Origin of the sequence: Actinomyces massiliensis 4401292, from assembly GCF_000269805.1 — a bacterium.
Taxonomy (GTDB): Bacteria; Actinomycetota; Actinomycetes; order Actinomycetales; family Actinomycetaceae; genus Actinomyces; species Actinomyces massiliensis.
Map to the genome: position 1 here is coordinate 1,613,789 of NZ_JH711481.1, position 57,671 is coordinate 1,671,459.

The window sequence follows — 57,671 nt, forward strand, 5'->3', positions numbered from 1 at the left end:
TGAACATCTGTATTGATACCAACGCGATGTCGAATCTTTTGACGAGCCTCTTCAATGTCTGATGCGTATTTGACATATACCTTCATAAGATGGGCGTCTTTCAAAGTGAAGTGTCCGTGTGCACCGAAATGAGTAAGGTTAGATCCATCAACGAGAGACTCCAGATTGTCGAGTGTAGTCGACAGTTGTCTCGTGAAGTCCCCTGGATGGACCGATTCGTGTCCGACTATACTGGCCGTGCCGGAAACAAATAAGAACTGAGCACATTCAGTTGGGTTAATTCTTTGTGTTAACGCGGTAGCTCGGGCAAAGCTCGGCGGCTTAGGGCCATATTTTCTTGGATACTCATAGGCAGGTTTTTGACGCGGATTCTCAATATGTTTCGTTATCCCGGTTCGTGAGGATAAAACTATAATTCCGATACCATCCCCATTGGTGCCAATACCAGTTGCAGCTGGCATGATTGGCGTGCCGCCAGACCTCATAAATGCATGAGCACGACCCTTGGCGAAGTCCTGATAGACTTGTAGCCCAGACGGTAGTGGAGTTAGTATATGTCCAATGTAGTTCCAGATACGAAATAATCTCGGATACCCAAGATGCTCGACTAGACTAAATATTTTCCGATAGCAGGATTCAGCGGCTTTCGCATATTCGGAACTTTCAAGAAGTGTCGCTGCTATAAACAGAAATTCCCCATCTTCGGCGAAGGCCAACTCATCGTGTAATCCATATTTTATAGAAGTTCCCCCCACCCATGATTCAAGAAATTCTTTCTGGACTGAGTTTCATCATTGGAACCGTTAGCAAAGGCGGCTCATTTTCGCCTCCAGAAAGATCTAGCTGATTACCGAACCTAATACGTCCAAGTACGTTGTTAGATGGCTGATCAGATTGGTTGGAAAAAATGGCGTGTAGTGGGGCTGAGACACTTCCTACGTTGTTTTCTGACATTGTTTTCTCCTAAAAGGTTGACACGCGGATAAGTAGGGCAAGTGTAGTCGTTTTTTTAGATACACCTCACCGAGATTCACTAAAGTTGATGGAATGTCAAAAGGTTGTCCTCGATACTGTGATGATCCGAGACTCATGGAGTTATGGCTGCTAACACCTCCTATATTTATGTTTGATCTCTGACGTCTGTAGAACTTTTTTTAGGAAGAAAATTAGAATCTTCGGTTCTAAGAATTACATCTAGAAGACCTGGAAACTTCCAATTTATATCTTCATTCCTTACTTGAATGCTACGAAAACGTCCAGATACCGTTGTCCTAGTTAGCCCAGCTTCTCTTAGCACTTTCCAATGGTGTGAAAGAGTTGCCGACGATAGGTCCAGATCTGCTGATGCCTTTGAACATGCTAACGGTTGATGCTCCTCGTATGCTCGACGAAGAAGATGGCGACGTATGGGGTCTGCCAATGCATCGAGAATTTGTGTGAGATTCAGAGATTCTCTTGCAGGCTCGGGCAATATTTTTACCATAATGATCTAGCCTTTCTTAGTTCTTCATGCGATAAGGGGCCAGTGCGAATTCAAGTAGGCGTATTGCGGCGGATCTGCATTCACGCAGGAAGTCTTCTAGCGGTTCGTTGGCAGATTGGGGAGACATGACCTCGACTGCCCAAGGACCCGTCCAACCAATTTGATTTAGTGTACTCACGAACTGTTCAATTTGGATATCACTACGGTCAGGTAGGGCTCGAAAACTTGCAGACGCTTTACGAAGACTCATGTTAGGCGTTCGAGCGATACCAGATAGTTCGACGGCAAATATCTCCGAGATATCTATAAAACGACGAATCTCGTTAGAGGATACTCCACTTATTCCGAGGTGCCATGTATCTAGGAGTAGGCCGAGTGAAGGGCTACTGATCCTGTCGAGAATCTGGCGAGCGCTTTCCAGATCAGGCACATTAGACATAGCCATTGGCTCTAAAGCCAATTTCACTGACGCATCTTCTGCAAGATGAGCGATACGTTCGAGTGCGTCAATGAATGAGCGGTCTGGACGCTCAGTAGTTCTCGTTTCCGAGATTTTTGGACTGACTTTTATGTGTGCGGCACCGAGTTTTTTGGCGGCGTCCAGCATAATGCTTTCTTGTCTCGATATATCACTATCCGTTTTCCACCATTCCGTCAATAACTCAATCTCTATGTGTGCCAGCTTTTTTGACCTGCACATGTTGGCGAACATTTCATAACCGCAGCCTTCCCGTATTTTTAAGATATCTGGGTATAATAAACCCACGCCGTTCCACGAAGTTGACTCTACGGCATCGAGCCTATCTGTTAGGTTGGTTGACTTTTGCGAATCTAGTGGACCAGCAGTACCGGCCCATGTCCAACCAGAAGGCAGAAGATTCCAAGCGGGGAATAACATATAAGATTCTCGCTATAATGATTCGCGGAAAACTTGGACGATATGCATAGCCTGTTCGGCATTCAGGCGTGGATCGCATAGAGTTGTGTATGTTCTTCTCAGCAAATCATCCTCGGACACGCCTAGCCCTACGCATTCCGTCACATCATACGGTGTTGCTTCAAGATGAATTCCATGGATTCTGGCACTGTTTGCGCGGGCTGCAGATGCGAAAATACGCATTTCATTCTCGATATCATTGAGGCTTCTAGTTTTTCGTCCGTTTTGAGCTCGTTGTGTGTTTCCATGCATGGGGTCAATAACGATCATCGTGTTTTTAGAGTGCTGCTGAAGCTCCTTGAGCAGTAGGGATGAGTATTTTTTGCAGCGGCTACGCCTAAGCGAAATATAAGAACAAGACGACCATCCTCCTGATGCGGATTGAGTGACTCGCATAATGCTTTTAATCCATTACCTGTCATGTGAGGACCAATTTTAACGGCAACGGTGTTGTTCACTTTCTGAAGTAGTTCGATGTGTGCTCCATTTATTCCTCGTGTACGTTCACCCACCCAAGGAAGGTGCGTTGTTCCTAGGTAGTGCTTACCGGTTATAGGGTTCTGACGTACGAATGCAGCTTCATAATCTAAAATTAATGCCTCATGGCTGGTCCAAACTCTGCTCTTCTCTGGTTGCGTGTGTGCAAGAAGATGCATTGCGTGTTTTGATAGTTTATAAGCTTCGTACATACGACTGGGGTTTGGGGTGCGAGATTCTTCGGTCGCCTCGTACCCATTGACTATTTCTCCGCGGAAAACAGGAAGTTTGTGTCCTTCTACTATTTCGTAACCGTTTGATCGCGGTTTGGCAAACTGTCCAGCTATTCGGCCGACCTTAACGACCGATGTGTTGTCGGCATATGCCAGCATTGTTGCTAGTTCGTTTATAAACTTGATTTTTTTAGTTATAGATGTATCGTCAAATTCATTGTATGGTTCAACGCAATCTCCCGCTTGAAAAAACATTTTATTACCTCTACTGACGTCGTTCATTTGTTGACGTAAGGAGGCAACCTCTTTAGGCGTCACCAGTTCCTTTTGTTGCTGCAGCCATCTGGAAACTTGTGTGAGCTTTTCGGGATCGGCCCAGGTGGATTGCTGTTCGGCAGTATGTTCCGGCGTCCATTGCTGCGCGTGGATCGTCATCGAAGTTTCCTTTCGATATTCGTGAGCTGCCCGTCCTGTGGATTGACGATAAGTTTTCATCCCGGCAGGTTATTTTGGAGCTACACGACGCGAACCGGCACCCTGGATGAAAGGCTGGCGGTTCTTCTAGGGACGCTGATATGCTACATGATTCGATGATCATCGAAACGTCGAGATGAAGATTGTGACGATATTAACATCTGTGTGTTTGCTGTGGGTTGTCCTATGGGGCGGTGTCTGTCTCGTGTACTTGGTCGTGGTGTCGGGTCTTGCCGGGGGTCGTTCGCTGCCGGGCCGGACCGGTTTTAGGGTGCGGTTGGGAACTGGGGTGAGAAGCATGTTGTGAGACTCAAGCACCAGTGGCCAGTTAGTTCGGTGTAGCCGGGCATGGTGAGGGACTCTGTGTTGTGTGTCGAGCTGTGGCTGGTTGTTGGGTAGCATGTTCGGTTGTGGGGGTGGTGTTGCGTGTCATGGCGTACCGGGTGAGGATTCGGCGGGCTAGGGTTTGGAGTACCTGGCCCGGGTGTTGTCCTTGGGTGATCTTGCGGTCGTAGTGGGTCATGGAGACAGGAGTGGTGCGGATGGTGGCGAAGGCGGATACATGGTGCGTTGAGTCTCTTGTTACTGGTGTGGGAGACGTGCTCGCCTCCTACAACCCCGGCCGGCTGCCCACCGCCGCTTGACACGCCACATAGGGACACTCCTCCGACCATCAAGGGCACTAGCAAGGTGGCGGGCTTGCGCCGTTTGGCTCGTGGATTGTTGCGTGGAGATGCGATAGGGCATCTGGGCTGAGACGAGGGTGTCCGCGTAGGGTCCGGAGGTCCGTAGGCCGGTGGCGCCCCAGATAATGGCTAGCGTGGTGGAGCAAACTCAGAGGTCAGGAGTCTTGTTATTTTTCAAAGGAGTCCTGCTTGGTGACGCGCAGGATCGGATTGATTGTCGGCAAAGATGCTATGAGGGATACTATTTTATCTATCACCACTGGGAATTGCTGCGTGACTGACACGCGAGAGGAAGTGCGCGCATGCGGACACTATTCGTCCTGCGCGGGGCGCCCGGTGCGGGCAAATCGACTCTGATCCGCCGCCACGGGCTCGGCGACCTCGCCATCGGCCTGGACGACTTCCGGCGCCTGTACTCCACCCCTTTCACGGATCTGGACGGCCGGCCCACCCTGTCCATGGCCTTCGGCGCCGAGAAGCAGGTCGTCTCGGCCTTCAAGGCCGCCGTCGCCACCCGGATCCGGCAGGGCGGCACCCTCCTGCTGGACTGCACCAACCCGACCCGCAAGAGCTATCGCGAATTCGCCTCTCTGGCGCGGCGCTGCGGATACGCGGTCTACGTCATCGACATTCAGGGAGAGCTGAGCGATGCCGAGCTGATCGAGCGCAACGAGACCCGCCGCGGAGGGATCGACTACGTCGGGCCGGAGGTCGTGACGAGCATCGCGGCCCGGGTGCGGGCCGGCACCGCCTCCGTCGTCGAGCCGGTGGTGGGCCTGGACGACGTGCGCCGCCTCAACACGATCACGGAGATCGACGTCGCCGAGCGCTACGAGCGCCTGGTCGTCATCGGCGACGTGCAGAGCTGCGCCGGGGCACTGGCCAAGGCCAAGGAGCACTTCGGCGGCTGGGACCCCGCGACCCTGTTCGTCTTCGTCGGCGACCTGTTCGACCGCGGTCCCGACGCCGCGGGCGTCCTCGACCTCATCCTCGATCAGGCCGACGCCGATGGCGGGCTCCCGGACAACGTCATCCTCGTCGAGGGCAACCACGACGAGCACCTGCGCATGCTCTGCGCCGACGTGCGCGGCGGCAGCTGGCCGGACACGCGCGAGTCCCGCCGTCAGATCCTGGCATCGGGGCGGCGCAACGGCGATATCGAGGCGCTCCTGGCCCGCATGGTCCCCATGGTCGGCCTGCGCTTCGCCGGCGAGCACATCCTGGTCACCCACGCGGGCCTGGACCCGGTCACCATCGACCGGATCGTCACCGAGCGCGAGGACGGCCTGCTGTCCTGGGACCTCACCGAGGTCCCCATGCTCCAGCTCCTGCTCGGCTCCTCGGAGCGGTCCACCGCCTTCCAGGGCCGCTCCAGCTACGAGCGCGCCGTCGAGCCCCGCCTGTCCCACCCGCGGATCCTCCAGGTTCACGGACACCGCAACGGCACCCGCTCCGAGGAGCCGGGGCCCGCACTGGCCGCCCCCAACGTCTACACACTCGAGCACCGGGTGGAGCACGGCGGGCACCTCGCCGTCCTGCAGATCGACGCCGACGGCACGCGCACCCTGCACGCCTTCGAGGAGGATCACCCGGTTCTTACCGGCGCCGCCGCCGACCCGACCAGCCTGGTGGCGCGCATGAGCGCCCACCCCGAGGTCCGCGTGTGCGAGGTGACCGGAATGCCCGGCATTCTCGCCTGCAACTTCTCCCGGCGGGCCTTCACCAAGGGCCTGTGGGATGAGACCAGTTGCAAGGCCCGCGGCCTGTTCCTGCGCGCGGACGACGCCGAGGTCGTCGCCCGCGGCTACGACAAGTTCTTCAACCTCGGTCAGGCACCGGGGCCGGCCGGGTTCGAGGAGGTCGTGCGCACCGGCGTCGGGCGGCCCCTGACCGTGCGCCGCAAGTGGAACGGCTATCTCGGCATCGTCTCGGTGATCGATGGGCGCCTGCGCGTCTTGTCCAAGTCCGGCGTCACCGCCTATTCCGAGCACGCCGAGTCCCTGCTGCGGACGCACCTGGGCGATCGGGCCGATGAGCTGGCGGGCATCATCGCCGAGGCCGGCGTCTCGCTCACCTTCGAGATCATCAGCCGCCGCGACCCCCACATCATCGATGAGGGCGATGACGAGGTCGTCCTGCTCGACGCCATCCGCAACCGGGAGGACATGGAGCTGGTCGATGACCTGCGCCTGCGTCTGGCCGAGGACTTCGGCTTCATCTCCCCGCAGGTGGAGGTCCTGTCCGAGGCTGTCGAGGACGCCGGCGATGGTGCGGATGATGCCCTGGAGGCGCTGGTCGCACGGGCCCGCGCCGCCGAGGAGCGCGGGGAGGAGGGATTCGTCATCACCTACGCCGATGGTGCGATGACCAAGTACAAGTCCCGGGTCTACTCCGAGATCAAGGCGTTCCGCTCCCTGCTCACCCGCCACCTGGCCGGGAATCGGGTGCGCGTGACGGGGCCGGGATCCGCGCTCATGCACGCCTATCTCGAGCGCGAGGCGGAGGAGGGGGCCGGTAAGAGCCTGGTCGAGAGGTACACGATCGACGGCCTGATCGGACCGGTGATCGACATTCCGGCGCTGGTCGCGTCCCTGTGAGGGCTGTCAGGCCCGCGAGAGGCCCGTCAGGTCGAGGCCTGTCAGGCCCGTGGGGGCGGCCGAGGGCGGCCGGACAGTCAGTGCCGGTTGCCGGTGAGGGTCAGTGCCGGTGAGTGCCGGTGGCGCTCACACGCCGAAGCCGACGCGGTGCGGAGCGGTCTGCCCGATCTCGATGTAGGCCAGTGAGCCGGCCGGGATGAAGACCTTGCGGCCCTTGTCGTCGCTCAGGGTGACGTCCGCGGTGGCGGCGCCGGAGACCGCGTCGAGGATCTCCTCCTGAGAGGCGGTGGTCTCGATGGTGAGCTCGCGGGCGGCGTGCTTGATGCCGATGGTGACCTGCATGATTCCGTGACTCCTTTGTTCCTGCCGGCGGCCGAATCACTCCCGGCTGCGACCCCAGGGCGATCCTAGGACGGGCTCGCCTCCTGCAGGGCCGCCGTCATCGTTTTGCCGCGGTATTTCGCGTCGCGCGGACGGGGGCGGGACGCAATCCGGTGACCGGTGCCGATAGGTGCCGATAGGTGTCGCACCCGCATGGTGTCATTGGGGCCATGATTGGTGCCCTGCACGACGACGGCGCTCCGGCCCGGGTCCGGCTCCTGCCCGCCCCGGCGCCCGCCCCCCTGCCCGCCCCGGACGCCTCCGGTCGCGCGGTGCTGGAGCGCGCCGCCGCGGGCGCCGACCTGGTGGTGCTCGGCGCGGCCGGCACCGGCAAGACCTGCCTGGCGCTGCGCCTGCTGTGCGATGCCCTGGCTCTGGGGCGCGACGCCCTCCTGCTCGCCCCCACCCGCACCCGCGCCGACTCCCTGCGCCGCCGCGCCGCCCGCCTGATGCGCGCCCGCGGCGTCGGAGACGGCGCGGTCAGAGTGCGCACACCGGCCGGGTACGCCTTCACGGTGCTCACCACGTTCCTCACACGCCGCCGCGACCCGCTGCCCGCCCCGGTCCTGCTCGCCGGAGCTGAGGAGGATGCGGCGCTCGCGCATCTGGTCGGCGTCGAGCACTGGCCCGGCCTGCCCCCCGAGGCCGTCGCCTCCCGTGCATTCCGCACCGAGCTGCGCAGCCTGCTGGCGCGCGCCGGGGAGTTGAAGGTGGACGCCGATCGCCTCGCCGCCCTGGGCCGTGAGCTCCAGGTCCCCCTCTGGGGCCCGGCCTCCGCCCTCCTGCGCACCTGGGACGCCCAGGGCAGGCCCACTGCCGAGCGGCGCCCCGAGACCCGCAAGCTGGACACCGCGCGCATTCAGGATCGCGCCGTCGAGGCCCTTGAGGAATGGGATGCTCAGGACGTCCTCGAGGCGCCTCCTGTCCCCGACCTGGTCGTGGTCGATGACTACCAGGACTGCACCGCCGCCACGGCCCGCCTCCTGTCCGCCCTGGCCCGCCCCGACGCCCGGGGGCGCCGCGCCCAGGTGGTGGTGCTGGGGAACCCCGACATCGCCGTCGAGACCTTCCGCGGCGGTTCCCCGAGTCTGCTCATTGAGGCCGAGGACCGCTCGGGGCTGGCCGCCGAGCGCCTCACCCTGCGCTCCGTGCACCGGGGCTCACCCGCTCTGCACGCCGTCTGGCGCGACCAGGCCGGGAGGGTCCCGGTGACCGGCACCGCCTCTCACCGCGGCGCGCTCCTGGGCGAGCCCCCGGACGCCGCCCGCGCCGAGCAGCCGGGGGGCGGCGGGAGCGTCGAGGGCAGCGAGGGCAGTGAGAGCGCTGAGGGCGTGGGCGTGCTCGTGGCCTCCTCTCCCTCTCAGGAGGCCGCCCACGTCGCCCGGATGCTGCGCGGCGAGCACGTCCACCGCTCCACCCCCTGGGATGCGATGGCCGTGGTCGTGCGCTCCGCGGTCCGCGCTCAGGCCGTGGCCCGCGAGCTGCGCCGCCGCGGCGTGCCCCTGGCGGCCACCGCTCCGGCGGTGCTGCTGCGCGCAGAGCCCGCCGCCAGGGCGATCCTGGCGACCGCGCGGGCCGCGCTGGCAGGGCGGCTCGGCAGCGCCGACGCCCCGCCCGAGCGGTCCAGCGCCCTCGATCTGCTGACCAGCCCCCTGGTCGGCCTGAGCATGCTGGATCTGCGGCGTCTGCGGCGCCGTCTGCGGCTGGATCGCCCCGCCGAGACACATCCCGATGAGAATCTGCTCGCCGTGCTGGCCTCCCGCGAGGCCGCTGCGGCACTGGCCGATGAGCTCGCAGAGGGGCCCCTGGCGGACCAGGCCGGGCGTCTGGAGGGCGCCGCGCGCATCGCATCCGCGGCGCGTGCGGTCTGCGGGATCGGAGCCGAGGATCCGCCCGCGCGCGTCGACGCCGAAAGGCTCCTGTGGGAGATCTGGCAGGCCTCCGGCTGCGCCGAGCGGTGGCGCTCCGCGGCCCTGGGCGTGTCGGGCGGTGCGGATCCGCTCCTGGCCGAGGTCGCCGAACGTGATCTGGACACGGTCACGGCCCTGTTCAAACGCGCCGAGGTATGGGCCGAACGGCATCCGGGCGGGCGGGCGGAGGAGTTCCTGACCGAGCTCGACTCCGAGGTCCTGCCCTCGGACTCCGTGGCGCCCCACGGCTCTCGGCCCGGCGGCGTCGCCGTGCTGACCCCCGCCTCCGCCGCCGGAGGGCAGTGGGAGGTCGTGGCGGTCATGGGACTGGGGCGCGACGCCTGGCCGGACCTGCGGCTGAGGGACACGATGACGCGCTCGGGCCTCCTCGTCGAGGCCGTCATGGATCGCCTGACCCGGGGCGCCGACGGGCGCCTGAGCGCCGGCGCCGATCCGACTGGCGCACGGGCCCAGGTCCGCGGGGACGAGCGGCGCATGCTCCTGGCGGCGCTGACCCGCGCCACCCGTCGACTCCTGGTCACCGCCGTGGCCGATCAGGACAACGCCCCCTCCTCCTTCCTGATCGAGATCGCCCGCGCCGCGGGGCAGACGGTGATCGATGCCGACGGCGCCCCGATCATCGCCCACGACGTCGGCGACCTGACCCTGCGAGGGCTGGTCGGCGAACTGCGGGAGGCCGCCCTGGCCGGGAACCTGCCCACGGCCGATGACGCCGAGCGCCGCCGCGCCCGCCAGGCCGCCCGGCTCCTGGCCGAACTGGCTCGTGAAGGCGTCCCCGGCGCGTCTCCGGGCAGCTGGCAGGGGGTGGAGGGCCCCACCTCCTCGGCGCCCCTGATCGGGCCCGGCCAGCGGGTGCGGGTGAGCCCCTCCGACGTCGAGGGCCTCGTGCAGTGCCCGCTGCGCTGGTTCCTCACCCGTCAGGGCGGGACCGGGGCGCCGTCCAGCGCCCAGGACCTCGGCAGTTTCATCCACACCCTGGCGCAGGAGGCGCAGGAGCGAGATCTGAGAGGACGGGCCCTGATGGCCCGCTTCGAGGAGCGCCTGCCCGAGCTCGCCTACCCCGAGACCTGGTTCGGATCGGTGCGCGCCGAGGGCACCCGTGCCATGGTGGAGCGCCTCGACGCCTACCTGGGGCAGGCGCCCGCCGATGCTCGGGCGGAGGCGAGCGTGCGCGCCGAACTCGACGTTCCCGATCCCACCGGTCGGGGTCCGGCCCTGCCCGTCGTCGTGACCGGGCGCATCGACCGTCTGGAGCATCTGGAAGCGCCGAAGCCCGGTGCCGGCGGCAGCGGGCGGGTGCGCATCATCGACTTCAAGACGGGGCAGCGCGTCACCTCCTCCGCGGCCCGTCACCCCCAGCTGGCCACCTACCGCCTGGCGCTCGAGGCCCTGGGCTACGAGGTGGACGGCGGGGCGCTGGTCCTGCTCGGCAAGGAGCCGCCCAAGAAGAACCAGGGCGCTCCGGTCCTGGCGCCCGCGGGGGCCGCTCTGGAAGCGAGCCCCGATGCCGAGGGGGAGGACTGGGCGCGCGCTCTGCTGCACGAGGCGGCACTGGCGGCATCGGGCAGCACCCTGACGGCCCGCAGCGGGGAGCAGTGCCGGACCTGCCCCGTGAAGGACTCCTGCCCGATCCAACCCGAAGGGCGCAGGGCCGTCGCATGAGTCCTGCAGCTCCGCCCAGTCCCGAGCGTCTCGCCGAGATCCTCGGCATGCCCCTGCCCACGCCCGAGCAGGCGCGCATCATCGCCCACCCGCTCGCGCCCCTGCTCGTCGTCGCCGGGGCCGGCAGCGGCAAGACCGCCACCATGAGCCAGCGCGTCGTCCACCTCGTCGCCGGCGGCCAGGTGCGCCCCGACCAGATACTGGGTTTGACCTTCACCCGTAAGGCCACTGCCGAGTTGGAACAACGCGTCAGGACGCGTCTGGCTCAGCTGGCCGTGTCCGGGCTCCCCGGACTGCCCGAGCTGGACGAGGAGGCCGGCCCCACGATCGCCACCTACAACGCCTTCGCGGGCTCCCTGGTGCGCGATCACGGACTGCGCCTCGGCATCGATCCGGACTCCACCCTCATCACTGAGGCGCGCGCCTGGCAGATCGCCACCCGGATCGTCACGGAGCGCACCGATCCCCTCCCGCTGGACAAGCCCGGCGCCGCGGCCACCACCCTCCTGGCGCTGGACGGGGCGCTGAGCGAGAACCTGCTGTCGGTGGCCGATGCGGCCGAGCAGCTCGGTGACCTGGCCGCCCTCATGGAGGGCATCGGATCCGTACGCGGCTGCAAGACCCTCGTGCGGGGCGTGCCCGAGGCCCTGACCACCCGTCTGGGCATGCTGGAGGCGGTCGCCGCCTATCGCGACTACAAGCTGCGGCACTCCCTGCTCGACTTCGGCGACCAGATCGCCCTGGGGTGCCGTATCGCGGAGGAGGTCCCCGACGTCGCCCAGTCGTTGCGCACCCAGTACCCGGCCGTCCTGCTGGACGAGTTCCAGGACACCTCCGTGGCCCAGATCCGCCTCCTGGCGGCGCTCTTCTCAGACTCGGGCGTGACCGCCGTCGGGGATCCGAACCAGGCCATCTACGGATGGCGGGGTGCCAGTGCCGGAGCGCTGGACACCTTCCATGAGTACTTCAACCCCGGCGGTGCGGCGGCTGCTGAGAACGCGTTCAACACGGGCGGCGCCGATGAGAGCCGGGCACCCGTCCTGCCCCTGTCGACCGCCTGGCGCAACGACCGGGCGATACTGCGCGCCGCCAACGTGACCTCCTCACCATTGCGCCACCACACTCCGCAGCCCGGGGACGCCGAGGTCGCCCACATCCCGGTCGACGAACTCCATGAGCGGCCCGAGGCCGCGGGCCTGGCCGAGGGCGTTGTCGTCGGCGCCTTCGTCCAGGATCCGCTGGCGGAGGCGCGCACCATCGCTGACTTCATGGAGGAGCGGTGGAGCCCGCAGGTGGAGATGGCGGTCCTGTGCCGTACTCGCGCTCAACTTGTCCCGATCGCCGACGCCCTGGAGGAGCTCGGCGTGCCCTACGAGATCGTCGGGCTCGGCGGCATGCTGAGCGTGCCGGAGGTCGCCGATGTGCGCGCCGCCCTGACCGTGGCCGCCGACCCCGAGCGCGGTGATCGACTCCTGCGACTGCTCACCGGGGCGGGTATCGGCGCCGCCGACCTGCGCGCCCTGGCGGCACTGGCCAGAGCACAGGTCCGTTCGGCTCGGGAGCAGACCGGCGATGGCCGGGATCAGGCGGAGCGGGAGCAGCCGGACGCCCCGCTTCTCTCCGAGGCGATTGAGACCCTGGCGCGGTGGGAGGAGACCGGCCGGCCCCCCCGGACCGCCGCATCCGGTGACGCTGAGGCTGGCGGAGTCGCTGAGGCTGGCGGAGTCGCTGGGGCAGGCAGGGCGACCGGGACCGGCGCTGGTGCACCCGGACCCGCCGATGTCGGGCTCAGCGAGGCCGGTCGCCGCGCAGCCGTCGGATTGGCCCGCAGTCTGCGGCGGGTGCGCGCCGGCCTGGGACTCGCCCTGCCCGACCTCGTCGTGCTGACCGAGCAGGCCCTCGGGCTCGATGTCGAGCTCGCCGCCCGCGTGGGCAACCCCCTGGGGCGCCGCGCCGTCGACCGCTTCCGCGAGGCCGCGGAGCAGTTCACCGCCGAGATGGAATCGCCCACCCTCGCAGGCTTCCTCGATTGGCTGGAGGCCGCCGAGGAGCATGAGAACGGCATGGAGGCCCCCCATGTGGAGCCCGAGCCGGGCGCCGTCCAGCTGCTGACCATCCACGCCGCCAAGGGCCTGGAGTGGGACACGGTCGCCGTGGCCGGCCTGGTCGAGCAGGTCTTCCCCTCCTACCGTCAGCAGCCGAAGGAGGACCGCACCCTGTCGGACAAGGGGTGGATGACCAGGCCCGAGGAGTTCCCGCACCCGCTGCGGGCCGACGCCGCCACCCTCCCGCCCTTCACCCTGGGCATGTGGGACACGGCCGGATGGGACGCTGAGGCGCTCAAGGAGGCCTGGGGCGAATACACCCTGGCCCTGGGCCGCCACACGCTGGCCGAGGAGCGGCGTCTGGCCTACGTGGCCTTCACCCGTGCCCGCCACGAACTGCTGCTGACCGGATCGCACCTGGCCAAGGCGGCCGCCAAGCCGCGCCCCATGGCGCGCTTCCTGGACGAGCTCGTGCGACGGGAGCTGGTGCGCCCCTACGGGCCGGGCTGGCAGAACTACGACGAGGACCAGCCCAACCCCTTGGCCGGCGGCAGCACGACCGGCACCTGGCCACCGCCCGAGCCCACGGGAGTCCGCGGCGAGCATCGGGAGGCCCGGCGACGCGCGGCCCGCGACGTCGCTGCGGCGGGCAGAGACGGATCTGCGCTGGAGGCGAGCACGGATCCGACCGTCGCCCGCTGGGTGGCCGAGGCCGAGCTCCTGCTGGCCGAGCGCGCCCGTCGACGCGACCAGCCCCCTTCGGTCCACCTGCCCGACCACCTGGCCGCCACCAGGATCGACGAGCTACGCGCCGATCGGGACCGCTTCGCGCTCGACCTGCGCCGCCCCCTGCCGCCGGAGCCGCGCCCGGAGCTGCGGCTGGGCACCGTCTTCCACGACGCCATCGCTCTGCGGCTGGGCGGGCAGGGCCAACTGCTGACCCTGGAGCAGGCGGGCGTTCCCGATGCGCTCACGCCCCGCCAGCGCAAGCAGCTCGAGCGCTGGCTCGAGATCGCCGAGAGGCTGCCCCTGCTGGACGGCTGCCTCCTCCAGGACACCGAGGTCGAGCTGGAACTGGCGCTGGAATCCCTCACCGTGCGCTGCCGCCTCGATGCGGTGTTCCGGGATCCGGGGGGCGCCTGGCTCATCGTCGACTGGAAGACCGGCCAGAGGCGGGTGCCCGTGGACCAGCTCAGCATCTACGTCCACGCCCTGGCCGCCTCCCGGGGGGTGGAGACCGACGCCGTGCGCGCCGCCTACGTCTACGTCGATCGTGACGATGGGCTCGTCGACGAGCTCTCCGCCGCGGATCTCCTGCCCCTGTCCGAGATCGAGGATGCCCTGCGGGCGGAGGGCCGCTCATGACTTCGCTGATAATCTTGACCTTGACACTGTGGCAATCGGGAGGCTGATGACATGGTCCGTGCGAGTCCCGTTGGCCCCCGGTGGACCATCGGCCAGTTCTCCCGCATGACGCTCCTGAGCGCCAGGATGCTGCGGCACTACGACCGGCTCGGTCTGCTGCGCCCCGGCGACGTCGACCCGAGCAACGGCTACCGGTACTACTCCCGGGACGAGCTCGCCCCGGCCCTCATGCTGCGCCGCCTGCGGGAGGCGGGCCTGGGCCTGGAGGAGGCCTCCCGGGCGCTTCCCGCTCACCTCGCCGACGACGAGGCGGCCTGGCGGCGGCTGCTGACCCAGCACCTGGACCGCCTGGATGAGGAGGCGACCGAGCTGGGGCTGCGGCGCGAGCGCACCCTCGCACTGCTCCACCATCGAAAGGAACCGTTGATGAGCGCTAACGGCGCTGATGGCGTTAACAGCACCGACAGCACTGACAGCACTGACAGCACCGGTGACGCGGGCTCCGCCTGCATCACCACTCTGACCATCCCCGCCCACACCATTATCGCCCGCCGGGAGATCATCCCCACTTACGCCGATGTGGGGCACCTGTTCGACGAGTTCGAACCCCAGGTCCGCCGGGTACTCGCCGGCGGTGCCGTTCACCTAAGCGGCCAGCCCTGCGGAGCCACCTTCTTCGACGACGAGTACGTCGAGCACGACGTCGATGTCGAGATCTGGGAGGTCGTCGACGTTCCTGACGTCCCTGACTTCCCTGATGCTCCTGACGCCCCCATCGAGGTCAGCGCACCACTGACCTGCCGCACCGTCCCGGAGCAGACCGTCATCGCCACCGAGCACCTGGGCCCGTACGACGGTCTAGCGGAGACCTATACGGCGCTCCTGCAGCAGATCGGTTCACTCGGTGAATTCGATGAATTCGATGAATTCGATGAATGCGGTCTGCGAACCTCGGGGCACGCCTTCGAGCGCTACCTCGTCGGTCCCGCCCACAACCCGGACCCGGCATCGTGGCGCACCCAGGTCTGCTTCCCCATCAGCCCGGCGGACTAACCTGCAGACGGGCACGGGGCCGACAGCGCCGGAGGACGGGGCCCGCCCGAGAAGGCCCTCAGGCGCCCTCGGGTGAGGAACCGGAGTCGTGCGCCAGGCGCAGGGGCGTGACCGGCGCCGTGTCCGGCTCGTCATCATCGATGATGCCATCGACGTCATCGCCATCATCGACGCCATCGTCATAGTCGTCGTCAAGGTCGTCACTGCTGTCGTCGTCATCGGCGTCGACCGGGACCATGGTGACCTCGTGGGTGGTTTCATCCGGGGCGGCGGTCACCCGCTCTCCCGGCACCGGCGCCAGTCGGGGCTCGCGCGGCTCGATCAGCGGCTCGTCACCGACCTGATCGGCCAGGTCGTCGAGCATGGCCACCGCATCCTCGATGATCCTGTCCCGGGCGGCGCGCACGCCGTGCAGCAGCCACCTCGCCAGGCTCAGCTCGCTGACCAGCTCGGCGCGATCCCGCAGATGCTTGTCCACGCCCTCGGTGCGGGCCAGATCGTAGGCGCCCTCGATGGAGTCCAGGCAGTCCACCGGCACGGAGGCGTAGATCCACGCCATGTCCTCCGCGGGGTCCCCGACATGCGCCTGACTGAGCCCGCGCATGGCCACGACCGCGCCCCCCGCCGTCAGGACGTTCTCCGCGTCGAGGTCCCCGTGCACCACCACCGGGCGGAACCTCCACAGTGTGGGGTCCTCCAAGGCCGACTCCCACCGGGACAGCAGCGCCGGTGGCACCCTCCCGGTCCCGGCGGCGTCGTCCATGAGACTCAGCCAGCGGTCGCGGACCTCCTGAGCGTCGTAGACCGGCATGCCCGCCTCGGAGATCACGGAGGTGGGCAGCTCGTGCAGCTCGCCCAGGGCGCGGCCCACGCCGGCGGACAGGCCGGGGCCCGGATGCAGGGAGGAGACGTCGACCGGCCGCCCCTCGAGATGGCTGCGCACCTGGATGTGCGCCTCCTCGCTGCGCAGGGTTCCGGCTACACGCGGCACGTTGAAGGTCAGGCGGCCGTCATCCACGATCCGGCCGATGCGGCGCAGCACCTCGGCCTCGGCGTCCAGACTCGCCCCGGTGGCGTCGTCGTGGGCCTCCAGGACCTCCCAGTGGCGGCCCCTGGTGTCGATCACGCCGACGATGTGCAGGGACTCGGACTCCTCCTGGGGCAGGGCCAGCCGTGCGGGGTCCAGCCCGGGCACGGCGACGCCCGCCAGAGCGGCCAGCGCCAGCGCAGACCGCTTGCGGCGGCGCGCCGCGGAGACGGGCAACGCGGATACGGGGGAGGGGGCCGATTCCGGCGTCGGCGATGAGGCAGCGGCGGGCGCGGCGTTGGGCGCATTCTCCGCGCTCGGCGGTGCGGCGGGGTCGGACGGTCCGGTGGGCGGCTGCGACATGGCTCAACCGTAGGCGAGTAGCGGGTTCTCGGGGTACTGCCGCGCCCGGTTGGATTTGGGGCGGGGTCCCCACGCGGACGTGCGCATGCGGGCCGGGGATCATGCGGCTGCCGGCCGGGAGGCGGCCGGCAGCCGGCGGAGCGCCGGTGACGAGTCGCTGCGGCGCCTCCGCCGCCCTCCGCTTTTCTTTCGGTGAGATCCGCGGAAAGTCGGTGCGTACCCGGGTCCACACTCGGTAGTTCTCGCCCTCCGGTGAGGAGCGCATATCCAGAGTTGTCCACAGGTTGGTCGTGAGGGCTGGCGCTGAGGCGAGAACGTGATCTAGGCTCCGAAACGTGGCACCGCTCACCTCCCTGTGGTGTCCCGTACGCCGGTAGCCTCCGCTCGCATGACGGTTCCCCCGGCGGTATCCCTGCCCGTCCCTTGAACCACAGCGAGGCCCATCATGGACGCAGCCGCGCTGCTCCACGACGAGATCCGTGAGCTCGTCCGTCGTCGGGGCATTGACCCGCTCAACGAGACCTCGGCTCTGGAGGCCCTTGTCGCCGAGGCCTCCGCCGATTACGTGACTCGCGCCGACGCCGGGCTCGTGCCGCCCCTGCGCGACCCCGACGATGCCCAGGCCCGGGCCGTCGACGCGCTGGCGGGGCTCGGCCCCCTCCAGCACTATCTCGACGACGACTCGATCGAGGAGGTCTGGTGCAATGCTCCCGGGCGAGTCTTCGTCGCCCGCGCCGGACGGCCCGAGCTGACCACGACGATCCTGGAGGACGAGGACCTGCGAGTCCTGGTCGAGCGCATGCTGCGGGTCTCCGGGCGCCGCCTCGATCTGTCCAGCCCCTTCGTGGACGCGCAGATGCCCGCGGGGGAGCGCCTCCACGTGGTCATCCCGCCCATCACCGCCCGGCACTGGGCCGTCAACATCCGCAAGCACTCCTCGCGGGCATCCCGGACGGCGGACCTCGTGCGCCTGGGCTCCCTGACCCCGCGCGCCGCCGCCTTCCTCGACGCCTCTGTCCAGGCGGGGCTCAACATTCTCGTCTCGGGCGCCACCCAGGCCGGGAAGACCACCATGGTCCGTGCACTGGCCGGGGCGATTCCCGCCGGTCAGCGCATCATCACCTGCGAGGAGGTCTTCGAGCTCTCCCTGCGCAACCGCGACTGCGTCGCCATGCAGACCCGGGCCGCCAACCTCGAGGGTGTCGGCGAGATCAGTCTGCGCCGTCTGGTCAAGGAGGCGCTGCGCATGCGACCGGACCGTCTTGTGATCGGCGAGGTGCGCGAGGCCGAGGCCCTCGACCTGCTCATCGCCATGAACTCCGGTCTGCCGGCCATGAGCACCGTGCACGCGAATTCCGCGCGCGAGGCCGTTGTCAAGATCTGCACGCTCCCGCTGCTGGCGGGGGAGAACGTGTCGGCCGCCTTCGTGGTGCCGACGGTCGCCAGTGCCGTGGACCTCGTGGTCCACCTCGACCTGGACGCCGAGGGCCGCCGGCACGTGCGCGAGATCGTCGCCCTGCCCGGGCGGGTCGAGAACGGCCCTCATGGCGCTGATGGCGCCGGTACTGTCGAGCTGGCCGACGTCTTCCACCGCGATGCCAGGGGGCGGCTCGTACGCGGTTCCGGTGCTCCGCCGTCGCCGGAGCGCTACGCCCGTGCGGGCCACGACCTGCCCGAGCTCCTCGCCCCGGAGAACGCCGCGCGGCGCGCCCAGGAGCGTGTCTGATGGGTGCGATCACGGGACTCATGGGCGGGATCGGCCTGGTGCTCGTGTGGCTCGCCCTGACGACGGAGCCGCCGCAGTGGCGCTCCGAGAGACAGCGCCACCTGTCCGACCTCCTGGTTCAGGCCGGAGTCGGACGCACCAGCCCCGCCGTCTTCGTTGCGGGCAGCGCGGCGCTGGGCGCTGTCGCCGCACTGGGATTCCTCGGCGTCTCACGCGCATGGCCCATTGCCGTGGCCTTCGGCGTCATCACCGCCGGCGCACCCTATGCGGTGGTCTCCAGCCGGGCCCGGGCGCGGCGCACCCGGCTGCGGGAGGTGTGGCCCGAGGCGGTCGACACCCTGGTGTCCGGGGTGCGCGCGGGCATGAGCCTGCCCGAGGCGCTGACCAATCTCGGCGAGCGCGGTCCGGAGGCCGTGCGCGAGCAGTTCCGCGCCTTCGCCGTCGATTATGCGGCCACGGCGCGCTTCACCGTGTGCCTGGACCGGCTCAAGGCGCGTTTCGCCGACCCCGTCGCCGATCGGATCGTGGAGGCCCTTCGCCTGGCTCACGAGGTCGGCGGGGGCGAGCTGGGCACCCTGCTGCGCTCCCTGTCGCGCATGCTGCGCGAGGATCTGCGCACCCGCGGCGAGCTCGAGGCCCGTCAGTCCTGGACCGTCAACGGGGCCAGGGTGGCCGTGGCCGCGCCCTGGCTGATCCTGGCCCTCCTGGCGACCCGCCCGCAGGCCGCCGCGGCCTACGCGACGTCGAGCGGCGCGCTCGTGCTGGCCGTGGGGGCGGTGGCCAGCATCCTGGCTTACCGCCTCATGCTGCGGCTCGGGCGCCTGCCCGAGGAGGAGCGGGTGCTGCGATGACCACATCCCTATCCCTGGGCGCCCTGGGAGCCCTGGCCGGCCTCACGGCGGCGTGCGGAATGCTCCTGATCGTCTCGGCGCTGCGGCGCCGTCGCCCCACGCTGGAGGACCGCCTCGCCCCCTACGTCCACGACCAGCCCGCGATCTCGGGCCTGCTGGGGGCGCATGCGCCGGACCCCGATGGGCGCCCGGGGAGCACGGTCTCGTCCGTGCTTCTGGCGACCATCGGTTCGGCCGGCTACGTGCTCGAGGGGCTGGGATCGTCGGCGGAGTCGGTGCGGCATCGGCTGTCGCGAGCGGGCAACGCCCTGACCTACGAGCAGCTTCGACTGCAGCAGCTCCTGTGGGCCGCGTCCGCCTTCGCCTTCACGATCGGTGTTGGGCTGCTGGCCTCGATAGTGCGTCATGTGAGCGTGCCGCTGCTGGTGGTCTCCGCCCTCGTGGCCCTGGTCGGTGGGGCGGCCTGCCGCGACTGGTGGCTCAGCCGGGAGGTCGAGCGTCGACGACGGCGCATCGAGATCCAGCTGCCCGACGTCGTGGAGCTGCTGGCCCTCGTCGTCGGGGCCGGACAGGGGCCCGTCGCCGCCATTGAGCGCGTCGTCGACCTCGGACGGGGCGAGCTGATCGATGAGCTCGCCCTCACCCTGGCCGATGTCCGCAGCGGCACGGTTCTGACCTCCGCTTTGACTCGTCTCGAGGGCCGTGTCGATTCCCTGCACGTGACGCGCCTGTCGGAGGCCATCTCCGTCGCCCTCGAACGGGGCACGCCGTTGGCCGACGTCATGCGCGCGCAGGCCGCCGATGCGCGGGAGGCCTCCCGACGCGCCCTCATGGAGGAGGGCGGCAGGCGCGAGATCGCGCAGATGGTGCCGGTGGTCTTCCTCGTCCTGCCGATCACCGTCGTCTTCGCCCTGTTCCCGGGACTGTTCGTCCTGCGCCTCGGGCTGTAAGCCCGACGCCTGCGCTCCCGCGCCCTTCCCGTCTTGCCCGTCTTGTTCCCGATCCCCGAATTCCTCCGTGAAAGGACAGCCAGTTGATTCATCTGATTCATCCCGATTCCGCACCCGCTCTCTTACCCGCCGCCGGTCCGGAGCGCCCGGGGCTCCCGGGTCACCGTCGCGCCTGGCTGTCGGCCGGCTGGCGCCAGGAGCGCGGCGACGTCCCCGGCTGGGTGCTGGTCACCCTGATGACCGCGGGCCTGGTCGTCAGCCTGTGGGCTGTGGCCGGGCCGGCCCTGACCCAGGTGTTCAACGATGCGATCGCCAAGGTCACCGGTGCCATCTGAGAGCGGGGCCCGCGGAGGCCATGGGGGTCCTGGTCCGCGAGGGGGCGAGCGCGGCTCCGCCGTGGTGGATTTCGTGCTGGTGGGCGTGCTCGTGATCGCTGTGTGCGTCGCGCTCCTCCAGCTCGCCCTGGGGCTGCATGTGCGCAATGTCCTCACCGATGCCGCCGGCGAGGGGGCCCGCAGGGCCGCACTGGTCGGCGGTACCGAGGGCGAGGCGGCCGAGCGCGTCGCCATGCTGACCGATGCCGTGCTCGCGGACGGCTACGTCGATGAGGTGACGGTGACGCGCACGAGGGTCGGCGGCACACCGGTGGTGCAGGCCGAGGTGACGGCGCCCCTGCCGGTGCTGGGGTTGTTCGGCCCTGCGGGCGCGCTGCGGGTGACCGGCCATGCAGTCGATGAGGCCGCGCTCGTGGCCGCCGCGCGGGAGGAGCCATGAGGGGCGGTGGGCGCGCACCGGGGTGCGGCAGCGGCCATCGCGCGCCCCGTGCCGTTATCGGGACGCGCGGGCAGGCATGCCAGGAGGGCGGCAATGCTCCCGTGGAGTTCATCGGCTGGACTCTCATCCTGGCCGTTCCGGTCCTCTACCTGCTCGTGGCGTTCGCCCAGGTCCAGTCGGCGTCCTTCGCGGTCGCCTCGGCCGCCGATGCCGCCGGCCGCGTCTTGGAGGTGGAGAAGGGGGAGGCCGCCATGGAGCACGCGCGCGTCGCTGTCGACCTGGCCCTGTCCGATCAGCATATCGACGCCGATCCTGCGGGCTCCCTGAGTCTGACGTGCTCGGATGACGAGTGCGCCAGGGGCGTCGTGCGCGTCGAGGCCGGAGTCGACCTGCCGATCTTGGGGGCGGCCGGCATCGGGCGCGATGCGGTCGTGCTCGACGCCGAGCGCGCCGTGAGTCTGGCGAGCTCCGAATGAGGCTCGGGCTGCTGCGTCACTTGCGCCACTATCACTATCGCTGCGCTGCCCGCGCCGCCGATCTGCGGCGCGGCGAGGACGGTCAGACCCTCCTGCTGGGCATCGGGGTGATCGCGGTCGTGGCCGGGCTCCTCCTGGTGGTGGCCGGCGCCACCGCCGTCTACCTGGATCTAAAGACCCTGACCTCGCTGGCGGACTCGGCCGCCGCGGCCGCCGTCGACGGTGTGGACGAGGACGGCTACTTCGAGGGAGTCGAGGCCGACGGCGCGCCCGGGCGCCTGACGGATGCGGGCGTGCGCGCGGCGGCGCTGTCCGATCTGGAGGCCCAGCCCGACCGCCTGGAGTCGGTGCAGGTGCGTCAGGCATCCAGTCCCGACGGCACCACCGCGATCGTCACGCTCACCGCCGAATCACGGCCTCCCTTCCTGCCGTGGGGTGCGATCCCGGCCCGGGGCTTCACCATCACCGCGACTGGTTCGGCGCGGGTATCGACGTCCCAGTGAGAATCCGGTGAGAGCCCAGTGAGCACAGCCGAGGCTGCGTCCTTCCTCTGTCCTTCCTCCGTCCTTTTGCGTCTCCTCCCGGATTTCGCGTCCTCGAGGCTCAGCCGTTCATGCCTGCTGCGCCCGCTGTGCCCGGTTGTGCTTGCTGTGCCCGCCTGCCGGCTGCTCGTCTGCCTGCTGCGCCCGCGGTTCCGCTCCTGCCGGCTCGTCAGCCCTCCGCAGCCGCGGCGCTGGGAGCCGTGGCTGCGGAGGCGGCACTGCCACGGTGCAGGCGCGTTCCGAGGAGCGCGCGCCGGTTGTGGGCGAGTTGGGCGATGTAGGCGCGCTTGACCGTGATGAGGATGCTGATCCCGACGATGACGTAGAAGGAGTTCGCGATGACGCTGGGCCAGGCGCCGGTGTAGGCGCAGTTGGCGACCAGCAGCACGCTGCCGGTGAGATTGAGCGCCTGGTAGCGCAGGGAATCCCCCACGATCCGCCCCTTGGAGACCAGGGCGTATGCCAAGAGGAGCTCAGCGGCGCCGATCCAGCCGCCGGTGGAGATGAGGATGCTCGCCATGTCGTTCACAGGCAGGATCGTGAACCTCGAACCAATGAAGATCAATCACATCTATCTGCATAGTCAGTGCAGTTTTCCTGAATTAAGGTCGAAACATGGACATCTCCGCTCACCGTATCGCCGTCCTTCTCGCCGTGCACCGCGCCGGAGGCGTTGTGGCGGCTGCGGATCTGCTCCACCTCAGTCCGTCGGCGATCAGTCAGCAGATCCGTCTGCTTGAGAAGGAGGCGGGCGTGCGTGTGCTCGATCGCACGCCCGAGGGCGCCGTCCTGACCGACTCCGGACGGGTGCTTGCCGAGGCCGCCGAGCGCATCGAGTCCGAGCTGACCACCGCCCGGCGCGAACTCGCGCTCATCGACGGCGATACTCCGACCGGCACCGTCCGCATCGGCACCTTCGCCACGGCGATCCGCGCGCTCCTCTTGCCGCTGCTGCTCACGCTGGAGGAGTCGCTGCCCGGCATCGAGCTGGTGATCGAGGAGGTCGAGGAGCGCGCGGCCCTGGCGCGGCTGCGGCAGGGCACGCTCGATCTCGTCCTGCTCGAGCGCGACTCGCACACCCTGCCGGCTCCGCCGCGCGCCATGAACGACGTCCCCCTGCTGGACGAGTCGTGGCTGGTGGTCGTCCCGCCCGGGCAGGCGGCCCCGAGCACACTGTCCGATCTGGTGCGCGCCACCTGGATCGATCTGGATCCGGCGACGGCCGGTGCCTTCGCGCTGGCCCGGCTCTCGCGCCAGCTCGGCACGCCGTTGAGCACCCGGCATGTGGTTGACGACTACGACGTCGTCCTGGCGATGGTGGGTCAGGGCCTTGGGTATGCGATTCTGCCGGAGCTCGCGGTGCACTCCGGCGTCGTCCCCGACGGCGTCGTCGTCTCCAGCTTGCCCGGCCTGGGCACCCGCCAGCTCGTCGTGCGTCATCGTGTCACCCGCACCGAGCCGACCAGTGCTGCGCGCGCCGTCCTGGAGGCGATGCTGGTGCGCGCCCAGGCCCTCGAGACGGGCTGAGTGCCGGCTGGCTATGACCCTCGTCGAGATCGACATTATCGAATGAGATCGACGGCGACACCGCCGATCTCATCCCAAAAAGTCGACCTCGACGCACCCTGCCGTAGACTCGCGGGGTGGCCACCGACTTCTCCGCTCAGATCGAACGACTCCGACACACCTACGCCTCCATTGCGGCGGTGACGGATCCCGAGGCGCTGCGCGCGCGCATCGCGTCCCTGTCCGAGCGGGCCGCCGCCCCGGATCTGTGGGACGATCCGGAGGCCGCCCAGGCGGTCACCTCCGCCCTGTCGCACGCCCAGGCTGATCTGGGGCGTGTCGAGGAGCTCGGCGCGCGCATCGACGATCTCGAGGCTATGGTCGAGATGGCCGGGGAGGAGAGCGGTGAGGACGCCGATGAGCTGCTCGCCGAGGCCGACAGCGATCTGGAGGCCATCTCCAAAGATCTGTCCGACTTGGAGATCCGCACCCTGCTGAGCGGCGAGTACGACCAGCGCGACGCCGTCGTCACGATCCGCTCGGGCGCCGGGGGAGTGGATGCGGCCGACTTCGCCGAGATGCTGCTGCGCATGTATACCCGCTGGGCCGAGCGTCACGACTACTCCGTCAAGGTCCTCAATACCTCCTACGCCGAGGAGGCGGGGCTGAAGTCCGTCACCTTCGAGGTCCACGCCCCCTACGCCTACGGCACGCTCAGCGTGGAGGGCGGCACGCACCGCCTGGTGCGCATCAGCCCCTTCGACAACCAGGGCCGCCGCCAGACCTCCTTCGCCGCCGTCGAGGTCATCCCGCTCATCGAGTCCACCGACCATATCGATGTCCCGGAGACCGACATCCGCATCGACGTCTTCCGCTCCTCGGGGCCCGGCGGGCAGAGCGTCAACACGACCGACTCCGCCGTGCGCATCACCCACATCCCCACCGGCCTGGTGGTCTCCATGCAGGATGAGAAGTCCCAGATCCAGAACCGCGCCGCCGCCATGCGCGTGCTTCAGTCGCGTCTCCTCTTGCTCAAGCAGCAGGAGGAGGACGCCAAGAAGAAGGAATTGGCGGGGGACGTCAAGGCGTCCTGGGGGGATCAGATGCGCTCCTACGTGCTCAATCCCTATCAGATGGTCAAGGACTTGCGCACCAACCACGAGGTCGGCAATCCCGATTCGGTTTTCGACGGCGACATCGACGGCTTCATCGACTCCGGCATTCGCTGGCGCAAGCAGCAGGAGAGCGCCGAGAGCTGATCCGGCAGAGATCACGACGCCTGTCAGGCGGCGAGGCGGTGCTAAGGGTGCCTGTGGTTCACGATGTGCTGCCTTGATGCCGGCCAGTCAGGGCGGGCCGGGCCTCTGCCTGTAGGCTTCACCACCACTCCTCGCACGGGGCGTAGTACTCGGTACAATGTGCAACTGCACAGTAGTTGCACCACAGTATGACGCATGCGACTCCTAGAGGAACGCCACCGAAAACGCAGGGAGTGCAGCATTCGAACAGTGCCTGATAATCGTAAGTACAGCATGTAGCCGGGGGCATGCCAAAAGCGCTGCAACAGTTGATTCCGTCGCTTGCGGCCAGCGAGTCATCGAGCCCTCCGGGGGCGGCCTCCTGCTCATTGAGACGACGAACGATGTTCTCGCCGTCGGTGTAGAATACCAATAGCGCGGTCCTGGGGGCGGATGACTCGCTGGTCTCCTTGACCAGGATGAAAAATAGTTCCTCGCTCATCATCAGAGCGGCTTTGAGGATAGTAGTCCCTCGCGATGAGATCGATGCGGTAACTCCAGTCGCAGCGGCGCCTACTGCCTCGCTCGGGTGTCCTGCTTCGATGACTCGACTCTGCAGGTCGGGAAGAATGGAGTCGCGCTCCTCCTGGGTGGCGTCACGTGTTCCAGAAAGACTCTCCTCGAACCACTGACGATCCCCCTGCTGGGCTGCCGCTGCGGTAGAAGTGGTAGGCCCCCCTGCAAGTGCGTAAACTGATGCCGCGAACGATCCGATAATTCCTCTCAGAATTGTGCGTCTGGTCGACATTCTCTCCTCCTCTGTCGTGTGGGGGTGAAGGTGGTCTCGAGGTTATCTTGTTTTAATGAGCTTTCTGTACCGCAACGATGATGCTGTGACGATGAGGACTGCGACAAGGCATGATAGTGCGAGGTTCTTGGTGTCTCCCAGTGGGCGAGGTAATATGAGGGTCGGCATCAGCGCGAGGGTGAGGATTGTGTTGCGCACGACAAGGCCGGCACTGACTCTCGTCGGAGATGTGCCACATCCACAGTCTTCGGGAGGGTTTTTTCTGACCAAGACGATAATCATGGCCACCGAGAATATGCACAACAGAAGAAAAAGGATCGCGGCCGAGGGCAGAGGTGATACATTTGAGGCTAGTGCAAGGCCGCCGAAGAACTCCAGCGGGGGAATGATAGATGCAAGAACTCGAGCCTCTCGCACTCCTGTCAGTCCGTAGCTCATGATCGCCGCCCAAAACAAGTTCGGCGCCCCCATCTTGGCTGCGCCCGACCGTACGAAGTAGCATCCGACGAGAAACCTGAGCAATTCATAAAGAACTGTCACGCTAAGACGCTCCTCGACTCCCAATCAGAACCTGACTTGCCCCATCTCCATTCGAGCTTCATATTAGCGTGCATTTTTTTGATGGCAAGGTCTCGACGGCAAGATCGCCTGGAAAGTTCCTGGGCGGGGGCCTGGTGCTTTATGCGTGAGAGCGCTTGCCCGACTGGCTGGGAGGTTGCCAGGCGCGGCCAATGGTCAGGGTTGCGGGCGCACTGACAAAGGTGTTCTGCATTAGCGTGACGTATGAATTTTGGGAGCGTATGCGGACAAGGGCCTGTGCTCCAGCGCGGGTACGGCACAGGTACAGTATCGGCGTGCGTCCTCTTGTCCTCATTCGTTTGAGTCGCGTCCCCAGGCTCGTCCGAGTACCTCACGCCCGCTATCATTGCCCCTTGTCTCGCCGTCAGGACGCTGGGTCCTTAGCCGTCCAGGAAGAGCCACTCGCTCCGAGGGCCAGATGCGCTCCTGCGTGCTCAACCCCTACCAGATGGTCAAGGACCTGCGCACGAGCTACGAGGTCAGCAGCCCCGGCTCCGTCTTCGACGGCGACATCGACGGCTTCATCGACGCCGGCATCCGCTGGCGCAAGCAGCAGGAAACGGCCGAGGACTGATCGGTTCGCTTCTTCAGAAACATCGTCGGAGTCAGGGATCCCCCGGAGGGGTCCCTGATTTCTTTTCCACGCGCCCCTGATTCCTTCAAGGTTCGATTGAGGTCACAAAATATGAGGCGTACCGTGAATTTTATGAGCGCATCACATGGAAAACCTCGGTCGGTGGAAGTCTCGTCAACACTCTCGTCTCTCGAGTCCTCGGATCTCAGTGGGGATCGATCGGATCAAGATCATCACCTCACTGTGGGCGGCAAGGTTCTGCGCATCGTGATTGCGTTTGTGATGATGTTCGCCTGTGCGCTCACGCCGGCCTTGTTGAAACAGATTCCTGCGATCCAGTCCTTTGCTCTCGCACATGAGAATCCCGATGATCTCTTGGAGTCCTTCGCGGTGGGGTCGTGTGTGTTGCTGATCTATGGGGCGGCGGTGGTGCTCGCTCTTATCCTGTGCTATGTCTTGGGTCGCACGCTTGACCGAGGTCGGCATGTCAGTGTGGGGCTGCGCATCGACAGGCGTGCGCTGCTCTGGCTGGTGGGGATGATTCTGGCTGCGCTCGTCGTGGACCTTGTGGTGGCCAGCATGCTCCATGCGCTCGGGCTTGCTGGTGGAGACCAGCCGGTACCCCAGGGTCCACCGTGGCTCATGATCGTCGAGCCCTTCTCCATAGCCTTCCTTCTTCAGGGAATTCCTGAGGAGGTGATTTGGAGAGGGTGGCTCTTCTCCTCGTTGGGTGAGACGCGTTTTGCAGCAGTGTCCAGCGTCCTCGGATTCACTGCTCTTCATCTCTTCTCTCAAGTAGGTCAGCAGAATCTCATCGAGCACCTCACATACCTCGTTTTGCCGTGCGGTTTCGCGGTGACCGCGTTGATTGTTCGGCTGGTATCGAGGTCAACCTGGGCGGCGATCGGAGTGCACGGAGGATTTCATATGGTGAACTACTTCGTGTCCGGTTCCATGCATCTCCCCGCTGACTCGGTGACCTGGGTGCTTCAAGGACTTCTCTGGGCCGCGGTCGGCCTTCTCATTCTCGCCTTCCACCGCCGTCGTCAGCAATTGGCGGCGTTGACAGACCTGCCATGTTGACACCCTCCATCTCCAGGAGACGTTCCTTCCGGTCGACCCCGCCTGCGTAGCCGCGCAGGCTCCCGTCGGAGGCGAGCACACGGTGGCACGGCACAATGAGAGTGATCGGGTTGTGCCCGACCGCGCCACCCACCGCCTGGGCGGACATCTGCTTCCTGCCGGTACGCCGGGCAACCTCGGCGGCGATGCGGGCATAGGTGCTGGTGGCGCCGAGGGGGATGGAGAGCATGATGGAGGTGACCATTTTCCTGAAGTCGGAGCCCTCGATATTGATCGGCGGAGTGAAACCCGGGTCAGTACCCTCGAAGTAGGCGCCGAGCCACTGGGCCGTCTGCATGAAAACAGGTAGACGGGGCTGGAGTACCGCGTCGTCGTCGATCGTCGAGCGGTCGTACTTCTGACCGTCGAACCACAGGCCCGTGAGATACTCGCCATCGCTGGCCATGGTCATGGTGCCAAGGGGTGACTCGTAGTGACTGAGATAGTGCATTGATTCCTTCCTCTCGTTCCTCCTCCTGCTCATGGTGGCACAGCTCGGGCGCTGTTCTGCTCCTACCCGGCTCGCCTGGGCAGTGGTCCGAGAACATGAGCGTCCCTAGCGGGGCGCCGTGGATCTGCGTGCACCGTCTCACCTCCGCCGTCATCGCCATTGCTCCAGGGCTCCCTTAGGCTTGGCCACGGTGCGCACGGACGGGACCGGTCGGTCGCCGTCGTCGCGCAGAACCTCCGCTCACACCCTGACGAAAGGCGCGGCGAAGCAGTGGCTGAGTACATCTACCAGATGATCAAGGCGCGCAAGGCGCACGGCGACAAGGTCATCCTCGACGACGTCACCATGGCATTCCTGCCCGGCGCCAAGATCGGCATGGTCGGCCCCAACGGCGCCGGCAAGTCCTCCATCCTCAAGATCATGGCCGGGATCGACCAGCCCTCCAACGGCGAGGCCCGCCTGAGCCCCGGCTACAGCGTCGGCATCCTGCTGCAGGAGCCGCCCCTGAACGAGGACAAGACGGTGCTCGGCAACGTCGAGGAGGGCGTGGCCGAGATCAAGGGCAAGCTCGACCGATTCAACGAGATCTCCGCCGCCATGGCGGACCCCGATGCCGATTTCGACGCCCTCATGGAGGAGATGGGCGCTCTGCAGACCGAGATCGACGCCGCGAACGCCTGGGATCTCGACGCCCAGCTCGAGCAGGCCATGGACGCCCTGCGCTGCCCCCCGCCGGATGCCGAGGTGGGGCACCTCTCCGGCGGTGAGCGCCGCCGCGTCGCCCTGTGCAAGCTCCTCCTGGAGGCTCCGGACCTGCTTCTGCTGGACGAGCCCACCAACCACCTCGACGCCGAGTCGGTCCTGTGGCTGGAGCAGCACCTGTCCACCTACGCGGGCGCCGTCATCGCCGTCACCCACGACCGCTACTTCCTCGATCATGTCGCCCAGTGGATCGCCGAGGTCGACCGCGGCCACCTCTACCCCTACGAGGGCAACTACTCCACCTACCTGGAGACCAAGGAGAAGCGGCTGGAGGTCCAGGGCAAGAAGGACGCCAAGCTCGCCAAGCGCCTCAAGGACGAGCTGGAGTGGGTGCGCTCGTCGGCCAAGGGCCGCCAGGCCAAGTCCAAGGCGCGCCTCGCCCGGTACGAGGAGATGGCCGCCGAGGCCGAGCGCACCCGCAAGCTCGACTTCGAGGAGATCCAGATCCCGCCGGGTCCGCGCCTGGGCAACACGGTGCTCGAGGCCAGCCGCCTGCGCAAGGGCTTCGATGGGCGCACCCTCATCGACGACCTGTCCTTCACCCTGCCCCGCAACGGCATCGTCGGCATCGTCGGCCCCAACGGCGTCGGCAAGACGACTCTGTTCAAGACGATCGTGGGCCTGGAGGAGCTCGACGGCGGGGACCTCAAGATCGGCCAGACCGTCAAGCTGTCCTACGTGGATCAGTCCCGCGAGGGCATCGACCCGAAGAAGACCCTGTGGGAGGTCGTCTCCGACGGCCTGGACTACATCCAGGTCGGCAACGTGGAGATGCCCTCGCGCGCCTACGTCGCCTCCTTCGGCTTCAAGGGCGCCGACCAGCAGAAGCCCGCCGGGGTCCTGTCCGGCGGTGAGCGCAACCGCCTCAACCTGGCCCTGACCCTCAAGCAAGGCGGCAACCTCATTCTGCTGGACGAGCCCACCAACGACCTCGACGTCGAGACCCTCAGCTCTCTGGAGAACGCCCTGCTGGAGTTCCCCGGCTGCGCCGTGGTCATCACCCACGACCGCTGGTTCCTGGACCGCGTGGCCACGCACATCCTGGCTTGGGAGGGCACGGACGAGAACCCGGCCAGCTGGTACTGGTTCGAGGGCAACTTCGCCTCCTACGAGGAGAACAAGGTCAAGCGCCTGGGCCCCGAGGCCGCCCGCCCCCACCGCGTCACCTACCGCAAGCTGACTCGCGCCTGATAACCGCCGAGATCGGTCGAGTTCCGCGTCGAGATCGGTCTGGTTCCGGCTCGAGATCGGTCGAGTTCCGCGTCGAGATCGGTCCGGTTCCGGTGCTCGGTTAGTCTAGTCGGTTGACTAGGCGTGATCTGACGGAGGACCATGGCACCATGAAGACGGTGAAGGTCCATGAGGCGAAGACGCACTTGTCTGCGCTGCTGGCGGAGGTGGAACGCGGCTCCATGATCGATATCGCCCGGGGGCGACGGACGATCGCGCGGCTGGTCCCGGTAGACGACGGCGAACGGGAGCTCGGGTTCGGCGGCTATCACTTGCCCGACTCCTTCTTCGATGAGCTGCCTGAGGAGGAGCTGAGCGCCTGGGAGGAAGCGTGAGCGGTTATCTGCTGGATACACACGCTCTCATGTGGGCTATCAATGAGCCTTCTCGTTTGGGATCCGATGCGGTCAGGGTGCTGAGTGCGCGGGAGAATCGTGTGGTGGTATCAGCGGCGAGTGCGTGGGAGCTGTTCACTAAGCACCGTATTGGCAAGCTTCCTGGCGCGGGCCCCTGGCTGGATGCGCTTGAGGATCACGTTGTGCGGCTCGGGGCGGACATACTGCCGATCGAGTGGCATCATGCTCGTCTGAGTGGCCAGCTGGAGTGGGGGCATCGCGATCCTTTCGACCGTATGCTCGCCGCGCAGGCGATCCGGGAATCTCTGATTCTCATCACCGCCGATCCGGCCTTCTGGAAGCTTTCCGGGCTCAGAACTCTTTGGTGAGGGCGCCTCTATCTCGCTCGGTGGAGCCTTCCGGGAAAAGCGGGGGCACCTTCTCCTTGAAGGAAACAGCGCCCCCGCCTCATCATGCGCGGGATCTTGTACGGAGTGGGACGGCGCTTACTCCGCCAGCAGCGAGTAGGCGGTGACCTTGCCCAAGGGCCGCGTGGAGAGGAAGACCGCCGCCACAGCGGTCAGGAGCACCGTCGCCCCGACGGCCAGCGTCGGCCACTGCGGGATATCCACCGTGATCTGCTTGATCCCCACACCGCTGAGCAGCACTCCCAGCAGCGGCCTGATCAGCGCCCCGCCCGCCGCGCAACCCAGCGCGGTACCGAGGACGAGCGGGGGCAGGATGGTCCAGCGCACGCGAGTCGCCGCCTGACGCGTCGTCATCCCCAGGGCCTTGAGTAGCCCCGCAGTGCGGCGCGATTGCGCCACCAGGGAGGAGGTCATGAGTGCCACCACCAGGACCACGACGAAGCCGTTGAAGGCCATGAGGGACGTGGACAGCAGCGGGATCACGGAGAGGTAGCTCCCCATCTGCACCGCCATGGAATCCCGTGTATTGACGACCTGGAACTCAGAACCGAGCTCGTCCTGCAGTGCTTTGCCGACCGTTCCGGAATCGTCTGCACTGGTGACGAAGACGCCGACATCGGTCAATCTCGCATCGGGTGCGAGTTCCTGGTAGGCCGCACGGGTGAGGATCGCGAAGTTACCGATATTGGGCGCACCACTGGCCAGCCCCGTGACGAGGAAATCCTTCTCGATGCCATTGCGCTTCGCCGTCCAGGTGTCGCCGGTGTGGACCGCGAAGCGCTTCTCCACGCCCGGGCCCAGGACGATCTCGTTGGCATGATGCGCGGGTCGCCCCTCGTAGACGGGACTTATCGGCAGATCCTCCACATCGTCGACCACTAAGAAGAATATGTTCGTGCCGTCCACAGTCTCGACCTGTTGGGAGTAGGGGATCGCAGTCGCCACACCGGGTATGTCCCGGGCCTTGTCCACGGCGGCATCGACGTCATCGGGCGACTGCGCCGTCACGGTGACATCGGCGAAGGCGCTGCCCAGGAACAGCGACAGGGCGTTGTCCTTGATGGCGAGCATTCCCAGGCCGGAGGCTGAGAAGACCGAGGCAGTGGTGCATGCGGCGGCGACGACGAGGACGAGCACTGCCCGGCCCGGCGCCGCGAGCATCTCCTTGAGGCCGAGCAGCACGGCCAGTGGACCTCGCGTACGCTGCAGGGGCAGGCGAGCACGGGTGAAGGAATGGTCCGCCTGGCCGCCGCGCAGCGCCTCCACGGCGCTCATGCGGCCGGCGCGCCGCGCGACGAGGGCCCCTCCCAGCCAGATCATGACGCCCAGGCCCGCTGCGCAGCCCAGGAGTACCCCGGGGGCGACGTGAACTCTCCAGGTGATCCCCGTTTGAGCGCGCAGGACCGAGGACAGGTACGGCAGGACCGCGTAGCTCAGGGCCGCCCCGGCCGCCGCGCCCATCGCTCCCAGCAGTGCGAAGGAGAGCACCATGGGGCGCATCACCCCGCCCGTGGTGAACCCCGTGGCGCGCAGTGCGCCCACCGCAGCAAGGTCGTCGCGGATGGCGCCGCGCAGCATGAAGGCCAGAGTGAGGAGCGCCACGGCCGCGATCATGGAGGAGAAGAGCAGGATCACCACGGAGATGAGCCCGACCGATATCTGATTGGCCATGGACAGAGTTTCCCGGTCCATGTCCCAGACCGAGGTGACGTTCAGGCGCGAGGTGACCTCGCCGGTGAGGTCCCCGGCCTCGTCGGTGCTGCGGGTCTGCACCTTGATGAGTGTGGAGGGCACCCAGCCCGGCGGTTGAGCCCGCTGGGCCTGCGAGTCAGCTGCGCTGTCCTGTCCGCTCGCGGCGAGCTCGGCCTGGAAGCCGGCCATGTACTCCTCCGCGTCGGTCTCGAGGGCTCCGTAATCCTTGCTCGGCAGCCCGAACCGTAGGATCCCGGTCGACGGCATACCCCCGTAGGTCGCCTCGGTGAAGCCTTGGATATGGAAGGTCCGCTCGCCCATGGGGGAGGAGAGCGCCAGCTCATCGCCCAGTTCGTAGCCGCCCGCTGCTTGAAACGTGGACGGCACCCAGACGGGGTTCTCCACCGGACCGTCGAGCTGGGAGGCGATATCCCAATGCCCCATCCGCGGGGAGGCATCGACGTCGTAGAAGAGGAATCTGGACGGCAGCGTCGAGTCGGCGTAGGGGATCGAGCCCTGCACGAGGACGCCCGGTGCGGTCTCCAGCTCGCGCACTCGCTCATCGGATCGGAGAGCATCCTCGACGTCGTCGGCCTGCTCGCTCCGGGGCATGAGGATGACGGCGTCGGGGGAGTTCCACTCCTCGGCCTTGTGGTTCAGATAAGCGCCGTGCTGGGTCATCATGACCAGCCCGACATTGATCAGCAGGCCGGCGATGAGCGACAGGATCAGGACGGCCCCGGCCATGCCCGGATGCTTGCGGATGGTGCGGCGCGCCAGCAGCAGGGAGGGGCTGGACATCGGTGATGTCAGTGATTTCAGTGATGTCGGCATCCTTCACCACCCCATCCCAGCCAGGAAGGCGGTGAGCCTCTCAGTGCGCTGGTCGGCCGCGCCGGCCAGGGCGCACTCATCGGCGATGCGGCCGTCGCGCAAGTAGAGAACGCGGTCGGCGCGGGCGGCGGAGCGGACGTCATGGGTCACCATGACAATGGTCTGGCCGTCCTCGTGCACCTCACTGAGCAGGTCCAGGACGGCGGTGGAGTGCTCGGAGTTGAGCTGGCCGGTGGGCTCGTCGGCGAAGACCACGGTGGGGTGGTTCATCAGGGCCCGGGCGATGGCCACGCGCTGCGCCTCACCGCCCGACAGCATGGTGGGCACCTTGCTCCAGTCCCGCTCGGGCAGGTTGACGCGCTCCAGCAGTGAGCGCGCCCGGGCGGTGACGGCGCTGCGGTCCCTGCTGATGAGCAGGCCCACGGCCAGGAGGTTCTCCAGGACGCTCAGGGAGTCCAGCAGGTGCACCTGCTGGAACACGAAGCCGCAGTGACCGCGGCGGAAGCGGGCCAGAGCGTCCTCCTTCAACTCGGTCAGCCTCGTGCCGCCCAGCCTCACCGTGCCCAGCGTCGGTCGGTCCAGTCCGGACAGGGCGTACAGGAGCGTGGACTTCCCGGCGCCCGAAGGCCCCATGATCACGGTGAAGGAGCCTTCGTCGACCGCCAGGTCCAGGTTGCGCAGCACGTGCTGCTGCGAACCTCCGACCGAGAAGGACTTGGAGAGCTTGTCGGTGGTGACGACGGGGATTGCGTCGGCAGGCGCCTCGGGCTGCTTCCGCTGGTTCTGCTGGCTTTGCTGGTTTTCTCGGAGAGGCGGCATGTGGTGTCCCTTTCTCGTGCGACTGGATCGACGCTATGGGGAGCACCGGAGCGAAGTCCTTACGAAATTCCTACGGTTCGCCTGCGATTCGCAGCAGTGACCTTCCCGCCAGAAGGTCACTGCTCAGGCGAGCGGCAGGGACAGGGTGATCGTCAGACCGCCCTCATCGGGCAGGTCCGCCTCGATATGGCCGCCCATCCGCTCCATGAGCTGGGCGCAGGTGAACAGACCCAGCCCTTGGCCGGGCGCGCCTGCAGCATGTGCAGCGTTCCTGCCGCGCTGTCCTCGGGCGAAGATCAGCCCGGTCTCATCCGGGTCGACGCCGGGGCCGGCGTCGGTGAGGCTGAGGCGCAGCGCCTCCTCCTCGATCCGGCCGCTCACGCGGATGGGCGTACCCGCGTACTTGTAGGAGTTCTGCACGACATTGTCGATGACCTGCGCCAGGCGCAACCGGTCCGCACGCACCAGGACCGCCGGCAGGGGTGCTATCTCCATGAGACGACCATGGTCGGCCTCGCGCATCAGGGCCGTGACCTCATCGGTGCCCAGGTCCGTGGGAGTCACGCTCAGGGCGGCGATCTCGTCGTCGTGGGCGCGGAACAGGTCGCTGACCAGGCCATCCACCTGGCTGCTCTTGGACTGGATCACCTGCAGCCGTTCGCGGGCGGCGGGGGAGTCCTCCGTGAGCTGGAGGAGCTCGGCGGTCGCGGAGATCGTGGCGATGGGCGTGCGCAGGTCGTGCCCGATCTGGGCGATCAGCGCCTCCTTGGAGGCCTGTGCGGCCGCCTCCCGCTCGCGCGAGGCGGCCAGCTCGGTGCGCAGCAGGTCGAAGCTCTCCGTCCAGGCCCCGAACGTGTTGCCCCGATCCATCTCCAGCGGTGCGGACAGATCCCCGCCGGCCACCCGGGAGGCGAAGCGCTCCAGCTTCCGGAACGGGACCAGCACTCGTGCGTTGATCCACATCAGCAGGGCGAGCAGGAGGAGGAAGCCGGCCGCCAGGGTCGCTGCGCTCGCCCAGAAGAAGGCGCGCTGATGGGCCGCCACCGCGTTGGCGTGGTCGTCGTCGAGGAATGCCCAGGCCACGACCCGCCCATCGACGACGACGGGTCCGGCCAGCGGACGGTGCTCACCGGTCCACTGCATGGTTCTGAGCCCGCCCGCCTGATTGACGACCTGGCCGTCCGCGTCACCGCCCTCGGTGCTCCCCTCGGTCCTCGCGGTCAACGACACCGGGTTGCCCGATGCATCAACCACCCGCAGCTCGTCGGCCATGCCGTCCAGGCCCGCCTCCTCGGGGTGGGGCCAGACGGCCGACAGGCGCTGGATAGCATCGTTGAGTCGCGCCGTATCGGCGCGGGGAGGATCGCTCGCCGATATCAGGCCGAGCGCCGCCAGGCCTGTGATGAATACGGCGGTCAGCAGGGCCAGAGGCCCGCGCAGGCTGCGCATCAGGAGGCCTCGAACAGGTAGCCGCGCCCCCACACCGTGCGGATGCAGGCGGGGGAGTCGGGTTCTTTCTCGATGCGGGCGCGCAGGCGCCGCACATGCACGGTCAATGTGCCCTCGCTGGTGAACTCATCGCCCCACACCGAGCGGATGATGTCCTCCTTGGTGCACACTACGCCCCGGTTGGACACCAGGTGCCTCAGAATCCTGTCCTCCAGCGCGGTCAGGTGGAGCTCGCGACCGTCCAGGTAGGTGCGTCCGGTGGAGAACTCCACCCGCAGGCGCCCGTCGTCGAAGTCCGCCTCCTCCTCAGGGTCGCCGGAGCCGCCTCCGGCATTCTCACCGGCAGGCGGACTGTCGGCGGAGCGCTCCAGGGCGCGGCGGACCTTCGCCAGGAGCACGGCCAGGGAGAAGGGCTTGGTGATGAAGTCGTCGGCGCCCAGCGACAGGCCCTGAACCTGATCCACGTCGGCACTGCGGGCGGAGACGAAGATGATCGGCGCCCGCGTCCTGCCCCGCAGTTCGCGGCACAGCTCGAAACCGCTCATGCCGGGCAGATTGACATCGAGCAGGACGACGCCGGGCGCGCGGGCTCCGGCGGAGGCCAGCGCCGACTCCGCATCCGGGCAGTGGAGCACGTTCAGCCCGAAGGCGGACAGGTAGTCCCGGGTGGCCGCGGCGAGATCTGTCTCGTCCTCGACCAGCAGGACATCGACGGGTGCACTCATGGCAGCAGTCTCCCACCCGCTGGTCCGGCATGAGGATCCAGCGGCACTGCCCGCGCTCCGCCCGTCGCAAGGACCCGCGGTGCGCGGCTCAGCGGCACGATCCGGGCCGTACCTTCCGCGACCGCAGCGACCTCCGCGCCCGTCGCACCCGCCGCGCCCGCCGCGCCCGCTGTGATCTCAACCCTCGAGGCGGACTTCCCACTGGCCGCTGCCGCGGGTCCTCTGCGTGGGCATCCGGATCATCCCCTCCTGGGCGATGGAGGAGACGAGCCGCCCGGAGGCGTCGAAGACCTCCGCGCGGACCATCGCCCGCCCGCCCTGGGAACTCGGGGAGTCCTGGACGAAGAGCATCCAGTCGCACACGTCGACATCCCGGTGGAACCACTGGGTGTGGTCGAGGGTCGCCAGGCTCATCCCCTCGCTGCGCCAGCACAGGCCCTGGCTCCGCAGCGCCGGCTCCAGCATGATCTGGTCGCACATGTAGGTCAGCAGCGCCCGGTGCACCGTCTGCGAGGCCTCAGCTGGCAGACGCCCGCGTGAACGGGCCCACAGGTGCTGGACGCCCGTCCGCTCCCGGCCGGGTGCCAGGTAGATGTTGCCCTCGACGTGCCGCAGGTCGAAGGCCGCCGTGCGTCCCAGGAACTTCGCCACCGGGTGGTCGATGGTCCTGAAGATCTCCAGCGCACTGGTCAGCTCCTCGGGGCGGGGCACCTCGGGCGCCTCGACCTGCACGTCGGCACCGTCCTGGGTCTCCTGGAAGGAGGAGATCATGGTCAGGATCGGCATGCCGTCCTGCAGGGCCGTGGTTCGCCGCTGCGAGAAGGACCTGCCGTCGCGGAGCCTGTCGACGGCGAAGCTCACGGGCTTGTCGGGCTTGCCCCCGCGGATGAAGTAGGCGTGCACCGAGTGCGGCAGGCGCTCCCGGGTGCTGCCGGCACCGCCGGTACCGCCGGCAGAACCGTCGCCCAGGGTGGCGGCTCCGGCGAGCATGCCCTGGGCCACCACCTGGCCGCCGTAGATGCGTCCCGAGAGCTGGGGCAGGGAGTCTCCGCTGAAGAGCTCCTGCGAATCCGCAGGACTGGATCCGTCTGTGCACTCGTTGGATCCGTCGTACCCGTTCCCGTCGCCGATCGTCCCGCTCAGGGCGAGAACCCGGGTGACCGAGCCCAGCGGCTCCTCGGTGGCGGCGGGAACCGGGTACGGCGCCGTCACAGGCCGAGCTCCTCCAGGATCGGCAGCTCGGCGCGCACGGCGGCGCGGGCGTCGTCGGCGGTCCGCGCATCGATCGCGAGGGCCGCCAGGCGCTGGCACTCGGCGAAGTCGACGGACTTGAGCACGGCGTCGACATCGGGCAGGGCGCGGGCGGTCATCGACAGGCTCGCCACCCCCAGGCCCACCAGGACGACGGCGAGGGCCGGGTCGGCGGCGGCCTCGCCGCACACGCCCACCGAGCGGCCGTGGGGCGAGGCGCCGTCGCAGGCGGCCTTGATCAGGCGCAGGACGGCGGGCTGCCAGCCGGTCGACAGGTCCGCCAGGGAGGACAGGAGCCGGTCGGCCGCCATGACGTACTGGGTGAGGTCGTTGGTGCCGATGGAGGCGAAGTCGGCGTGCTCGAAGAGCTTGTCCGCCATGAGCGCGGCCGAGGGCACCTCGATCATCATGCCGGCGGTCTTGAGCCCGTAGGAGCGGGCCTTGTCGGTGAAGGCCTTGGCCTCTTCCGCGGTGGAGATCATGGGGGCCATGACCCACACCTTCGCCTCGGTGTCGGCCTCTGCCTTGGCGAGGGCCTCCAGCTGGTGCTCCAGGACCTCCGGATCGCGCCGGGTGGTGCGGTAGGCGCGCACGCCGAGCGCCGGGTTGGCCTCGGTGGCGTCCGTGAGGAAGGGCAGCGGCTTGTCGGCGCCGGCGTCCAGGGTGCGCACGACGACCTTCTTGCCGGGGAATGCCTCGAGCACTCCGCGGTAGGCCTCCACCTGCGCCTCGACCGTGGGTTCCTCGGGCTGGTCGAGGAAGCAGAACTCGGTGCGGAACAGGCCCACGCCCATGGCGCCCGCCTCCGCGGCGCTGCGCGCACCGGCGGCGTCGCCGACGTTGGCCAGCAGCTGGACCTCGCGGCCGTCCTTGGTGGCGCCGTCACCGTTGAAGACGCGCACTCGGCTGGCGAGCTCGCGGGCCCGGCGCAGGGCCTCCTCGCTCGGGTTGAGGGTGACGGTGCCCTTGGTGCCGTCGACCAGGACGATGTCGCCGTCCTGGAGCTGGTCGGTGACCTCCGTGCCCGTGCCGACGATCGCCGGCATGCCCAGTGCGCGGGCCAGAATCGCGGTGTGCGAGGTGGGGCCGCCCTCGGAGGTGATGAAGGCGACGACCTTCTCAGGGTCGAGCAGGGCGGTGTCGGCGGGGGCGAGGTCCTCGGCGACCAGGACGAAGGGCTCGGGCAGGCGCGGGATCCCCGGCATCGGCGAATCCGTGAGGACGGCGATGATGCGGTCGCGCACATCCGCCACGTCCCGGGTGCGCTCGGCCATGTAACCGCCCAGCGACTCGAGCATGTCGGCGAGCGTGCCGGCGGCCTCCCACACGGCGCGCTCGGGGACGAGCCTGCGCTCGCGCACCTTCGCCTGGGCCGACGTGGTCAGAGTCGGGTCGGCGGCCATCTGGGCGGTGGTCTCGAGCAGGGTGCGCCCCTCGCCCTTGGCCTCGGCTGCGGAGAGCTCGAGCCCCTTCTTGACCCTCTGCGCCGCCTCCGCAATGCGGTCGCATTCCTTGTCGAGGTCTCGGCTGGACTCGAGCGTGGCGATCTCAGGCTCGGTGATACCCGGCGCCATGCGGGCGACAGGACCTGCGATGAGCCCGGGGCTCACGCCAATGCCGGTCAGGGAAGTGGGTGTTGCGTCGGACGGGGCCATGCGGTGCTCCTCAACAGCGATGGAGGCGAATATCACGGCCCATTGTGCCCCGGGAGAGCACTGGATGTCTCGTTTCCGCCGTCGGATGAATATCGATTGACATGACCGCGCCCGATCATGATTCCTCGGGAGTCCCGAGGGAGTTTCGGAGGGAGTTCCAGGGGGAGCCCTGGGGGAGTCCCCAGGGAGTTCCGCTCGACTCTCTTGGAGTGCCTGTTGGGCGAGAGATAGTCCGCCTAGGATAAAGTGATGCCGAGCACGAAGGGGCACGACCGAGCACCGACGAGCTACGGAGATGACGAGCCGTCGTGCGGCGCCCGAGAGCGCCGCAGAGCTGAAGACGCATGAAATGCATGAGGAGCGCACATGAGTAGTACTGCTGAGAAGATCGTCAGTGGCCTGGGAGGTCGGGACAACATCTCGGATCTCGAGCCCTGCATCACGCGGCTGCGCGTTGAGGTCGAGGATCAGGAGAAGGTCGACGAGGACGCCCTTCGGGCCGCCGGGGCCTTCGGGGTCGTCCGCTCCGGCCGCGTCGTGCAGGTCGTCGTCGGGCCGACCGCCGACGACCTCGCGAGCGAGATCGCCGCGCTGGACTGAGAGCCCCGGGCCGGGCCGGTAAACCACCATCTGATTACCTGACTTACCCGCCTCGTATCCCGCCTCCTGCATAGTCTTTCGTCCGCCGTCCTGCGGGGCGGCGGACGCGCAATCGTGTCACATGGTGTCAGACGTGTCGAAGCTGGTGAAGCATGGCTGCGTATGAAACGCTTGCTGCAATGGGTGGCTACCGCCCGATCGCTCAGACGCACTGCTGCACCGGAGCGGTTGGGCGCGTTGTCACCCGCCGCATCATCCCGACAGGGCCACCCCTCGCGTCCACGCGACCGACCACCGAGGCTGAGTTCACGCCATGACTGAGTCAACTGAGTCAATCGCCGTTTCCGAGCCTGCGGGCGAGCGTCTGAAGCAGCTCGCCGAAGCACACGGAGTCTCCACCGAGTACTGGGACTATCACGGCAATCTCGCCGCGCCCTCCCGGGCCACGCTGGTCGCCGTTCTGGCTGCCCTGGGCGTCAAGGCGAGCACCGAGGAGGAGATCAATGCCTCTTTGACGGAGGTCGAGCTCGCCCCCTGGAGGCTCACGCTGCCGCGCGTGATCGTCGTCCGGTCCGGTGCCTCGCCCTCCGTGCCCGTCCACCTGCCCGACGGCGCCGCTGTGCGAGTGCACGTCGAGCTGGAGGACGGCGGCAGGCGCGAGCTGTCCCAGACCAACGAGTGGACGCTGCCGCACGATGTGGACGGCGTTCTGACTGGCAGGGCGTGGTTCGCCATTCCGGCCGATCTGCCCCTGGGATGGCACACCCTTGTGGCGGAGATCGACTCCAGCCCGGCGCGCGAGGCGTTCTCGGCGACCGCGCCCCTGGCGATCACCCCGGAGCGCCTGGAGATCCCGGCGGCGCTGGGGTCGCGCGGCTGGGGCGCCATGGCTCAGCTGTACTCCGTGCGCTCGCACGGCTCATGGGGCATCGGCGACGCCGACGATCTCACCGAGCTGGTCAGTTTCCTGGGGGACGAGGGCGCGGACTTCCTCCTGATCAATCCGCTGCACGCCGCTGAACCGGCCGGTCGCATGACCCCGTCCCCCTACCTGCCGGTGACCAGGCGCTTCGTCAATCCGATCTACATCCGCCCCGAGGCGATCGGGGAGGTCGCCCGCCTGTCCGGGCCGCGCCGCTCGCTCGTCCAGTGGGCCTTCGAGGAGGTGTCGGCCGCCAATCTCAGCGCGGAGCCCATTGACCGCGACGCCGTCTGGAAGGCCAAGCGCGAGGCGCTCGAGGTCATCTTCGCCGCCGACCGCTCCCGGGCGCGCCAGCGCGACTTCGAGCGGTTCCGCGCGGAGCAGGGCGAGGGCCTGGAGAAGTACGCCCTGTGGTGCGCCCTGACGGAGAAGTACGGCGAGCTCAAGGACTGGCCCCACAACCTCAGGGACGCTTCGAGCGCCTTCGTGGCCAACGAGGCCCGCAACCTGACCGAGCGCATCGACTTCTACGCCTGGCTGCAGTGGATCGTCGATGAGCAGCTGAGGCGCGCGCAGGAAGAGGCCAAGGCCTCCGGCATGAGTCTGGGGGTCATGGATGATCTGGCCGTCGGGGTGCACCCGTACGGCGCCGATGTGTGGAGCGACCCGGACTCATTCGCTCCGGGGATGGCGGTCGGCGCTCCGCCGGACATGTACAACCAGCTCGGTCAGAACTGGTCCCAGCCGCCGTGGAGTCCCGCGCACCTGGCGGAGACCGCCTACGCGCCTCTGCGCGACATGCTGCGCACTGTGCTGCGCCATGCCGGAGCGCTGCGCGTGGACCATGTCGTCGGGCTGTTCCGGCTATGGTGGATTCCCCAGGGCATGGGGGCGGACCAGGGCGCCTACGTGCGCTACGACCATGAGGCCATGGTCGGCGTCGTCCTGCTCGAGGCCTATCGAGCCGGCGCCGTGATCATCGGCGAGGACCTGGGCACCGTCGAGCCCTGGGCGCGCGACTACCTCGCCAGCCGCGGTGTGCTCGGCACGTCGGTGCTCTGGTTCGAGAAGCAGCACGACGGCTGGCCGCTGCAGCCCGCCGCCTACCGGCGTCTGGCCCTGTCCACCGTCAACACTCACGACCTGCCGCCCACCGCCGGGTATCTCGCTGACGAGCACGTGATGCTGCGCGAGAGGCTGGGGCTGCTGACCCAGCCCACTGAGCAGGTCCGCGCCGAGGCCCGTCTGGAGCGCGAGCGGATGCTGACCCGGTTGCGCGAGCACGGATTGCTGGGGGACGACCCCTCGGAGCGGGAGATCGTCGAGGCCCTGCACCGCTATGTGGTGCGCACGCCCTCCACGCTGGTCGGCATGGCCCTGGTCGACGGCGTCGGCGAGCGGCGGACCCAGAACCAGCCGGGCACCGACCAGGAGTATCCGAACTGGAAGATTCCGCTCGCCGACGGCTCGGGCAGCGCCGTCCTGGTGGAGGACCTGCCCAACAACGTGCGGCTGAGCAGCCTGCTGGCCGCGATCCGCGACGAGATGAAGCGCTGATAGGCGGGCTCGGGTCGGGTCTCAGCCCCAGGTGAAGGCCACTGCCCCGCGGGTGAGGGTCTCGCCCGCGGGGGCGCTCGTGAGCGACTCGGCTGCGGCCTCGAGTGCGATCACCGGAACAATCGGATTGCGCCCACCGGCCTCGATCGTCGCGGGGGACCAGGTGATGATCGGCTCGCCCGCGGCGACCTCGCTGCCCGCGACGGCATGGACGGTGAAGCCCCGCCCGCCCAGCTCAACCGTGTCGAGGCCGAGGTGGACGAGCACGCTCCGGCCCTCAGGGGAGACGGTCACATAGGCGTGCGGGTGAACCTTGGACAGGACGCCCGAGATCGGCGCGGTGGCGGTCGCGGTGCCGTGGCTGCGGTCAGGATCGATGGCCAGTCCGGGACCGATGATCCTGTTCGCGAAGACCGGATCGGGGACGTCGTCGAGCATGACGACCGTCCCCGCAAGAGGCGCCCTGACGGCCAGGCTCATCGCAGGTCCTCAATGTCGCCCGCGATCGTGTCCGCATTGGGGCCGACGACGACCTGGGCGACGTTGCCGACAATGAGCACGCCGTGCGCGCCGGCCGCCTTCAGCCCAGCCTTATCGACAATCGTGGGGTCCTCGAGCTCGCACCGCAAACGGGTGATGCAGGGCTCGATCTCGGCGATGTTGTCGAAACCTCCGAGGGCGTCGATGATGCTCTGTGCCTGGGACATGGCGCGTTTCTCCTGATTCGGCCGGCCGCGGCCGGGCTCGATGAACAATGAGAAGAATGCTATGGTCTGTGCGAGCCGCGGTCAGGGGGACGACGTGCGGCTCGCGAGGACACGGCGCTGTCTTTACCTCATTGATATAGGAGAAGCGATTCCTTAGCGTGCGGATTGTCTTACAGTCGCCATAGAACCCTGCTTTCTAGGGGAACTGGTCCAGGTGAGCCCAGGGGCGGGCGCACCTGGACCGCCCTCGTCCCGGGTCGGTGCGCCTCAAGCGCAACCCGACCGCTCGCTATCCCGAAACTGGAGAGAAGAGAACCGTGTCTGATGGCAAGAAGAGAGGCGGTGCTTTCGCTCTCGCCCAGCGTCTCGGGCGGTCTCTCATGCTCCCGATCGCAACCCTGCCGGCGGCGGCCCTGGCCATGTGGCACACGGCCCGTCTATCCAGGCGCAGGGCCACCGGCGCCCTGATGATCTCGGTCGCCCTGACCGCATTCCTCACCGGCATCACCGAGCCCCTGGAGTACGCCCTCGTCTATGTGGCCTTTCCGCTGTATGCGGTCCACGCGATCCTGACCGGGACCTCACTGGCCCTGGTCAACGCCTTGGGCATCAAGGACGGGTTCGCCTTCTCCGCCGGAGGCATCGACTATCTCATCAACCTGGGCAAGTCCGCCGAGCTCTCGGGCGGGTACCTGGCCGGTCCGGTTCTCCTGGCCGGCATCGGCCTGGCCTACGGAGTCGTCTACTACCTGCTGTTCCGCTTCCTAATCGTCCTTCTGGGGTTCAAGACCCCCGGCCGCGACGAAGACGAATCGGATCTCGACACCTTCGAATTCGCCGCCGCCGCTGCGGTGGCGGCGGATCGCAGCAAGCAGAAGGTGGTGCATTCTCACCGGCGCGCTTGAGCGCCGGTGAGAAGCCGAGTGACATCCGCATACGAAGGACCGGGTCCCGCCACTCCTCATAGGAGCGGCGGGACCCGGTTCAGGCTCGGGACTGCGCACTCATGACAGCGCGCGTCAGCGCATGTCAGCGCACGTCAGTGCGCAGCGGCCTCGCAGGCCTGCGCACCGGCCACCCGGCGGGTGTCGTCGAGATTCTCCGCCACGATCCGGCGGAAGGCGGCCGGTGCGTCCCGGTGGGAGGCCAGCCAGCCTTCCAGGGCGCCGATCGGGTCGACGCCCTCCAGACCGACCGGCGCGGGGGACCACAGCGCGGTCAGCAGGTTCTCCGCCATGTGGAAGGTGCGAGTCTCCCAAAGGGCATCCGCCTCGCGGACGTACTCCTCGATGAAGGGCACGAGCAGCTCCGGATTGCGCTCGACGCTGCGGAAGCCGCGCAGTGTCTTGACCTGGGTCTCATTGGGCATGGAGGCGTCCTCGACGAGTCTGCGCCAGGCTGCGGCCTTGGCCTCGGCGGTCGGGACCGAGGCCCGTGCCTGCGCCGCGCGCTCGCGCCCCGTCGTCGTGAGGTCCCGGCTCTCCTCAGCGGCGATCTCGTCTTCGCCCGCGCGGCCCGCGGCCACCAGGCCGATGAGCAGCTCCCAGCGCAGATCCTGGTCGACGACGAGTCCCTCGAGCGGCTGTGAACCGCTGAGCCAGGCGGCCACCGCCGCGGTCTGCTCCTCGGTCACGGCGTGGTCGGCGACGGCGCGCACCAGCTGGAGCTGGGCGTCGCTGCCGGCCTCGGCGGCCCGGGCGAGGGCCAGGAGCGCGTCTGCCGTTGCCGTCACGGCCACCGGGCGGTCTTCCTGGGGCAGGTAGTGGCTCAAGCAGACGGTGATCCGGCCCAGCAGTCCCTGGACCACCGAGGAGTGGGCCTCCACCCGCAGCGCTCGGAGCGCCGCTGCCAGGAAGCGCGATGCCGGAAGCTCGCCGTCGCGCACCAGGTCCCATGCGGAGGCCAGCAGTATCGAGCGCGGCAGCGACTCGGTGAAGGCGTCCACATGCTCCAGCCCCGTGGTCAGCGAGGCCTCGTCCAGGCGCACTTTGGCGTAGGTGAGGTCGTCATCGTTGAGGATGAGGACGTCTGCGCGGCGCGTCCCGACGAGTTCGGGAACCGGCGTGATCTCGCCGTCCACATCCAGCTCCACGCGGCCGGTGCGCTCCAGGCGCGCACTCCCGCCCTGGCCGGTCACTGCGTAGGAGCCGATCGCCACACGGTGCGGGCGCAGGGTGGCCGGGGACCCCTCGGGGATCTCCTGGCGGATGGCCGCGGAGGTGATGATGCCGTCGCCGTCGGTCTCGATCGACATGCGCAGGGTGGTCACGCCCGCCTCCTGAAGCCACACGCGGGTCCAGGCCTCCAGGTCGCGCCCCGAGACCTTCTCCAGCTCGGCGAGCAGGTCGGCCAATGTGGCATTGCCGTAGGCATGGGCGGCCAGGTAGCTCTTGATCCCCTTGAAGAAGCTCTCCCGGCCAACGTAGCCCACGAGGGCCGTCAGGACGGCGGCCCCCTTGGCGTAGGTGATGCCGTCGAAGTTCACCTCGACGTCGTGCAGGTCGTTGATCTCGGCCGCGACCGGGTGGGTCGAGGAGAGCTGATCCTGGTTGTAGGCCCAGCCCTTCTCGAGGATCTGGAAAGTGGTCCAGGCGTCTGTGAAGCGCGTGGTCTCGGCGACGGCGAGCGTGGAGATGTACTCGGCGAAGGACTCGTTGAGCCACAGGTCGTTCCACCACTTCATCGTCACCATGTCCCCGAACCACATGTGGGCCAGTTCGTGGAGGATGGTGACGGCGCGGCGCTCCACGCGCGCCTCGACGGGCCGGGAGCGGAAGACGTAGTCGTCGCGGTGGGTGACGCACCCGGCGTTCTCCATGGCGCCCGCATTGAACTCGGGCACGAAGATCTGGTCGTACTTCGTGAAGGCGTAGGGGGTGCCGAATAGCTCCTCGTAGTAGGCGAAGCCGTTGCGGGTCATCTCCAGGATCTCGTCGGAGTCCATGTGCTCGGCCAGCGAGGCGCGGCAGTAGACGCCCAGCGGGACGACCCGGCCATCGGGCGCCCGGTACTCGTCGGTGGCGCCCCGGTAGGGGCCGGCGACGATCGCGGTGATGTAGGAGCTGATCGGCTCGGTGGGGGCGAAGGCGAAGGTGCGGTTCCCGTCCTGATGGGTCGGTGAGGGCGTGGGGGAGTTGGACAGGACGGTCCAGCCCTCGGGCACGGTCACCGTGAAGGTGAAGGAGGCCTTGAGGTCCGGCTGCTCGAAGACGGCGAAGACCCGACGGGCGTCGGGCACCTCGAACTGGGTGTAGAGATAAGTCTCGGAGTCGGCCGGGTCGGTGAACCGGTGCAGCCCCTCCCCGGTGTGCATGTAGGCGCAGTCGGCGACCACCGTCAGCTCATTGTCGGCCATCAGATCGGCCAGGACGATACGGGAGTCGACATAGACCTCGGCGGGGTCCAGCTCGCGGCCATTCAGGACGATGGAGTGCACCCGCGGGGCCACCAGGTCGATGAAGGTAGCCGCATCGGAACCGGCTGACTCTGCGGGTTCGCCTGGCCCGGCCGGCTCGATCGAGAACTGGACGGTCGTCGTCGAGCGGAACGTCTCCTGCGCCGGGTCCGCGGCGCCGCTGAGGTCCAGAACGACGTCGTAGTTCTTCACGGTCACGAGGCCGGCGCGGGCTGCGGCCTCCTCGCGAGTCAGGTTCTGACCGGGCATATGTGCTCCTTCTGGTGGTGGAACGGGTCGGCGGCGGGGCGGTCGGCCCGCGGTGGCGCTCATGATGACGATGCGGCGGGCGCCTGACGCCATCCTCTCATCCTGTGCGCAGGCGACCCGGCGGGCGCTGCGAGAACTGAGCGACGGGGGAGTAGAGGAGCCCGGGTGCGCACGATCTCGTGCGCACCCGGGCTCCTCTGGGTATCAGGTCGGTATCAGGTCCTCAGCGGGATGTCGTGGCCGGGAGAGCCGCAGCATCCTGGAGAGGTCGTCCTCGGGTCAGGCCCGACGACGGGCCATGAGGACACCGCCCGCAGTGAGCAGGCCGGCGGCGGCGATGGCGAAGCCGAGGCTCGTACCGGTCTTGGCGAGTCCGGACTTCGGGGCGGCCGGGGCGGCGGCTCCCGGGTCTCCGGTCGCCGGGTCGGTGGCACCCGGGTCAGCGGCACCCGGGTCGGCCGGAGCCGGGTTGTTCGGGTCGGAGGGCAGCTTGCCGTCCTGGACCTGCCACCAGCCGTCCTTCACCTCGATCGCCTCGCTGAAGAAGTGCTCGCCGTAGGTGGAGCCCACTACGTAGAAGTGGTACATGCCGTCAGGCAGGTCGGTCACGGCGGGGGCGTCGTAGGCGACATCACCCTGTGCGCCGGCGGTGACCTCGTACAGGTCCTTGACCGTGTTGCCGTCCTCGTCGGTGATGTAGAAGTTCACGGACTCACCCGGGGTGAAGCCGGTGAGGTTGGCCGTGAAGGTCTGGGAGTCGAACGTGCCATCGCCGTCGGTGTCCCAGGAGCTGATGTGGGCATCGCCATCCACGTCGGTGGAGTCGAGGATGAGCGGCATCTGCTGCGTGCCGGTGACCTGACCGTTGTAGTCGACGCACGCGACGCCCAGGGTGAGCACGGCGGGGTTGTCGAAGCCGTTCTTGGCCACGATGCTGGGGATGTCGATGGTGGCGCTCCAGGTGCCGTCGCTGTTAGCGGCCTCGGCGCCGGCGGCGTCCTCGATCGCGGTGCCGTCCTGGGAGTACAGGCCCCAGGTGATGGCGGAGCGGCTGTTGCCGACGGGGTTGCATCCGACGCCGGAGACGGCCACGTTCTGGCTGGGGGCGTAACGGCCGACGTAGTTGTCGTCGATGGTGAAGCCTGATGCGCCGTCGTCGGCAGCGGCGGGGCTGGCGATAGCGCCGACCGTGACCAGCGCGGCGGCGCCGACGGTGGCAAGGGAACGGCTAACACGCATGGGGACCTCCAAATGATCTGGGAGTTAATGGGGTGTCGGGAACGTGCGCCTGCAGTGTTCCATCTGGTGCGGGGCATTTACAAGGCTTTAACAGCGTGTTCTCGGGCCGTGTCGTGAAATGCGGTGTCACACGAGCCCCATGCGCCACCCTCGACATTGCTGGCCACTATTTCATCAGGTTGTATGGGGACTGCTCCCCATCTCGTTTCCTCACCCGGCCCGGGGCCTCTAGTCGGCCGGGGCGCAGGCGCCGGGCGTGTACCCGTACTCGGCGAGTACGGCGAAGGTCTCGTCCGTGGGGAAGGCGACGAAGGAGTCCCCCTGCGTCGGGGCGGGCACGTCGACGAGCGTGACGGCGTCGGTGCCCGCCCGGGCCATGGTGCTGATCAGATGGGTGAGATCGAGCAGGCCGGTTTCGTCATCGACCCCGAGATTGCCGGTCAGGGTCCAGGCCAGCTGGTGCGCGGTGAGTGGATTGCGGGCCCGCTCGCGCATGGCGCTCATGAGGGCCTTCATGACGACGCCGGAGTTCTGGGTGCGCCGGTGCGCGCCCTCGGTATCGGACAGGGCGACCCAGGCTCCATCGCGGTAGACCTCGGGGTGGCGGGAGCGGACCAGCGCCAGTGCGTCGACGCCGGACAGGGTCTGAGGGCCGGCCTGGGCGATGTCGAGGCCCGCGTTGGCGTCCCGGAAGGGTTCGTCGATCGTGACCTCCAGGCCGCCCAGGGAGTCGATGATGGAGGCGAACTGGGCCATGTCGACAGTGATCAGGTGGGTGGTGGTGATGTCGAGCTGGGTGCACAGCAGGTCGACCGTGTTCTGTGCGCCGTCGAGGTAGGAGGTGGCGAGCCGCTGCCGGGTGAACAGGGTCGGGCCGACGGTGAGGTCCCGGGGCAGGGTGAGGATGGTGAAGCCGTTCGCGGTGGGCCGCACAAGGGCCAGGACATCGGCGCGCGAACCGCCGCCGGTGTCCTCCACGGTGCCGTAGCGGTCCGGGCCCTCGGGAAGATTCTCGCGCGAGTCGGTGCCGACGATGAGCCAGGTCTCGTCGTCGGGAGCTGCAGTGTTATCGGTGCCGTCAGTGCTGCCGGTGCCGTCGGTGGCCGTGCGCGGCATATGGAGATCGGTGCGATCGAGCCTGGAGCTCATCAGGCCGATGTCGCCCAGCGCGAGGACCAGGATCAGGACGAGCACGAGACTGATGCCGACCAGAAATGGGTGCCTGCGCCTGAATGCGAGCGCCCGGGTGCGCGCAGCTGCTAGGGCTGTGCGCACCCGGGCGGGAGTGCGATCTGCGGAGGAGGTGTCGGAGTGCGTCACTCCTCGCACACTAGCGGGGCTCAGGCCTTACGGCGCGAAGCGAGGATGATGGCGCCGGAGGCCAGAAGGCCGGCGCCGATGAGCGCGACGCCGAGATCGGCACCGGTCTTGGCGAGCTCCTTCTTGGCGGGAGCGGGAGCCGACCCGGCCGCGGGCTTACTCTCGGTGGCCTTCTTGGCCTCGGGGGCGGGAGCGGCCGGAGCGGCCGGAGCCGGGTCATTCTGCTGCTGAGCGTTCTCGTTACCGGTGCCGGCGGCCGGAGTCTCGTTACTGGTGCCGGTGCCGGTGTCGGCGCCGGCACCAGTGTCAGTGCCGGTGGTCGGAGTCTCGGTACTGGTGCCGTTGCCAGTGTCGGTGCCCTGGGTCTCGTCGTCGGTCGGCTGCTGGGGGCCCTTTCCGTCGCCCCTGTCGACGGCGTACATCTTGCCGTCCTTGACCAGGATGTTCTCGAACCAGGCGTGCTCACCGTATGAGTCGCCGAAAACGCCGACCTTGTAGCGGCCGTCGGGCAGATCGGCGGAAGGCGTGAAGGTCTGGTTGACGGCGCCCTGCGCGTCGGCGGTGAATGTGGCCAGGGCGGTGTAGTCGCCCTCGGCCGGTCCGGCCTCGCTGTTGTAGACGTTCTCCAGTGCGGCGCGGAAGGTGACCTCCTCGCTGTCGCGGAAGCCCTTGACGTCGAGCGCGATGGCCTGAGAGCCGTCGGACTGGTTGATCAGCTTGTAGGTGCCGCTGAGCTGGGTGGAGTCCAGCTCGAGGGACAGGCCGAGAGTTTTGAAGGCGCTGGTGTTGTAGTCCACGCAGGCGAAGGAGAGAGTGGTCCGCTGCTGGTCCTTCAGCCCGGCGGCGGGGACTGCGCGCGCCAGGTCGATGGTGGCGGTCCACGAGCCGTCCTCCTGGACCTCGCCGGTGCCCGAGGAGCCGGACGCGGAGGTGGCGGTCGATGCGGAAGCGGAGGTAGAGGGCGACGTCGACGTGGAGGCGTCAGAGTCATTAGAGGAGCTAGAGGAGTTAGAGGCGCCGGCGGCCTCTGAGGACTCAGTGGGCCCAGCAGCCTCCGCAGGGCCGGCAGGCTCGGCAGATCCGGCGTCGCCGATGGCCCACAGCAGGCTGGTCGGATTGCCGGAGGGGTCGAGGCAGCCGGTGCCGGAGACGGTGAGGGTCGAGTTCGGGTCGGCGACGCCCGTGTAGTCGCCGTTCGTGACGAAGCCGTCCTCCTCGGCGGCGAAGGCGGGGGCGGAAACGGCGGTGCCGGCGGCCACGAGGGCGGTGGCGGCACCAAGGGCGGCGACGGAGCGTCCGAGTCGCATGAATCCTCCAAGGGGATGGTCGGGTCGGGTTGTCCATTCACGATGCGATGCATCGATCTGAACCCAACTGTCCCTCACGTAACATCGGGACACAAGTCTGCAACGTCCAAAATATGAGATGAGAGGTACATCATCAATCACACCAGTCACACGAGCCTCAGATATATAAGCATTTTGTGTTCTAGGCCACGAAACTAGGGTGTTAGTGGATCGCTGCGTGGATGGCCTCGCAACGCGATCGGCAGCGTCGAACTGAACTGAGGTGAACTGAGTTGAACTGAGTACGGTCGCGCCTCACCAGATGCTCACCAGATGCTCACCCGCTCCTCGGGTGCCAGCCACAGGGCGTCGCCCCGGGCCACATCGAAGGTCTCGTAGAACGCATCCATGTTGCGGACGATCCCGTTGCAGCGGAACTCGTTCGGGGAGTGCGGGTCGATGGCGAGCAGGAGCTCGGCGTAGTCGTCGCGGTTCCGGCTCCGCCAGATGCGCGCCCACGAGAAGAAGAAGCGCTCCATGGCCCTCAGGCCGTCGATCACGGGCGCCTCCTCGAGCGAGTCGATTCCCGCCTCGGCCAGCGCCAGTCGGTAGGCCTTGAGCGCGATCCCCAGCCCTCCCAGATCGCCGATGTTCTCGCCGATCGTCAGCGCGCCGTTGACATGCGGAACCTCGTCCGCATCCTCGCCTGCCGCCTCGGCACGGGCCACGAGCTGCGTCGGCCGATAGTCGTTGTACTGGTCGATGAGCGCCCTGGTGCGCGCCTTGAAGGCATCCCGGTCCTCGGGGGTCCACCAGTCGACCACTTTGCCGGTGCCGTCGAAGGTCGATCCCTGGTCGTCGAAGCCGTGCCCGATCTCGTGGCCGATGACCGCGCCGATGCCGCCGTAGTTGACGGCGTCGTCGGCGGCCGGGTCGAAGAACGGCGGCTGGAGGATCGCCGCCGGGAAGACGATCTCGTTCATCGTCGGGTTGTAGTAGGCGTTGACGGTCTGCGGCGTCATGTGCCATTCGCCCCGATCGACCGGTCCGGGCAGCTTGCGCAGTGCGCGGGCCAGCTCGAACTCCTCGACCGAGCGAACCGATGCGATGACGTCCCCGGGAGTGATGACGACCGCGGAGTAATCCCGCCAGGTGTCCGGGTAGCCGATTTTGGGCGTGAACATGGCGAGCTTGTCCAGGGCGCGCTGACGGGTGGGCGGACTCATCCACTCCAGGGAGGAGATCGAGTCCCGGTAGGCCTCGATGAGGCGGCTCACCAGAGCCTCCATCCGCTCCTTGTGCTCGGGCGGGAAGTGCTCGGCCGCGTACAACTCGCCCAGGGCCTCGCCCATGGTGCTCTCGACCAGGCCCACGGCGCGCTTCCATCGCGGTCGCAGCTGGTCGATGCCCTGGAGGGTGCGCGAGTAGAAGGCGAAGGTCTCCTCCACGAAGGCCCGCGAGAGCAGGGCTGCGCGGTTGTGGAGGACATGCCATGCAGCCCACGCGCGCAGGTCTTCCAGGGGCGTCTCCCGCCACACCCGCGTCAGATGGGGCAGGTAGTCGGGCTGCTTGACGATCGTGCGATCGAGCAGCGTTGTGGGGTCCGCGCCCGCGTCTGCCGCGGCCTGGTCGATGCCGGAGCGCCAGGCCTCCCACGCGAAGTCCGGCGCCGATTCCGTGATCTCGGCCCAGGTGCGCGGATTGTTCATCTTCTCCACATCGCGGCAGGCCACGCGGTCCCAGTGCCCGGCGGCCAGAGCGGTCTCCACGGCCATCACTGCGGCGGCCAGGGCCTCGGCGTCGGCGCCGAGCCGCTGCGGCAGCCCCGCCAGATCGAGCATCCGTGCCACGTGGGCCGTGTAGGCCTCGCGGATCTTCGCGCGAGCCTCCTGGCGGTAGTACGACTCGTCGGGCAGGCCGAGCCCGGACTGCCCCATCCAGGTCGTGTAATGGTCTGGGTCGTTCAGGTCGACCTCGACATTGATGGCGACAGGGCCCGAGAAGCCGGTGGTGATCCCCGCTCCCAGGACGCGGGCCAGGGAGTCCTTGTCGTCTGCATTCAGAATCGGAGCGAACTCGGCCTCCAGCGGGGCCGCTCCCAGCTCCTCGATGCGCTCCTCGTCGAGGAAGGAGGCGTACAGGGAGGCGATCTTGGCCGATGGCGCGGCCGATTCCCCCAGGGCGGTCGGAGCGGCGTTCGGCTCCGCCTGCGCGACGAGTCCGTCGAGGATGTCCCTGCAGGCGGCCTCCGCGGTTTCGCGCAGAACCAGGAAGGTTCCGGTTCCCGGGCGGTCGGCCGGGATCTGCGCCGTCTTGATCCATGCGCCGTTGGCGCAGCGGAAGAGGTCGTCCTGCGGGCGGACGGCGGGGTCGGCCGCCGAGGTGTCGAGCACGCCGCCGAGCAGGGAGCCCGCCGAGCCCTCGGGGCGGTCGGGGTCCTTGACGGGGACGCGTCGTGCCGAAGCGGAGGAGTGAGTCGTCATGACCCCACGCTAACGTGGGCGCTATCCGCACATCCGTGCGGCTGGCCTCCACCCGATGCTGTTCGCGTGAGGCACAATCCGTGCCATGCGTATCCATATCGCCTCCGACCATGCCGGCTTCGACCTCAAGACCGCGGTGGCCGAGCACCTGCGGGAAGTCGGGCACGAGGTCATCGATCACGGGGCCCACACCTACGATCCCGACGACGACTACCCCTCCTTCTGCGTCTCCTGCGGGGAAGCCGTCGTCGACGACGCCGGCAGTCTCGGCATTGTCCTGGGGGGCAGCGGCAACGGCGAGCAGATCGCCGCCAATAAGGTCGACGGCGTGCGCGCCGCCCTGGCCTGGTCCATCGAGACCGCCCGATTGGCCAGGCAGCACAACAATGCCAACGTCGTATCCCTGGGCGGGCGCATGCACGACCTCGGCCAGGGGCTGGAAATCATCGACGCCTTCATCGCCGAGCCCTTCAGCGGCGACGAGCGCCACGTGCGCCGCATCGCCCAGCTGGTCGACTACGAGCTGCGCTCCCACCGCGGCCCCGATCCCATCGAGCCCATCGGCGCCTGAGCAGCGCCTGAAGCGCCTGGTCAGCAGGCGAGCAGTGTCGAGCAGTACGGTCGGGAGCCGGGCGCCCCGCCGCAGTTCTCGTAGTTCCTCTGCAGTTCCCGGTAAATCCCGGTAGATCCCGGTAAATCCCGGTAAATCCTCATACGTTCCCAAGGAGTCCGCGCTGTGCCCGAGGGCCACACCATTCATCGACTCGCCGCCGCATTGAGCGAGCTCTACGTCGGGCGGCGCCTGCGGACGAGCTCTCCTCAGGGCCGCTTCTCCGACGGTGCGGCCAGACTCGACAAGCAGATCCTCCTGGGGGCCGAGGCGCACGGCAAGCACCTCTTCCTGGCCTTCGGACCGCAGCCCGACATGCCACTGGAGGCCGAAACGGTGGTTTGGCTGCGCATCCACCTGGGGCTGTACGGCTCGTGGACCTTCGACGGCGACTCCGCCTTCACGGCACCGCACGCCATCGGCGCCCCGCGCCGACGGGTCGGTGATCGCGGGGAGCACGCGCTGCGCCACGGGGGCGGCTCTGCGCTTGCGGGTCTGAGCGGCTCTAACAGCTCCGATGGGGACGCCGACGGCGCGCCTGCGCCGGGGCAGTGGAGCCCCCCGGAGCCTCGCGGTGCGGTGCGCCTGCGCCTGCTGGGGGAGCACGGCGTCGCCGATCTCACCGGCCCGGCTGCCTGCGAGCTTCTCAACGCCGAGGAGGTGGCCGCCGTGCACGGGCGTCTGGGACCGGACCCGCTGCGCGCCGACGCCGACCCGGATGAGTTCGTTGCCGGTGCGCAGCGGCGCCGGAAGGCCGTGGGGGAACTGCTCATGGACCAGTCGGTCATCTCGGGGGTGGGCAACATCTTCCGCGCCGAGACGCTGCTGCGCTGCGGGATCAACCCCTTCCTCGAGGGCAATCGGCTCAGTCGGGAGCAACTGCTCGCCATATGGGACGACCTGGTCCCGCTCATGGAGTACGGGGTGGCCACCGGGTTCATCACCACCGTGGACCCCGACGACGTCCCCGAGCCGCTGCCTGACGACGACCCGGAGGCCGGGCGCTGGTACGTCTACCATCGGGCGGGGCGTGCCTGTTTGCGGTGTGGTAGGTCGGTGTGTGAGCGGGAGGTGGTGGGGCGTCGGCTTTTCTGGTGCCCGGGTTGTCAGTGTTGTCAATCCTGACTGATGGGGTTGTTGGGTTGTGTTGTCAGGGTTTTGTCAGGTGTGGTGGGGGTGAATCTCCAGGGTGGTGGGGTTATATGGGGTGTGCCGCCGGACGGGATGGGTCATGAGGGTTGGGGAACCTGTTGATGGGCTTGTTTCCGAGAGGTGCTTGGGTCCAAGGGAGCCCGGGTGGTTCGTTTCGGCGAAGGAGGCTTGTCTGCCGGGCGTGGGAACCCGGTGGGTGGTCTCGATGACTCAGGCCCGTGGGTCCGGAACGCCGCACCGGACCCACGGGCCATAGTCATCTGAAGTCGGCTGGTCCCGGGAGAGCCGGCCGGGGAATGTCCGGGGAGGTCGGAATTCAAGAGATGACGGGGATTCCAGCTGCTTCACTGATGATGGTGAACCGCTGTGGTTCGCAGCGAGTCACAGCGAACTAAAGTGACGCTGTGCCCGTTGTGCCTGCTGCGTTCTCGCCCTCCCTCTCCTCCAGTTCCTGGTCCCGCGCGACTGCGGGACTTCTCACTCGTGATCACCGCCTTCGGGTACCGCTAGACCGCTCAGGTGCCGGCGATCATTTCCCGGACGGCGCCACCACCATCAGCGTCTACGCCCGTGAGATCTGCCTGCACGAACCCGCCGAGTCCACGGGCGCCACTGCGGACCCGCTGACCAGGCCGCCCCTGCTCTTCCTTCAAGGCGGTCCGGGCTGCGAGGCTCCACGTCCGTCGGCCGACGCCGGCCTGGGCTGGCTCGGTGCGCTTCTGGAGCATCATCGAGTCCTGCTGCTCGACCAGCGCGGCACTGGCCTGTCCACCCCTGTGGATCGGCCCGATGCCGGGGGCGACCCGGCTGCCACGGCGCGTCTGCTCACGCACTTCCGCGCCGACGAGATCGTCGAGGACTGCGAGGACTTGCGCCGAGCGCTGGGCATCGAGCGGTGGAGTCTCCTGGGGCAGTCCTTCGGCGGCTTCTGCACCACGCGCTACCTGTCCGCCCACCCCGATTCGGTCGAGACCGCTTTCCTCACCGGGGGCCTGCCCGCCATCGGCCGTAGCATTGACGAGGTCTATGCGCTGACCTACGCCGCCATGCGGGATCGTTGCGAGGAGTTCTACACCCGATACCCCGGTGATCGGGAGCGCATGGCCGCGCTCATGGAGGCCGCCGGGCGTGGTCAGGTGCGCACCTGTCGCGGCGACGCCGTCGGTCCTGAACGGCTGCGCGGGCTCGGGGCGATGCTCGGAGTCAGCGGCGGAATGGACCGGCTTCACCATCTTCTGGAGCGCGACCCGCAGTCTGGGGCGTTCCGCTGCGATCTGCCAGAGGCTCTCCCGTTCGGCGGCCGCAACCCGCTGTACGCCGTCGTCCACGAGTCCTGCTGGGCCGATGGGGGAGTCACCGCCTGGGCCGCCGAACGGGTGCGCCCCGCCGATTTCGATGACCCGACTCTACTGACGGGGGAGCATGTCAGACGCGCGGTTCTCGAGGAGGACCCCGCCCTGCGGCCGTGGCTCGAGGTCGCCGAGGCGCTCGCCGCCCACGAGTGGGACCGCCTCTACGACGCCGATGCTCTGAGCGCCGCGGACGTTCCCGGGGCCGCGGCCGTTTACGCCGGAGACGTCTACGTCCCCATGGAGACCTCCCTGGCCACCGCCTCCCTCATGCCGCGGCTGCGGACCTGGGTGACCAGCGAGTACGAGCACGACGGCTCCCGCGCCAGCGGGGGAGCCGTCTTCCGGCGACTGCGAGACCTGGCGGCCGGCGTCGTCGTGCGCTGATGCCGTCGGGTGGCTGATGCCGTCAGATGTAGATAGTCGGGTCCATCATGAGCTCCGGGTCGGTGCGCGGATCGCGCACGCGCGCCGGGACGCCGACGCCCACGTGATCGGCCGGCAGATTCTTCACCAGCACCGCATTGGCGCCGATCTTGGCGTTGTCCTGGACCGTCACCGGGCCGAGCACTTTGGCTCCCGCGCCGATCTGCACGTTGTTGCCGATGGTCGGGTGCCGCTTGCCCGGGTTCATGGACACGCCGCCCAGGGTGACCCCGTGGAACATGAGGACGTCGTCGCCGACCTCCGCGGTCTCGCCGATGACTACGCCCATGCCGTGGTCGATGAAGAACCGGTCGCCGATCCTGGCCGCCGGGTGGATCTCGATCCCGGTGATATTGCGGGCGGCCTGGGACAGGGCGCGCGCGGCGAACTTGTGGCCCGAGCGCCACAGCTTGTGCGCCGCGCGATGCGCCCACAGGGCGTGCACGCCGGGATAGAGCACGGCCACCTCGAAACTGGAGCGTGCGGCGGGGTCGCGCCTGCGGGCAGCGGCCAGATCCTCCTTGGCCAGCTTCCACAGCGAACGGGAAGGGTCGTGCATGGTGCTCCTCAATGCCGAGGCCGGCGCCGGACGGCGCCGCCGAGAGGGTAGTGCGTACAAGTCGATGGCCGGGGTTCCCGCCGATTCTCCGGATGGAACCCGCGTGGTAACGCCGACGGCGGCGCCCCTGTTCCCGGGGCGCCGCCGTCGGTCGGCCCGCCTCAGGGGCGGCGGAGGCCGACGGTCAGGGGTGGGGATCGGCTTCAGCCGATCGGACGTGCTCAGTTCGAGGTACCAGTTGAGGTATCAGTTGAGATACTCGGAGTACAGCGGAGTCGATAGGTAGCGCTCACCGGTGTCGGGGAG

46 protein-coding genes and 2 pseudogenes (1 of these 48 cut by a window edge) are annotated in these 57,671 nt (G+C 67.6%); 24 read left to right on the forward strand and 24 right to left on the reverse strand.

The features are described from left to right. The 4 genes and pseudogenes from W5W_RS16310 to W5W_RS16110 form a co-directional block, all read right to left on the reverse strand. Window positions 1-755, reverse strand: a 755-nt coding sequence (locus tag W5W_RS16310; RefSeq protein ID WP_161603438.1) for a chorismate transformation FkbO/Hyg5 family protein, incomplete at its 3' end; no start/stop codon positions are given. Window positions 756-1,120: 365 nt separating this feature from the next. Continuing rightward, the gene (locus W5W_RS16935; protein WP_081486218.1) at window positions 1,121-1,483 is read right to left on the reverse strand and encodes an ArsR/SmtB family transcription factor; all 363 of its coding nucleotides are present in this window, start codon (window positions 1,481-1,483) and stop codon (window positions 1,121-1,123) included. A 16-nt stretch (window positions 1,484-1,499) separates the two neighbouring features. Next, window positions 1,500-2,249 (reverse strand): sugar phosphate isomerase/epimerase family protein, encoded by a 750-nt coding sequence (locus W5W_RS15680; protein ID WP_161603439.1) that lies wholly within the window; start codon window positions 2,247-2,249, stop codon window positions 1,500-1,502. A 144-nt stretch (window positions 2,250-2,393) separates the two neighbouring features. Then, a pseudogene (locus W5W_RS16110) lies at window positions 2,394-3,625 on the reverse strand (3-deoxy-7-phosphoheptulonate synthase). Window positions 3,626-4,592: 967 nt separating this feature from the next. On the opposite strand from W5W_RS16110, the gene W5W_RS0106925 reads away from it, so the two are divergent. Continuing rightward, entirely contained in the window at window positions 4,593-6,887 is a 2,295-nt protein-coding gene (locus W5W_RS0106925; protein WP_017194862.1) for an RNA ligase, read from the forward strand. 126 nt (window positions 6,888-7,013) lie between these two features. Here W5W_RS0106925 and W5W_RS0106930 read toward each other — a convergent pair whose 3' ends face one another. Further along, window positions 7,014-7,229, reverse strand: a complete 216-nt coding sequence (locus tag W5W_RS0106930; protein ID WP_008732214.1) for a DUF3107 domain-containing protein — start codon at window positions 7,227-7,229, stop codon at window positions 7,014-7,016. Window positions 7,230-7,408: 179 nt separating this feature from the next. Here W5W_RS0106930 and W5W_RS0106935 point away from each other — a divergent pair, with 179 nt between their 5' ends. From W5W_RS0106935 to W5W_RS0106945, 3 genes are read left to right on the forward strand one after another with little or no spacing between them, the layout of a single operon-like run. Then, window positions 7,409-10,861: a PD-(D/E)XK nuclease family protein gene (locus W5W_RS0106935; RefSeq protein ID WP_238533275.1), complete on the forward strand. Its 3,453-nt coding sequence runs from the start codon at window positions 7,409-7,411 to the stop codon at window positions 10,859-10,861. Next, window positions 10,858-14,271, forward strand: coding sequence for an ATP-dependent DNA helicase (locus W5W_RS0106940; protein ID WP_017194864.1), 3,414 nt, complete (start codon window positions 10,858-10,860; stop codon window positions 14,269-14,271). The genes W5W_RS0106935 and W5W_RS0106940 overlap by 4 nt, the downstream gene beginning before the upstream one ends. 51 nt (window positions 14,272-14,322) lie before the next feature. Beyond that, a complete protein-coding gene (locus W5W_RS0106945; RefSeq protein WP_017194865.1) occupies window positions 14,323-15,324 on the forward strand; it encodes a MerR family transcriptional regulator in 1,002 nt (333 codons plus the stop codon). A gap of 58 nt (window positions 15,325-15,382) precedes the next feature. Here W5W_RS0106945 and W5W_RS0106950 read toward each other — a convergent pair whose 3' ends face one another. Then, window positions 15,383-16,714 carry a phosphotransferase gene (locus W5W_RS0106950; protein WP_017194866.1) on the reverse strand — a complete coding sequence of 444 codons (1,332 nt, stop codon included), beginning with the start codon at window positions 16,712-16,714 and terminating at the stop codon, window positions 15,383-15,385. A gap of 445 nt (window positions 16,715-17,159) precedes the next feature. Between W5W_RS0106950 and W5W_RS0106960 the strand changes: the two genes are divergently transcribed. The 7 genes from W5W_RS0106960 to W5W_RS0106990 all read left to right on the forward strand — a co-directional run bounded on the left by W5W_RS0106960 (window position 17,160) and on the right by W5W_RS0106990 (window position 21,994). After that, a complete protein-coding gene (locus W5W_RS0106960; RefSeq protein ID WP_017194867.1) occupies window positions 17,160-18,440 on the forward strand; it encodes a TadA family conjugal transfer-associated ATPase in 1,281 nt (426 codons plus the stop codon). Continuing rightward, entirely contained in the window at window positions 18,440-19,291 is an 852-nt protein-coding gene (locus tag W5W_RS0106965) for a type II secretion system F family protein (protein WP_017194868.1), read from the forward strand. Before W5W_RS0106960 ends, W5W_RS0106965 begins: the two co-directional genes overlap by 1 nt. Then, window positions 19,288-20,241, forward strand: coding sequence for a type II secretion system F family protein (locus W5W_RS0106970; protein ID WP_017194869.1), 954 nt, complete (start codon window positions 19,288-19,290; stop codon window positions 20,239-20,241). Before W5W_RS0106965 ends, W5W_RS0106970 begins: the two co-directional genes overlap by 4 nt. Window positions 20,242-20,324: 83 nt before the next feature. Continuing rightward, entirely contained in the window at window positions 20,325-20,576 is a 252-nt protein-coding gene (locus W5W_RS0106975; RefSeq protein WP_017194870.1) for a hypothetical protein, read from the forward strand. Between the two features lie 61 nt (window positions 20,577-20,637). Next, complete coding sequence (locus W5W_RS0106980; RefSeq protein ID WP_017194871.1) at window positions 20,638-21,015, forward strand: TadE/TadG family type IV pilus assembly protein; 378 nt, start codon at window positions 20,638-20,640, stop codon at window positions 21,013-21,015. After that, window positions 21,012-21,491, forward strand: coding sequence for a peptidase T4 (locus tag W5W_RS0106985; RefSeq protein ID WP_238533276.1), 480 nt, complete (start codon window positions 21,012-21,014; stop codon window positions 21,489-21,491). Before W5W_RS0106980 ends, W5W_RS0106985 begins: the two co-directional genes overlap by 4 nt. Beyond that, on the forward strand, window positions 21,488-21,994 hold the full coding sequence (locus W5W_RS0106990) for a hypothetical protein (protein WP_017194873.1): 507 nt from the start codon (window positions 21,488-21,490) through the stop codon (window positions 21,992-21,994). The genes W5W_RS0106985 and W5W_RS0106990 overlap by 4 nt, the downstream gene beginning before the upstream one ends. 208 nt (window positions 21,995-22,202) lie before the next feature. Here W5W_RS0106990 and W5W_RS14770 read toward each other — a convergent pair whose 3' ends face one another. Then, complete coding sequence (locus W5W_RS14770) at window positions 22,203-22,553, reverse strand: CBU_0592 family membrane protein (RefSeq protein WP_050980383.1); 351 nt, start codon at window positions 22,551-22,553, stop codon at window positions 22,203-22,205. Window positions 22,554-22,648: 95 nt separating this feature from the next. Here W5W_RS14770 and W5W_RS0107000 point away from each other — a divergent pair, with 95 nt between their 5' ends. Both W5W_RS0107000 and prfB (W5W_RS0107005) read left to right on the forward strand, forming a co-directional pair. After that, window positions 22,649-23,560, forward strand: coding sequence for a LysR family transcriptional regulator (locus W5W_RS0107000; protein WP_017194875.1), 912 nt, complete (start codon window positions 22,649-22,651; stop codon window positions 23,558-23,560). A 116-nt stretch (window positions 23,561-23,676) separates the two neighbouring features. After that, on the forward strand, window positions 23,677-24,798 hold the full coding sequence (gene prfB, locus W5W_RS0107005; protein WP_017194876.1) for a peptide chain release factor 2: 1,122 nt from the start codon (window positions 23,677-23,679) through the stop codon (window positions 24,796-24,798). An 829-nt stretch (window positions 24,799-25,627) separates the two neighbouring features. Here the strand turns inward: prfB (W5W_RS0107005) and W5W_RS16940 are convergent. After that, window positions 25,628-26,125, reverse strand: a complete 498-nt coding sequence (locus W5W_RS16940; protein WP_161603441.1) for a MauE/DoxX family redox-associated membrane protein — start codon at window positions 26,123-26,125, stop codon at window positions 25,628-25,630. Between the two features lie 454 nt (window positions 26,126-26,579). Here W5W_RS16940 and prfB (W5W_RS15700) point away from each other — a divergent pair. Together prfB (W5W_RS15700) and W5W_RS0107015 are read left to right on the forward strand one after the other, a co-directional pair. After that, window positions 26,580-26,738 (forward strand): annotated as a pseudogene (prfB, locus tag W5W_RS15700) (peptide chain release factor 2); the annotation flags it as partial. Between the two features lie 243 nt (window positions 26,739-26,981). After that, window positions 26,982-27,821, forward strand: coding sequence for a CPBP family intramembrane glutamic endopeptidase (locus W5W_RS0107015; protein ID WP_017194878.1), 840 nt, complete (start codon window positions 26,982-26,984; stop codon window positions 27,819-27,821). Here the strand turns inward: W5W_RS0107015 and W5W_RS0107020 are convergent. After that, on the reverse strand, window positions 27,760-28,311 hold the full coding sequence (locus tag W5W_RS0107020) for a methylated-DNA--[protein]-cysteine S-methyltransferase (RefSeq protein ID WP_017194879.1): 552 nt from the start codon (window positions 28,309-28,311) through the stop codon (window positions 27,760-27,762). The genes W5W_RS0107015 and W5W_RS0107020 overlap by 62 nt on opposite strands. Before the next feature lie 270 nt (window positions 28,312-28,581). On the opposite strand from W5W_RS0107020, the gene ettA reads away from it, so the two are divergent. The 3 genes from ettA to W5W_RS0107035 all read left to right on the forward strand — a co-directional run bounded on the left by ettA (window position 28,582) and on the right by W5W_RS0107035 (window position 31,027). Beyond that, window positions 28,582-30,264: an energy-dependent translational throttle protein EttA gene (ettA, locus tag W5W_RS0107025; protein WP_017194880.1), complete on the forward strand. Its 1,683-nt coding sequence runs from the start codon at window positions 28,582-28,584 to the stop codon at window positions 30,262-30,264. 149 nt (window positions 30,265-30,413) lie between these two features. Next, window positions 30,414-30,638, forward strand: coding sequence for a type II toxin-antitoxin system Phd/YefM family antitoxin (locus tag W5W_RS0107030; protein ID WP_008730492.1), 225 nt, complete (start codon window positions 30,414-30,416; stop codon window positions 30,636-30,638). Further along, complete coding sequence (locus tag W5W_RS0107035) at window positions 30,635-31,027, forward strand: type II toxin-antitoxin system VapC family toxin (protein WP_008730494.1); 393 nt, start codon at window positions 30,635-30,637, stop codon at window positions 31,025-31,027. Before W5W_RS0107030 ends, W5W_RS0107035 begins: the two co-directional genes overlap by 4 nt. A 117-nt stretch (window positions 31,028-31,144) precedes the next feature. Here the strand turns inward: W5W_RS0107035 and W5W_RS0107040 are convergent, their stop codons facing one another. From W5W_RS0107040 to ptsP, 6 genes are all read right to left on the reverse strand, one after another. After that, a complete protein-coding gene (locus tag W5W_RS0107040; protein WP_017194881.1) occupies window positions 31,145-33,559 on the reverse strand; it encodes an ABC transporter permease in 2,415 nt (804 codons plus the stop codon). Window positions 33,560-33,595: 36 nt separating this feature from the next. Beyond that, on the reverse strand, window positions 33,596-34,411 hold the full coding sequence (locus tag W5W_RS0107045; RefSeq protein ID WP_008730490.1) for an ABC transporter ATP-binding protein: 816 nt from the start codon (window positions 34,409-34,411) through the stop codon (window positions 33,596-33,598). A 123-nt stretch (window positions 34,412-34,534) separates the two neighbouring features. Beyond that, the gene (locus tag W5W_RS0107050; RefSeq protein ID WP_017194882.1) at window positions 34,535-35,860 is read right to left on the reverse strand and encodes a sensor histidine kinase; all 1,326 of its coding nucleotides are present in this window, start codon (window positions 35,858-35,860) and stop codon (window positions 34,535-34,537) included. Next, the gene (locus W5W_RS0107055) at window positions 35,860-36,585 is read right to left on the reverse strand and encodes a response regulator transcription factor (protein WP_017194883.1); all 726 of its coding nucleotides are present in this window, start codon (window positions 36,583-36,585) and stop codon (window positions 35,860-35,862) included. Before W5W_RS0107055 ends, W5W_RS0107050 begins: the two co-directional genes overlap by 1 nt. Before the next feature lie 177 nt (window positions 36,586-36,762). Beyond that, the gene (locus W5W_RS0107060; RefSeq protein ID WP_017194884.1) at window positions 36,763-37,797 is read right to left on the reverse strand and encodes an acyl-CoA thioesterase; all 1,035 of its coding nucleotides are present in this window, start codon (window positions 37,795-37,797) and stop codon (window positions 36,763-36,765) included. Continuing rightward, a complete protein-coding gene (ptsP, locus tag W5W_RS0107065) occupies window positions 37,794-39,491 on the reverse strand; it encodes a phosphoenolpyruvate--protein phosphotransferase (protein WP_029574139.1) in 1,698 nt (565 codons plus the stop codon). Before ptsP ends, W5W_RS0107060 begins: the two co-directional genes overlap by 4 nt. Window positions 39,492-39,857: 366 nt before the next feature. Here ptsP and W5W_RS0107070 point away from each other — a divergent pair, with 366 nt between their 5' ends. Both W5W_RS0107070 and malQ read left to right on the forward strand, forming a co-directional pair. Then, the gene (locus W5W_RS0107070) at window positions 39,858-40,091 is read left to right on the forward strand and encodes a PTS sugar transporter subunit IIB (RefSeq protein WP_008730464.1); all 234 of its coding nucleotides are present in this window, start codon (window positions 39,858-39,860) and stop codon (window positions 40,089-40,091) included. A 313-nt stretch (window positions 40,092-40,404) separates the two neighbouring features. Further along, the gene (gene malQ, locus W5W_RS0107075) at window positions 40,405-42,570 is read left to right on the forward strand and encodes a 4-alpha-glucanotransferase (RefSeq protein ID WP_008730487.1); all 2,166 of its coding nucleotides are present in this window, start codon (window positions 40,405-40,407) and stop codon (window positions 42,568-42,570) included. 21 nt (window positions 42,571-42,591) lie between these two features. On the opposite strand, the gene W5W_RS0107080 is transcribed toward malQ, so the two are convergent. Together W5W_RS0107080 and W5W_RS0107085 are read right to left on the reverse strand one after the other, a co-directional pair. Next, a complete protein-coding gene (locus W5W_RS0107080; protein ID WP_017194886.1) occupies window positions 42,592-43,050 on the reverse strand; it encodes a PTS sugar transporter subunit IIA in 459 nt (152 codons plus the stop codon). Further along, window positions 43,047-43,277 (reverse strand): PTS sugar transporter subunit IIB, encoded by a 231-nt coding sequence (locus W5W_RS0107085; protein WP_008730474.1) that lies wholly within the window; start codon window positions 43,275-43,277, stop codon window positions 43,047-43,049. Before W5W_RS0107085 ends, W5W_RS0107080 begins: the two co-directional genes overlap by 4 nt. Window positions 43,278-43,594: 317 nt before the next feature. Between W5W_RS0107085 and W5W_RS0107090 the strand changes: the two genes are divergently transcribed. Then, window positions 43,595-44,182 (forward strand): PTS transporter subunit EIIC, encoded by a 588-nt coding sequence (locus tag W5W_RS0107090; RefSeq protein ID WP_017194887.1) that lies wholly within the window; start codon window positions 43,595-43,597, stop codon window positions 44,180-44,182. Window positions 44,183-44,316: 134 nt separating this feature from the next. Here W5W_RS0107090 and pepN read toward each other — a convergent pair whose 3' ends face one another. From pepN to W5W_RS0107115, 5 genes are all read right to left on the reverse strand, one after another. Continuing rightward, entirely contained in the window at window positions 44,317-46,941 is a 2,625-nt protein-coding gene (gene pepN, locus W5W_RS0107095; RefSeq protein WP_017194888.1) for an aminopeptidase N, read from the reverse strand. Between the two features lie 279 nt (window positions 46,942-47,220). After that, complete coding sequence (locus tag W5W_RS0107100) at window positions 47,221-48,180, reverse strand: hypothetical protein (RefSeq protein ID WP_008731879.1); 960 nt, start codon at window positions 48,178-48,180, stop codon at window positions 47,221-47,223. A 228-nt stretch (window positions 48,181-48,408) separates the two neighbouring features. After that, complete coding sequence (locus tag W5W_RS0107105) at window positions 48,409-49,500, reverse strand: LCP family protein (protein WP_017194889.1); 1,092 nt, start codon at window positions 49,498-49,500, stop codon at window positions 48,409-48,411. 20 nt (window positions 49,501-49,520) lie between these two features. Beyond that, complete coding sequence (locus W5W_RS0107110; protein ID WP_017194890.1) at window positions 49,521-50,807, reverse strand: hypothetical protein; 1,287 nt, start codon at window positions 50,805-50,807, stop codon at window positions 49,521-49,523. Window positions 50,808-51,112: 305 nt separating this feature from the next. Further along, window positions 51,113-53,269, reverse strand: coding sequence for a M13 family metallopeptidase (locus W5W_RS0107115; protein ID WP_017194891.1), 2,157 nt, complete (start codon window positions 53,267-53,269; stop codon window positions 51,113-51,115). An 85-nt stretch (window positions 53,270-53,354) separates the two neighbouring features. On the opposite strand from W5W_RS0107115, the gene W5W_RS0107120 reads away from it, so the two are divergent. The 3 genes from W5W_RS0107120 to W5W_RS0107130 all read left to right on the forward strand — a co-directional run bounded on the left by W5W_RS0107120 (window position 53,355) and on the right by W5W_RS0107130 (window position 56,767). Continuing rightward, a complete protein-coding gene (locus tag W5W_RS0107120; protein WP_008731880.1) occupies window positions 53,355-53,840 on the forward strand; it encodes a ribose-5-phosphate isomerase in 486 nt (161 codons plus the stop codon). A 165-nt stretch (window positions 53,841-54,005) separates the two neighbouring features. Continuing rightward, window positions 54,006-55,004, forward strand: coding sequence for an Fpg/Nei family DNA glycosylase (locus W5W_RS0107125; protein WP_008731876.1), 999 nt, complete (start codon window positions 54,006-54,008; stop codon window positions 55,002-55,004). Window positions 55,005-55,444: 440 nt separating this feature from the next. Further along, window positions 55,445-56,767: an alpha/beta fold hydrolase gene (locus W5W_RS0107130; protein ID WP_017194892.1), complete on the forward strand. Its 1,323-nt coding sequence runs from the start codon at window positions 55,445-55,447 to the stop codon at window positions 56,765-56,767. Window positions 56,768-56,789: 22 nt separating this feature from the next. Here W5W_RS0107130 and epsC read toward each other — a convergent pair whose 3' ends face one another. Together epsC and cysK are read right to left on the reverse strand one after the other, a co-directional pair. Further along, on the reverse strand, window positions 56,790-57,365 hold the full coding sequence (gene epsC, locus W5W_RS0107135; protein WP_008730631.1) for a serine O-acetyltransferase: 576 nt from the start codon (window positions 57,363-57,365) through the stop codon (window positions 56,790-56,792). Window positions 57,366-57,611: 246 nt separating this feature from the next. After that, window positions 57,612-57,671, reverse strand: partial view of a cysteine synthase A gene (cysK, locus tag W5W_RS0107140; RefSeq protein ID WP_017194893.1) — the end only. The gene runs 864 nt beyond the window's last position; 60 of the gene's 924 nt are visible here — the last part of the coding sequence; its start codon lies off the right edge, out of view; its stop codon occupies window positions 57,612-57,614.

What these genes read in the sequence shown, in the direction of transcription:
- W5W_RS0106990 (WP_017194873.1), top strand. Translation starts at nt 21,488, where the DNA reads ATGAGGCTCGGGCTGCTGCGTCACTTGCGCCACTATCACTATCGCTGC.
- W5W_RS0106945 (WP_017194865.1), top strand. Translation starts at nt 14,323, where the DNA reads ATGGTCCGTGCGAGTCCCGTTGGCCCCCGGTGGACCATCGGCCAGTTC.
- ptsP (WP_029574139.1), bottom strand. Translation starts at nt 39,491, where the DNA reads ATGGCCCCGTCCGACGCAACACCCACTTCCCTGACCGGCATTGGCGTG.
- W5W_RS0106960 (WP_017194867.1), top strand. Translation starts at nt 17,160, where the DNA reads ATGGACGCAGCCGCGCTGCTCCACGACGAGATCCGTGAGCTCGTCCGT.
- malQ (WP_008730487.1), top strand. Translation starts at nt 40,405, where the DNA reads ATGACTGAGTCAACTGAGTCAATCGCCGTTTCCGAGCCTGCGGGCGAG.
- W5W_RS0107115 (WP_017194891.1), bottom strand. Translation starts at nt 53,269, where the DNA reads ATGACGACTCACTCCTCCGCTTCGGCACGACGCGTCCCCGTCAAGGAC.
- W5W_RS0106985 (WP_238533276.1), top strand. Translation starts at nt 21,012, where the DNA reads ATGAGGGGCGGTGGGCGCGCACCGGGGTGCGGCAGCGGCCATCGCGCG.
- W5W_RS0107055 (WP_017194883.1), bottom strand. Translation starts at nt 36,585, where the DNA reads ATGAGTGCACCCGTCGATGTCCTGCTGGTCGAGGACGAGACAGATCTC.
- W5W_RS0107070 (WP_008730464.1), top strand. Translation starts at nt 39,858, where the DNA reads ATGAGTAGTACTGCTGAGAAGATCGTCAGTGGCCTGGGAGGTCGGGAC.
- W5W_RS0106965 (WP_017194868.1), top strand. Translation starts at nt 18,440, where the DNA reads ATGGGTGCGATCACGGGACTCATGGGCGGGATCGGCCTGGTGCTCGTG.
- pepN (WP_017194888.1), bottom strand. Translation starts at nt 46,941, where the DNA reads ATGCCCGGTCAGAACCTGACTCGCGAGGAGGCCGCAGCCCGCGCCGGC.
- W5W_RS0107030 (WP_008730492.1), top strand. Translation starts at nt 30,414, where the DNA reads ATGAAGACGGTGAAGGTCCATGAGGCGAAGACGCACTTGTCTGCGCTG.
- W5W_RS0107085 (WP_008730474.1), bottom strand. Translation starts at nt 43,277, where the DNA reads ATGTCCCAGGCACAGAGCATCATCGACGCCCTCGGAGGTTTCGACAAC.
- W5W_RS0107080 (WP_017194886.1), bottom strand. Translation starts at nt 43,050, where the DNA reads ATGAGCCTGGCCGTCAGGGCGCCTCTTGCGGGGACGGTCGTCATGCTC.
- W5W_RS0107000 (WP_017194875.1), top strand. Translation starts at nt 22,649, where the DNA reads ATGGACATCTCCGCTCACCGTATCGCCGTCCTTCTCGCCGTGCACCGC.
- W5W_RS0107120 (WP_008731880.1), top strand. Translation starts at nt 53,355, where the DNA reads ATGCGTATCCATATCGCCTCCGACCATGCCGGCTTCGACCTCAAGACC.
- W5W_RS0107100 (WP_008731879.1), bottom strand. Translation starts at nt 48,180, where the DNA reads ATGCGTGTTAGCCGTTCCCTTGCCACCGTCGGCGCCGCCGCGCTGGTC.
- W5W_RS0106925 (WP_017194862.1), top strand. Translation starts at nt 4,593, where the DNA reads ATGCGGACACTATTCGTCCTGCGCGGGGCGCCCGGTGCGGGCAAATCG.
- W5W_RS0106930 (WP_008732214.1), bottom strand. Translation starts at nt 7,229, where the DNA reads ATGCAGGTCACCATCGGCATCAAGCACGCCGCCCGCGAGCTCACCATC.
- W5W_RS0107020 (WP_017194879.1), bottom strand. Translation starts at nt 28,311, where the DNA reads ATGCACTATCTCAGTCACTACGAGTCACCCCTTGGCACCATGACCATG.
- W5W_RS0106950 (WP_017194866.1), bottom strand. Translation starts at nt 16,714, where the DNA reads ATGTCGCAGCCGCCCACCGGACCGTCCGACCCCGCCGCACCGCCGAGC.
- W5W_RS0106970 (WP_017194869.1), top strand. Translation starts at nt 19,288, where the DNA reads ATGACCACATCCCTATCCCTGGGCGCCCTGGGAGCCCTGGCCGGCCTC.
- W5W_RS0107045 (WP_008730490.1), bottom strand. Translation starts at nt 34,411, where the DNA reads ATGCCGCCTCTCCGAGAAAACCAGCAAAGCCAGCAGAACCAGCGGAAG.
- W5W_RS0107110 (WP_017194890.1), bottom strand. Translation starts at nt 50,807, where the DNA reads ATGCGACTCGGACGCTCCGTCGCCGCCCTTGGTGCCGCCACCGCCCTC.
- W5W_RS0107040 (WP_017194881.1), bottom strand. Translation starts at nt 33,559, where the DNA reads ATGTCCAGCCCCTCCCTGCTGCTGGCGCGCCGCACCATCCGCAAGCAT.
- W5W_RS16935 (WP_081486218.1), bottom strand. Translation starts at nt 1,483, where the DNA reads ATGGTAAAAATATTGCCCGAGCCTGCAAGAGAATCTCTGAATCTCACA.
- epsC (WP_008730631.1), bottom strand. Translation starts at nt 57,365, where the DNA reads ATGCACGACCCTTCCCGTTCGCTGTGGAAGCTGGCCAAGGAGGATCTG.
- W5W_RS14770 (WP_050980383.1), bottom strand. Translation starts at nt 22,553, where the DNA reads ATGGCGAGCATCCTCATCTCCACCGGCGGCTGGATCGGCGCCGCTGAG.
- W5W_RS0107050 (WP_017194882.1), bottom strand. Translation starts at nt 35,860, where the DNA reads ATGCGCAGCCTGCGCGGGCCTCTGGCCCTGCTGACCGCCGTATTCATC.
- W5W_RS0106940 (WP_017194864.1), top strand. Translation starts at nt 10,858, where the DNA reads ATGAGTCCTGCAGCTCCGCCCAGTCCCGAGCGTCTCGCCGAGATCCTC.